Genomic DNA, 57301 nt, shown 5'->3' on the forward strand with positions numbered 1-57301 from the left:
TGCAGGGTGTTGACGGGAAAGTGCGGATTCATCCGGAAGCGCGTGAGCCCATGCCTTTGCACGAAACGCTGCAGTTCCAGCGCCTCATAGGCGCGCTTGTTGGGAATGTCGGCATTCGCCTCGGCCGGTGAGCGGTTGTTGGCCAGCTTGAACAGGCCGCCCAGCAGGACCGGCACATAGTCGAAGCGGATGCCGCTGCGCGCCTCGATTGCGGGGATGACCTGGTGGCAGAGATAGGCGTTGGGGCTGCCGAAGTCGAAGAGGAATTGCACGTTGGGGTTCATGGCACGGCCTGCATCAAATGGGATGGAACATCGAAGCGAAGGGGCTGAGGGGGCTGAAGGGACGCAAATGGCTGAAGGGCCTACCAGGGCTCCATCCAGGGGCGGATTTCGGTTTCATGCGTCCAGGCATCGCGCGGCTGCTGGTGCAGTTGCCAGTAGAGGTCGGCGATGTGGTCAGGATTGAGGATGCCGTCCTGCTGCTTGAGGGCATAGCGCTCGGGAAAGTTGGTCCGGATGAACTCCGTGTCGATGGCGCCGTCGATCACGGGATGGGCCACATGGATGCCCTTGGGCCAGAGCTCGCGCGCCATGCTCTGGGCCAGCGCACGCAGGCCGTGCTTGGCGCCGGCAAACGCCGCAAAGCCCTCGCGCCCGCGCAGGCTGGCGGTGGCGCCCGTGAAGATGATGGTGCCCCGGCCGCGCGGCAGCATCACCCTGGCCGCCTCCCGCCCCATCAGGAAGCCGGCGAAGCAGGCCATCTCCCAGACCTTGAAGTAGACGCGCGCCGTGGTCTCGGTGATGCCGAAGCGCACGTTGGCGCCGATGTTGAAGACGGCGACCTCGATGGGTGCGATCTCGGCCTCGATCTTCTGCACCAGGGCCACCATTTCCTCTTCCTTGCGCGCGTCGCTGCCGAAACCATGGGCCTGGCCACCGGCGGCGCGGATCTGTTCGACCAGGGGCTGGAGCTTGTCCGCGTCGCGGCGCGTGACGCAGGCGATATAGCCTTCGCGCGCAAAACGCCGGGCGATGGCACCGCCCGTGGCGTCGCCAGCGCCGATCACGAGAATGGCTTTCTTGTCGGTCATGGGATCTCCGTGGATGATTGGTCAGTTCATTTTTTGAACCCAATGCACGGTAGGTTTAAAATCAGAACCCGTCAAGCGGGGAACTGCCCAATGAAATGGAACGAACTGGAAGAGGAGCGCTGCTCCATCGCACGCACGGTCTCGGTCATCGGCGACCGCTGGACACTGCTGGTGCTGCGCGACTGCTTTCTGGGAGTGCGCCGTTTTGATGAATTCCTGGGGCGCCTGGGCATTTCACGCCCCATGCTGTCGGACAGGCTGGCCAGGCTGGTCGAGGCAGGCGTGCTCAAGAAGGTGGCCTACCAGGAGGCGCCGGTACGGCACGAGTACCGCCTCACGCCCAAGGGGCTGGACCTGCATCCCGTGGTCATGGCCATCGTGCACTGGGGCGATGTACACATGTCCGGCGAGGAAGGCCGGCCCTTGCTGCACCGGCATACGGTGTGCGGCCACACGTTCGACCCCCTGGTCGTCTGCTCGGAGTGCCACGCCCCCCTGCACGCGCGGGACGTGGCGGTGGAGCCCGGCCCGGGCGCCTAGCCCCGGCACCGGCCTGCCCTCACCGGCTTCGGCTATGCGCCGCCAGCCTCTTCGTCCCACTTGCGCAGCACGGCCAGCTTCTCGCCGATCTTGATCTCCAGGCCCCGCGGCACGGGCTGGTACCAGCCCGGCTCCGCAATGCCTTCGGGCAGATAGGTCTCGCCGGCCGCGTAGGCGTTGGGCTCATCGTGCGCGTAGCGGTATTCATGGCCGTAGCCCAGCTCCTTCATGAGCTTGGTGGGCGCGTTGCGCAGGTGCACGGGCACCTCGCGGCTCCTGTCCTGCTTCACGAAGGCCCGGGCCTTGTTGTAGGCGTTGTAGCCGGCGTTGCTCTTGGCGGCCATGGCCAGGTAGATGACGGCCTGGCCCAGCGCCAGCTCGCCCTCGGGGCTGCCCAGGCGCTCATAGGTCAGGGCTGCGTCGTTGGCGATCTGCATGGCGCGCGGGTCGGCCAGGCCGATATCCTCCCAGGCCATGCGCACGATGCGCCGCGACAGGTAGCGCGCATCGGCGCCGCCATCGAGCATGCGCGTGAGCCAGTACAGCGCCGCATCGGGATGGGAGCCGCGCACGGACTTGTGCAGGGCCGAGATCTGGTCGTAGAAGTTGTCGCCGCCCTTGTCGAAGCGCCTGGCATTCAAGGTCAGCGCGTTCTGCACGAACTCGGCATCGATCCGCGTGACGCCCGCAGCGCCGGCCGCCGTCTGGCATTGCTCCAGCAGGTTCAGGAACCGCCGGGCATCGCCATCGGCATAGCCGACGATGGTGTCCCGCGCCAGGTCGTCGAACTCCAGGCCGCCCAGGGCCTTTTCCTGCGCCCGCAGCAGCAGTTGCCTGAGTTCATCGTCGGTCAGGGACTGCAGCACATAGACCTGCGCGCGTGACAGCAGGGCAGAGTTCACCTCGAAGGAAGGGTTCTCCGTGGTGGCGCCGATGAAGGTGACCAGCCCGCTTTCCGCATAGGGCAGCAGCGCATCCTGCTGGGACTTGTTGAAGCGGTGGATCTCGTCCACGAAGAGGATGGTGTGCCGGCCCATGGCCAGGTTCTGCTGCGCCTGCTCCATGGCCGCGCGGATGTCCTTGACCCCGGAGAACACCGCAGACAGCGCAATGAACTCGCACTTGAAGGCCGTGGCCGTGAGCCGGGCCAGCGTGGTCTTGCCCACGCCGGGCGGCCCCCAGAAGATCATGGAATGCGGCTTGCCTGACTGGAAGGCCAGGCGCAGCGGCTTGCCCTCGCCCAGCAGATGGGACTGGCCCACGACCTCGTCCAGGGTCTTGGGCCGCAGGGCTTCGGCCAGTGGTGCGGAGGGCTCCTGGGTGAACAGATCAGCCATGGGCCAGCTCCGTCGCAGGCAGCGCCGCGCAGAAGGCGTTCGGCAGCCCATGTGCCGGATTCACTGCCGAGGGGAACAGATGCAGTTGCAAAACCATGACGCCATTGTCCACGCCATGGCGGCAGCGGGTGCGCCAGCCCCTGATGCCTGTACCTGGCTGCGGGGGATGGAGCCATGGATCGCCAGCCGGGAGCCTGGCCATCGCCTGCAGGCATGTCACTCACATGACATGAATGGTTTGCATGCATCTCATCAAGAGCAATCACTGACATTTTTCACCCGCTTCGGGCCACCGCCCTAAAATGCTGCCCTTTGCGGAGCCGGCCGCGCGGCATGCGCGGCCATCGGGCCTGCGCCATTGCTGCCCCATCGCTCCGCGCCTCCCACCGTTTCCGGAACTGCCTGCCATGCGGCAAGGCGGGACCTTTTCATTTCTGCATCCATGCAAACACTCAAGACCCGGGACCTTATCGCCCTAGGCTTCATGACCTTTGCGCTGTTCCTCGGCGCGGGCAACATCATCTTTCCGCCCATGGTCGGCCAGGGCGCCGGCGAGCACGCGGCCGCGGCGGCCACGGGCTTTCTGCTCACGGGCGTGGGCCTGCCGTTGCTCACCGTGGTGGCGCTGGCACGCGTGGGCGGCGGGCTCGATGCACTGACCTCGCCCGTGGGCCGCAAGGCCGGCATGGTGCTGGGCCTGCTGATCTATCTCATCCTCGGCCCGCTGTTTGCCACGCCGCGCACGGCCACCGTGTCGTTCGAGATGGGCTTTGCGCCCTTCGTGGGCCACAGCAGCACTGCGCTGTTCATCTACTCGGCGGTGTACTTTGTGCTGGTCATGGGCCTGTCCCTGTTCCCCGGCAAGCTGATCGACACCATCGGCAAGCTGATCACGCCCGTGCTGATCCTGGCCCTGGTGGTGCTGGGTGCCGCCGCCGTGCTGCTGCCGGCCGGTGCCGCCACCAGCGCCAGCGGCGACTACCTGGTCGCGCCCCTGACCGAAGGGTTTCTGGAGGGTTACCAGACCATGGACGCGCTGGGCGCCCTGGCCTTCGGCATCGTCATCGTCAACGCCATCCGGGACCGGGGCATCTCCCACACCGGGCTGCAGACGCGCTACGCCATCATCGCGGGCGTGATCGCGGCCGTGGGCCTGGGCCTGGTGTACCTGTCGCTGATCCATCTGGGCGCCACCAGCCAGTCCATCGCCCCGCAGGCGCAGACCGGCGTGCTCATCCTCACGCGCTATGTGGATCACACCTTCGGCCCCATCGGCAGCCTGCTGCTGGCCGTGGTGATTTCCCTGGCCTGCCTGACCACGGCCGTGGGCCTGGTCAGCGCCTGTGGCGCCTACTTCAGCGAGATGCTGCGCCTGCCCTACCGCGCGGTGGTGGTGGCCATTGGGCTGGCGTGCATCCTGGTGTCCAACCAGGGCCTGGCCCAGTTGATCGCCCTGTCCGGCCCCGTGCTGGTGGGCATTTATCCGCTGGCCATCGCCCTGGTGGTGTTGAGCCTGCTGTCAGGCCTGTGGCGCAATGCGCAGCGCGTGTTCGCGCCGGTGCTGGCCGTGGCGCTGGTGTTCGGTCTTGTCGATGCCGCCAAGGCGGCCGGCTGGCAGGACTGGCTGCCGGCCTTCCTGAACAGCCTGCCGGGCAACGGCATGGGCTGGGCCCTGCCCGTGGCAGCCACCCTGGTGCTGGCAGCGCTCCACGACCGGCTGCGCCCGGCCCCGGCCACCGCGTTCAGGCCGTCCTGAAACGCGCCATGAGTTCCACCAGCTGATGGGCCTGCTTGCGCAGGCTCTCGGCGGCCGAACTGGTCTGCTCCACCAGCGCGGCGTTCTGCTGGGTCCCCTCCTCGATGCGGACGATGGCGCTGTTGACGTGGCTCACGCCCGCGCTCTGTTCGCCGCTGGAGTGGCTGATGGCGCCGATCATGCGCGAGACCTTGGCAATCACCTCCTGCACCGAGGCCATGGTCGCACCCGCGCTGTCCACCTCCTCGGCCCCCAGGGCCACACGCTGGGCGTTGGCCTGGATCAGGTCACGGATTTCCCGCGCCGCGCCCGAGCTGCGCTGGGCCAGCGTGCGGACCTCGGCGGCGACCACGGCAAAGCCCCGGCCCTGTTCGCCGGCCCGTGCGGCCTCCACGGCCGCATTGAGCGCAAGAATATTGGTCTGGAACGCGATGCCGTCGATCACCTCGATGATGCTGACCACGCGCTCGGACGCATCCTGGATGCTGCGCATGGTGCCCACGACGGCCGAGATGGCATCACCACCGCGCGTGGCGATGTCGCTGGCCGTGGAGGCCAGGACGTTGGCCTTCTCCGCGTGGTCCGCATTGCCGCGCACGGTGGAGTCGAGCTGGTCCATGGACGAAGCCGTCATCTGCAGGGCCGATGCCTGCTGCTCGGTGCGCTGGGCCAGGTCGCTGTTGCCGGCCGCGATCTGCGAGCTGGCGGATGCCACCTGCTCCGCATTGCCGCGCACTTCCACGACGATGCTGCGCAGCTGTTCCTGCATGGCGCCCAGCGCCCGCAGCAGCTGGCCCAGTTCGTCTGGCCCGCCGCTCGCTATGGCATTGGTCAGATGGCCCTGGGCCACCTTCTCGGCCAGCTGGACCGCGCTGCGCAGCGGTGCCACCACGGCACGGGTGATGAGCCAGCCAATGGCCACGCCGGCCACGGCCGCCACCAGCATCAGCACCAGGCTCAGCTCCGTGGCGTGCTTGCCGCTGCTGTAGGCATCGTCGGCCACCGCCTTGCTCTGCGCCGCTATGCCGGCCTTGAGCTGGGAAAGCAGCTCGGCCGGCTCGCGGTCCACGCCGCGCACGGCCATATCGCCCACGGAGGGGTCGAAGCCCGTGGCCTCGAATTTGTCCAGCCCCACGCGGTAGCCCTCGGCCATCTTGCGGTGCTGCGCCACAAAGCCCTGGGCGATCTCGCGCAGGGAGGCATCGTCCACCAGGGCCAGCAAGGCCGCGGTCTTGTCCTGCACGGCGCGCTCATCGGCCAGAAAGCCCTTCCAGTGCTGCTCGCGCAGCGCGTTGTCCGAGCCGCGCAGCAGCACGTTCTTCCATTCCTGGACCTGGGTTTTGAAGTGGCCTTCCACCTCGGCGGCGAGGCGTTCCGCCGCCATGTGGCGCTGGACATCGCCGTGAAAGACGCCTAGGGATCGATGGGCCGACCAGAGTCCGAAGAATCCGGCAGCGAGGGTGAATAGCAGCGCCATGGCAATGGCGAGCGGCAACTTGCGACTGAGGTTCATAAAGGCATGCGAGAGCCGGCCAGCATGTCCTCGGAGGGACGTCGAAACAATCGCTGGCCGCAGGCCGCCATTGTCTCGACGATATTAGGCAAAACCATTACAAAACCTCACAAACTGCGCACCGCAGCCTGTGACCGGCCTGAAAGGTTGCCCCGCGCGGCAGCGCGGCTTACTGCTTGAGCACGTCGGCGCCCGCTGGCACCTTGAACTCGAAAGTCGAGGCTGGCAAGGACGCCTGGGTCTGCAGCTGGCTGAAGCGGATCAGCGAACGCTGGCCAAAGCTGTCGAGGATGTCCAGCGCCGAAAGCTGGCCATCGGCCGCAAAGCCCACGCGCACGCTCTTGAGCTGGCCGTTCTTGTCCTTGGGGCTGGCCTGGACCCATTGCAGGCCATCCTGCTCGGGCGCGGATTGCAGATCGAAGTCGGCGCTCAACGCCTTGAGATCGTTGGCCGACGCCAGGATGGCGGCCGGCGTGCTGCCCAGGGCCTGGGCCTGGGGGCGCTGCGTGACCTGGTTGAGGTCGGCGTCATAGAGCCACAGCGTCTTGCCGTCGGCGACGATGGTCTGCTCGAACGGCTTGGTGTAGACGAACCTGAACTTGCCGGGACGCTGGAATTCGAACTGGCCGCTGGAGTTCTTGGTGCGCGGCGGCTGGCCATCCTTGGACGGGGCCGTGACGGCCTGGGTGAATTCGGCGCGGCCGGCCTGGGAATTCTTCATGAAGGCTTCCAGGCTTTTGAGGCCATCGGCCCACGAGGCCGTCGCGCTTGCCGCGATCACAACTGCAGTCAACAGACGTTTCATTCTTTCTCCATGATTGCGGGGAAGCGGGCTCATTCCCCGGCGCGCGCGGGCACCAGCACTTCGCGCTGCCCGCTGGCCGTGAGACCGCTGACGAGGCCCGCCTTTTCCATATCTTCCAGCAGGCGCGCCGAGCGGTTGTAACCAATCCTGAGCTTGCGCTGCACATACGAGATGCTGGCCTTGCGGTCCTTGAGGACCACTTCCACGGCCTGGTCGTACATGGGGTCCTTCTCGCCATTGCCGCCGTCGCCGGACTCCGAGCCGAACTCGCTGTCGCCCTCGGCCGTGCCGCCTTCGAGCACGCCTTCGATGTAGTCGGCCTCGCCCTGCTCCTTGAGGTAGCCCACCACGCGGTGCACTTCCTCGTCCGACACGAAGGCGCCGTGCACGCGCACGGGCAGGCCCGTGCCGCTGGCCATGTAGAGCATGTCGCCCATGCCCAGCAGGGATTCGGCGCCCATCTGGTCAAGCACGGTGCGGCTGTCGATCTTGCTGCTGACCTGGAAGGCGATGCGTGTGGGGATGTTGGCCTTGATCAGGCCGGTGATCACGTCCACGCTGGGGCGCTGGGTGGCCAGGATCAGGTGGATGCCGGCCGCGCGGGCCTTCTGGGCCAGGCGCGCGATCAGCTCCTCGATCTTCTTGCCGACCACCATCATCAGGTCGGCCAGCTCGTCGATGACGATGACGATGTGCGGCAGGCGCTGCAGCGGCTCGGGCTCCTCGGGCGTGAGGCTGAAGGGGTTGGGAATGGATTCCTCGCGCGCCTTGGCCTCGTCGATCTTGGCGTTGTAGCCCGCCAGATTGCGCACGCCCAGCTTGCTCATGAGCTTGTAGCGGCGCTCCATCTCGGCCACGCACCAGTTCAGGCCATTGGCAGCCTGCTTCATGTCGGTGACCACGGGGCACAGCAGGTGAGGAATGCCTTCGTAGACCGACATTTCCAGCATCTTGGGGTCGATCATCAGCAGGCGCACATCGCGGGCCTCGGCCTTGTACAGCAGCGACAGGATCATGGCGTTGATCCCCACCGACTTGCCTGAACCCGTGGTGCCGGCCACCAGCACGTGCGGCATCTTGGCCAGATCGGCCACGACCGGATTGCCCACGATGTCCTTGCCCAGGCCCATGGTCAGCATGCTCTTGGCGTCGTGGTAGACCTGCGAGCCCAGCACCTCGGACAGGCGGATGGACTGGCGCTTGGCATTGGGCAGCTCCAGCGCCATGAAATTCTTGCCGGGAATCGTCTCGATCACGCGGATGGACACCAGGGACAGCGAGCGCGCCAGATCCTTGGCCAGGTTCACGATCTGCGAGCCCTTGACGCCCGTGGCCGGCTCGATCTCGTAGCGCGTGATCACGGGGCCGGGCATGGCTGCGACCACATGCACATCGACACCAAAGTCCTTGAGGCGCTTTTCGATCAGCCGGCTGGTCATCTCCAGCGTTTCGGGCGACACGCTTTCCTGGCGCTGCTGCGCCGCATCGAGCAGATCCACCTGGGGCAGCTTGCTGTCGGGCAGTTCGGAGAACAGGGGCTTCTGGCGCTCCTTGACCACGCGCACGCTGGGCACCGCAGCCTCCTGGAGCACGGGTTCGATGATCTGCACGGGCTGCGGGTGCTGCACGGCGCTTTCCGTGCGCTCTTCCTGCACCACTTCCTCGCGCTCGCGCGCAGCGCGGCGGCCTGCGGCTTCGTCCCGGGCCTTTTCACGGCGCGCAAAAAGAAAGAGCACCCAGCCGTCCAGGCGTGCGCCCATGGATTCGGCCAGATGACCCCAGGAAAAGCGGAACACCATGGCCAGGCCGATCACGGCCACGCAGATGCCGATCAGGCCCGAGCCCATGAAGCCCAGCCACTGCAGGCTGTGGTACCCCAGCATGTAACCGAAGACGCCGCCGGCCGGGCCGGGCAGCACGCTCTCGAAGCGGTACAGGCGCGTCCACTCCAGTGCGCAGCTCGCACCCAGCAGCAGCAGCAGCCCGCCCCAAAAGCGCAGGCGCCGGCGCCACAGGGGCGGCAGTGGCACACCGTCGCGCGGCACGCCGCCGCGCAGCCAGCGCGCAAAGGAAGACAGCCAGGTCTGCAGCGAGGCCAGCACCAGCCACCAGACCGACATGCCGAAACCGAAATAGCAGGCGTCGGCCAGCCAGGCTCCGACGCGGCCCATCCAGTTGGCGACCAGGCGCGCGTGTCCCGCCCCGGAGGTGGACCACGCTGGATCCTGGGGAGAGTAGCTGAGCATGGAGGCAAGCCAGAACACCAGGGCCAGCAGCCCCGCCAGCAGCAGCATTTCGTGGCCGAAGCGCGCCACCATGCCGGGGCGCGCCGCAGACCTGGATTTGCCCTTGGCGGATGTGGAAGCGTTCAGAGCGTTCAATGAGTAAGTCATACGCAGGCGGGAGCTTACCCCAGCCCCCTCGGACTGGCCGCAAAAACAGCCAGGGCGACCCGCAAGCGTAATGCAAGCACTTGCAACAGAGCATGACACCGCCGCATGACGGCGCCACGTCGATCATTTTTGACAATCCGGGCCATTGATCCATATGGCAACGGGAACCTGACTGCGGAGCGATACTCCACTGCTGTTCCCGATGTATCTTTTTTTCTGCACGCCGACTGCCGGCGTGCGCCTTTTTCAAGAACTGCATCCATGTCTTCTACCCAACACGCCAAAGTCCTGATCCTCGGCTCCGGCCCTGCCGGCTACACGGCCGCCATCTATGCCGCGCGCGCCAACCTCAACCCGCTGCTGGTGACCGGCATGGCCCAGGGCGGCCAGCTGATGACGACGACCGAGGTGGACAACTGGCCTGCAGACGTGAACGGCGTGCAGGGCCCCGAGCTGATGCAGCGTTTTCTGGAGCACGCAGAGCGCTTCAAGACCCAGGTGGTGTTCGACCACATCCACAGCGTCGATTTCTCCAAGCGCCCCTTCACGCTGACCGGCGACTCCGGCACCTATACCTGCGACAGCCTGATCATCGCCACCGGCGCCTCGGCCAAGTACCTGGGCCTGCCCTCCGAAGAGGCCTTCATGGGCCGCGGCGTCTCCGGCTGCGCCACCTGCGACGGTTTCTTCTACCGTGAGCAGCCCGTGTGCGTGGTCGGCGGCGGCAACACGGCCGTCGAGGAAGCCCTGTACCTGTCCAACATCGCCAGCAAGGTCACCCTGGTGCACCGCCGCGACAAGTTCAAGGCCGAGCCCATCCTCGTGGACAAGCTCATGGACAAGGTCCGGGCCGGCAAGATCGAGCTCAAGACCCACTTCGTGCTCGAAGAGGTGCTGGGCGACCAGTCCGGCGTGACCGGCATCCGCATCAAGAGCACCCAGGACGGCCACGCCGAGGACATCCAGCTGCAGGGCTGCTTCATCGCCATCGGCCATGCGCCCAACACCGAGATCTTCAAGGGCCACCTGGAGATGGACGAGACCGGCTACATCATCACCCAGGGCGGCCTCAAGGGCTTTGCCACGCAGACCAGCGTGCCCGGCGTGTTCGCAGCCGGCGACGTGCAGGACCATGTCTACCGCCAGGCCATCACCAGCGCCGGCACGGGCTGCATGGCCGCGCTGGACGCCCAGCGCTTCCTCGAACAGGAATAAGCAGGACGCCACCCCGCCCGCCCTGCTCTCCCGCAGGGCGGAAAAAGCCCCTGGCTGCAGCCGTGTTTGGCTGGCCCAGGGGCTTTTCTCATGGAGACGCTATAATCCGTGGCTTTGCTGAATTTGAAGCGCGCCTTGCTTGCATGGCCAGGACACTTTCAGCATGGGGTTACCGCCACCCTTTATGGCGAGGTGAGGTTGCCGGCAAGCCATGCAGCAAATGCAGGGCATCAGCGTCGGCGGCTGTACAACTATCGGAGTGTCCTGATGGCACGCGTATGTGAAGTAACGGGCAAGAAGCCCATGGTGGGAAACAACGTTTCCCACGCCAACAACAAGACCAAGCGTCGTTTCCTGCCCAACCTGCAATACCGCCGTTTCTGGGTTGAGAGCGAAAACCGTTGGGTGCGCCTGCGCGTTTCCAGCGCTGCTCTGCGCCTGATCGACAAGAACGGTATCGACTCCGTGCTCGCAGACCTGCGTGCCCGTGGCCAAGCCTAAATCCCTCAAGGAGAAACACCATGGCTGCTAAAGGCGGACGCGAAAAGATCAAGCTGGAATCCACTGCAGGAACCGGCCACTTCTACACCACGACCAAGAACAAGAAGACAATGCCCGAGAAGATGGCGATCATGAAGTTTGATCCCAAGGCTCGCAAGCACGTCACGTACAAGGAAATCAAGCTGAAGTAATTCAGCCTGTTCCCGGTACCGACAAAAAACCGCCCGGCGCAAGCCCGGCGGTTTTTTTGCGTCTGCTTTGCGTCTGTTTTTCGCCTGTCACCCACTGCGCGCCGGCTGACCCAGCTGCGCACAGGCCATGGCACCCAGCTCGCGGCAGGCCTGCTCGATCACGGCATCCACCGGCAGGGTGCAGCCCAGGCGCATGCAGTGCTCGTAGCGCCCCGAGTTCGAGAACATGCTGCCCGGCGCCGTGCGGATGCCGCGCGCCAGCGCCTGCGTGAACAGCGCGGACGTGGACACGCCAGCCGGAAACTCCAGCCACAGGCTGAGCCCGCCGGGCGGCAGGCTCAGCCGCGTGCCCAGCGGGAAAAACCGCGCCACCAGCTGCGCCATGCCTTCACGCTGGCGCCGCAACTGCTGCTTGAGGCGCTGCAGATTGCGCAGATGTGCGGGCGAGCCCACGCAGGCGGCCGCCAGCAACTGGGCCAGGGTCTGGGTGCCGCGGCTGCGCGCGAACTTGAGCATCTGCACCCGCCCATGCCACTGGCCAGCGTTCATCCAGCCCTGGCGCAGGCCCGGCGCCATGCTCTTGTTGAAGGCCTCGCAATAGATAACATGGCCCGGCAGGCGATCCCAGGCCTTGATGGGGCGCACGGGCTGGCTGCTTTCCACGAACAGTCCATAGGAGTCGTCCTCGATCAATGCCACGCCGTGGGCGCTGCACAGATCGACCAGCCTGGCCTTGTGCTCATCGGGAATGCGCGTACCCAGCGGCATCTGCAGCTCGGGCACGACCACCACGGCCTTCAGGCGCGGCTGGGTCTGCAGGGCCAGCTCCAGCGCCTCGATGGATAGGCCGGTGCGCGGGCTGCAGGGAATCTCCAGCGCCTGCATCTGCAAGGACTCCACCACCTGCAGCAGGCCGTAGTAGGTCGGCGACTCCACGGCCACCACGTCGCCGGGCGAGGCCACGGCGGCCAGCGCCAGGCTCACGGCCTCGGAATTGCCCGTGGTCGCCAGCACATCGGCCGGTGCGACATGGATGCCCGCCGCCAGCGCGCGCCGCGCCATGGCGCGCTGGAAATCAGGGTGGCTGCCCATCATGGAGCGCCCCAGCACCAACAGGTCAGGCTGCTCGCGCAGCAGCCGGGCGGCGGTCTGGTTCAGGTAGCCGCGATCGAACAGTTCGGGCGGCGGCGTGGCACCGCCCAGGTCCACGCGCACGTCGGCCTGGCGGCCGCGCTCCAGCATCAGGGAAATGTGTTCATTGATACCTGCGAAGTGTGGCTGCGGCAGCGGTTGCACCGGCTGGCTCAGGTCGGGCTCGCTGGCCGGGGCCAGGCCTGCAGGCCGGGCATCGCGCACGAAGTAGCCCACGCGCGGGCGGGCTTCGAGCTGGCCCAGGTCCTCCAGATGCCGCAGCGTCTGCAGCGCCGTGGACAGGCTGACCTCATGGCGGCGCATCAGCTCGCGCACGGAAGGCATGCGCTCGCCCGCCTTGAGCGTGCCCAGTTCCATGGCCAGGCTGTAGTCGGCCGCCAGGCGGCGGTACAGGGTCGGAGAGGCGCTCGCAAGGGTCATGGAACAGATGGAGAACGAATCAGGGACGAGAGGACTTGCCCGCGATCTTGCCGCAAGGCGCTGTTACGCAACAGATACAGATCCATCGACCACAAAGCAGAACAGATCCACCGACATCTGCACTGCTGCGATGCAACAAGCCGCGGGCTGTGCCTGTGCCGATGAAGGCCGCCTGCCTACGCTTGAGGGCCTGGAATCACAGGACACAGACCATGCACAACGCCGACACCCGCTCCTTCGAACTGCGCCATCTTGCCCCCGGCAACGATCTTCACCTGCATGTGCAGGAGGGCAGTGAACTGTTCTGCCGCCACGGCCCGCTGGAAATCACCGCCCCGCAACAGGCCTGGGCGGATGGGGCGCCCGCGCCGGCCCTCAGGCTGCAGCCGGGCCAGGGCTGGCGTGCGGGCGCCGATCTGCAGATACGGGTCCGCTCCTTGTCCCAGGCCATGGCAAGCCTGGAACTGCGGCAGAGCCCCACAGCAAAAAGCCGCATCGCCTCCGAAGAGGGGATGCGGCCCCGGGCGTGGTCGGTTGCCGGCTGGCTTCGCGGCTTCAGGCGTGGGCAGCGCGCAGCTTGACCGAGAACTCCTTGAGCGCGGCAATGCCGCTGGCCTCGGCGCGATGGCACCAGGCCTGCAGATGGGCCGTCAGTTGCTCGCGCGACAGCGAGGTGTTCAGCCACAGCTGGCGCAGCTCCTCGCGCATGACCAGCATCTGGTCGAGCACGGGGTGGGCTGCGCGCGCCTGGGCCAGCTGCCCTTGCGCCTGGGCGGGCACCTTGTCGGCATCGCGGTGCAGCCAGCGGCGCGCCGTCTTGAGCAGGGACAGGTCGGCCTGCCGGGCCTTGCGCTGCTTGAGCGCATCGAGCTCGATCTGCACGGCGGCGCGCACGCCGCGCGCATAGCGGGCCATGACCTCGTAGCGGTTGGCGATCACGGCCTCCAGCGTCTTTTCGTCGGCCACGGGCTTGACGGCGCCCATGACCAGCCGCGGCGCCGTCTTCTTGACCTTGGCCCAGCCCAGCTTCTGCATGGCGCTGATGTAGACCCAGCCCACATCGAACTCATAGCGCTTGACCGAGAACTTGGCCGAGGTCGGGTAGGTATGGTGGTTGTTGTGCAGTTCCTCGCCGCCAATGATCAGGCCCCAGGGCACGAGGTTGGTGCTGGCATCCTGGGCCTCGAAGTTGCGGTAGCCCCAGAAATGGCCCAGGCCGTTGACCACGCCGGCAGCCCAGAACGGAATCCAGGCCATCTGCACGGCCCAGATCGTCAGCCCGATGGCACCGAACAGCAGCACATTGATGATCAGCATCAGCGAAGGGCCCCAGATCGAATGCCGGCTGTAGAGATGGCGCTCGATCCAGTCGTCGGGCGTGCCATGGCCGAACTTCCTGAGTGTCTCGGCGTTCGCCGCCTCTTCGCGGTACAGCTCCGCACCCTGGCGCATCACGGTGTCCAGGCCACGTGTCTGCGGGCTGTGGGGGTCGTCCTCGGTTTCGCACTTGGCATGGTGCTTGCGGTGGATGGCCACCCACTCCCTGGTGACCATGCCCGTACCCAGCCACAGCCAGAAACGGAAGAAGTGAGAAGGAACCGGCCCCAGGTCCAGCGAGCGGTGGGCCTGGCAGCGGTGCAGGAAGATGGTGACGCCCGCAATGGTGATGTGGGTGGTGACCAGGGCGTACAGCAGCAGCTGCCACCACGACAGCTGCCACAGGCCATGGGCCATCCAATCCACGGCGAGGTTCCAAACCGATCCGAAATCCAGCGACATAACCGAAGCCTTTGGCAAGGCGGCGCCCAGTGGCACCGATGCCTCAATTTTAGGCGATGCGCCTACAAAGGCATTCGGCAATCTCCTGCGATTTACAGCTTATTGCGTCTGCAAGTTACGGCTTCCGGGTCCAAACGGCGGCGAAAAATCCGTCCGTCTCATGGCGCTGCGGCCACAGGCGCAGGTACTGCGTGCCGGTCTCGCCGCCGCTGCACAGCGCGTCACCCTGCTCCACCTTGAGCTGGGCCAGCAGTTCGCCGGCATCCATGGCCACGAAGTCAGAGTGCTCCGCTGCGAAGGCCTCGGCGATGGCTTCGTTTTCCTGCGGCAGGACCGAACAGGTAGCATAGACCAGGCGCCCACCCGGCTTGACCAGACGCGCTGCACTGGCCAGGATGGCCGCCTGCTTTTGCGTGAGCTCCTCGATGGCCTTGGCCGACTGGCGCCACTTGAGGTCGGGATTGCGGCGCAGCGTGCCCAGGCCCGAGCAGGGCGCATCGACCAGCACGCGGTCGATCTTTCCGGCCAGGCGCTTGACGCGGTCGTCGCGCTCATGGGCGATGGCCGCGGGGTGCACATTCGACAGGCCCGAGCGCGCCAGGCGCGGCTTCAGGGCTTCGAGCCGGTGGCCGGACACATCGAAGGCGTACAGGCGCCCCGTGCTGCGCATGGACGCGCCAATGGCCAGGGTCTTGCCGCCTGCGCCGGCGCAGAAATCGACCACCATTTCGCCGCGCTTGGCGTCCAGCATCAGCGCCAGCAGCTGGGAGCCTTCATCCTGCACCTCGATGGCGCCGCGCGTGAAGGCGTCCAGCCGGGCCAGCGCGGGCTTGCCCTGCACGCGCAGGCCCCAGGGCGAGTACGGCGTGGCTTCGGCGGCGATGCCGGCATCGGCCAGTTCCTTTTGCACATCGGCACGCTTGGCGTTCAGCGCATTGACGCGCAGATCCAGCGGTGCGGCCTGCTCCATGCTCTGGGCAAAGGCCCAGAAATCTTCGCCCAGTTGCTGCTTGAGCGGCGCGACCAGCCACTCGGGCAGGTTGTGGCGGTGCGGCTCCATCAGCTCATCGGGGCGCACGGCATCGCAGGCGTCCAGCCATTGCAGTTCCTGGGGGGACAGCGCTGCGCGCGCAAAGCCGAGCGCCTCCTTGACGCCCTGCTCGGACTTGCCGGCCACGCGGGCCAGGGCTTCCTGGCTATGGGCAAAGCCCAGGATGGCCAGCCTGCGCTCGCGCGAGCCGCTGCCAGAACGTGCCAGGCTCTCAAAAAGCAGCTTCTTGCGCAGCACGGTGTAGGCGGTTTCGGCCAGCGCGGCACGCTCGCGCGGGCCCAGGTTGCGGTTTTCACGGAAAAAGCGTGACACCACGGCGTCGGCCGGGTGTTCGAAAGTCAGGGTGCGCTTGACCAGTTCGGCGCAGGCGTCGAGAAGCTGTTTGGGATGCATGGGCGCAATTGTCCCACTGCCTTGCAAATCCGAGAGGGCCACAGGTCGGAACCCGAAGCAACGCCGGGCTGGCGCAGCTACCATGGCGCCCCATGACCGACGACGACCTGCCACCTCTGATCTCCACGCCCCCGGGCCTGTACCGCCACTACAAAGGCGCCCCCTACGAAGTGCTTGCCACCGTGCGCCACAGTGAGACGCGCGAGTCCATGACGCTGTATCGCGCGCTCTACGGCGAGCGAGGCCTGTGGGTGCGGCCTGCCGCCATGTTCAATGAAACCGTGGTCATCGACGGCGTGGAGCAGCCCCGCTTTGCACGCTGCCCCGAAGTGGAGCAGCAGGCCTTTCAGAGCGAAGGCCTGTGAGCAGACCCTAGCCCCGCATCAACTGCGCCACGGCGCGCGGGTAGATGAGGTGCTCCTGCACCAGCACGCGCGCGGCCAGCGCCTGGGCCGTGTCGCCGGGCAGCACGGGCACCACGGCCTGCTCCAGGATGGGGCCCACATCCAGCTCGGCCGTAACGCGGTGCACGGTGCAGCCTGCAAAGCGGCAGCCTGCATCGATCGCCCGCTGGTGCGTGTGCAGACCCGTGAAGGCGGGCAGCAGCGAGGGGTGGATGTTGATCATGCGTCCCTCGTAATGCGCCACGAAGCCCGGCGTGAGGATGCGCATGAAGCCGGCCAGCACGATCAGCGAAGGCGCGTGGCGGTCGATCACCTGGGCCAGCTCGGCATCAAACGCCTCGCGGCTGGGAAACGGGCGGTGGTCCAGCACCTCGGTGGCAATGCCTTGCTCGCGCGCGAAAACAAGGCCCGAAGCCTCGGCCTTGTTGCTGACCACGGCGGCCACGCGGGCGCCGTAACGCCGCGCCCAGTCCTGTTGCTGCGAAGCACGCACAATGGCAGCCATGTTCGAGCCGCCGCCCGAGATCAGGATCACGATATTTTTCATGGGCGGCGATTGTCGCACCGCAGGCCGCGCGGCCTGCGCCAGCCCCGGCAAGGCCCATGGCCCTGCCGGGCCTTGTCACCTCTTCCGTCCAGACACCCATGCCATTCGTTCCCCGCTCCACCCCCCTGACCGCTGTCGAAGCCCGCGTGCTGGCCACCCTGATGGAGAAGGCGCGCACCGTGCCCGACAGCTACCCGCTCACGCTCAACGCGCTGGTCACGGGCTGCAACCAGAAGAGCAGCCGTGATCCGGTGATGGAAGTCAGCGAAGGCGAGGCCCAGGAAGCGCTGGACAGCCTGCGCCTGCGCACCATGTCCGTACAGATCAGCAGCGCGCGCGCCACGCGCTGGGAGCACAACTTCCCGCGCGGCGTGGGGGTGCCCGACCAGAGTGCCGTGCTGCTGTCCCTGCTGATGCTGCGCGGCCCGCAGACGGCGGGCGAGCTGCGCATCAACTCCGAGCGCTGGCACCGCTTCGCCGACATCTCATCCGTCGAAGCCTTCCTGGAAGAGCTGCGCGAACGCAGCGAGGAAAAAGGCGGCCCGCTGGTCGTGCTGCTGCCACGCGCGCCTGGCGCACGCGAGCAGCGCTGGGCCCATCTGCTGTGCGGCCCCGTGGACGTGAACGCCATGGCCCAGCCCCTCGCTGCAGCAGGCGCACGCGGCGATGCCCTGGCCCAGCGCGTGGTCGATCTCGAAGCCCAGGTACAGCAATTGCAGGCACGTCTTGCGCATGTCTATGCACAGCTGGGGCTGGAGGAGCCCGGCCAATCCAGCTGATCGCCTGCGCTCAGGCAGCCCCAGCAGCAAGCCCCGGACGGCCCCGCCGCCCGGGGCTTGCTGCATCAGGGATTGCCATAGGTTGTCACGCCCTGGACAGTCCAAAAAAGAACGTGCGTGCTACAAAAGCCGGGATTGAAGGAGACACAGTCCATGGACCTGGCATTTACCCCTGAAGAACAGTCCTTTCGCGAGGAAGTCCGCGCCTGGGTGCGGGCCAACCTGCCCCAGGACATCGCGCACAAGGTGCGCCATTCGCTGCGCCTGACGCGCGACGACCTGCAGAATTGGGCCAAGATTCTTGGCAAGAAAGGCTGGCTGGGCTACGGCTGGCCCAAGCAGTTCGGCGGCCCCGGCTGGACGGCCGTGCAAAAGCATCTGTTCGAGGAGGAATGCGCCCTGGCCTGCGCCCCGCGCATCATTCCCTTCGGCCCCGTGATGGTGGCGCCCGTGATCATGGCCTACGGCTCGCCCGAGCAGCAGCAGCGCTTTCTGCCCGGCATTGCCAGCGGCGAGGTCTGGTGGAGCCAGGGCTACTCGGAGCCGGGCTCGGGATCGGACCTGGCCAGCCTCAAGACCCGTGCCGAGCGCGTGGGCGACAAGTACATCGTCAACGGCCAGAAGACCTGGACCACGCTGGGCCAGTACGGCGAGTGGATCTTCTGCCTGGTGCGCACCAGCAACGAGGGCAAGCCCCAGACCGGCATCAGCTTCCTGCTGGTGGACATGAAGAGCCCCGGCGTGACCGTGCGCCCGATCAAGCTGCTGGACGGCGAGTGCGAGGTCAACGAGGTCTTCTTCGACAACGTCGAGGTGCCGGCCGAGAACCTGATCGGCGAGGAAAACAAGGGCTGGACCTACGCCAAGCACCTGTTGAGCCACGAGCGCACCAACATCGCCGACGTGAACCGCGCCAAGCGCGAGCTGGAGCGCCTCAAGCGCATCGCCAAGGCCGAAGGCGTCTACGAGGACCAGCGTTTCCGCGACGAGATCGCCAAGCTCGAAGTCGACGTGGTCGCGCTGGAAATGCTGGTGCTGCGCGTGCTGTCGGCCGAGAAATCGGGCAAGAACCCGCTGGACATCGCCGGCCTGCTCAAGATCAAGGGCAGCGAGATCCAGCAGCGCTACTCCGAGTTGATGATGCAGGCCGCCGGCCCCTTCAGCCTGCCCTTCATCGAAGAGGCCATGGAAGCCGGCTGGCAGGGCGACTTCCCCGGCGGCGTGGTGGACAACGCGCCGCTGGCATCGACGTACTTCAACATGCGCAAGACGACGATCTACGGCGGCTCCAACGAGGTGCAAAGAAACATCGTCGCTCAGACGGTGCTGGGCTGATTTTGGCTGGAGTTTCGCTGAACCCGGAAGTGCGCCGGACGCGCTTCGATCAGCTTCGGGAGACAGAAAATGGACTTTGATTTTTCGGATGACCAGCAGCAACTGCGCGACGCCGTGCGCCGCTGGGTGGACAAGGGCTATACCTTCGAGCGCCGCCGCTCCATCGTCGAGGCGGGTGGTTTTTCGCGCGAGGTCTGGGGCGAGCTCGCCGAACTGGGCCTGACGGCCTTGACCGTGCCCGAGGAGCACGGCGGCCTGGGCCTGGGGGCCACCGACGTGATGGTGGTGATGGAGGAGTTGGGCCGCGGCCTGGTGATGGAGCCGCTGGCGCAGGCCTTTGTGGCCGCCGGCGTGCTCGGCAAGCACGCCGACGCCTCCGTGGCCGGCCAGTGGCTGCCGCGCGTGGCCAGCGGCGAGGCCTTGGTCGTGCTGGCACACCAGGAGCGCCAGGCCCGCTACCGCCTCGATGTCTGTGCCGCCAAGGCCAGCAAGAGCGGCAGCGGCTACACCGTGGACGCCACCAAGAGCGTGGTGCCTGCAGGCGACGCGGCCGACGCCTTTCTGGTGCCGGCCCAGTTGGACGGCAAGATCGCCCTCTTCCTGGTGGAACGCAGCGCCAGCGGCGTCAGCACCCACGGCTACCGCACCCAGGACGGCAGCCGCGCGGCCGAACTGCGCTGCCAGGCGGCCCCCGCCACGCTGGTGACGGCCGATGGCCTGGCCGCCCTCACGCTGGCCCAGGACGCCGCCAACGCCGCGCTGTGCGCCGAAGGCGTGGGCGCCATGGAGCAGACGCTGAAGCTCACCACCGAGTACATGAACCAGCGCAAGCAGTTCAACACGGTGATCGCCAGCTTCCAGGCCCTGCGCCACCGCGTGGCCGACATGAAGATGCAGCTGGAGCTGGCCCGCTCCATGAGCTATTACGCCAGCCTCAAGATGAGCGCGGCCGATGCCGAGCGCCACGTGGCCATCGCGCGCGCCAAGGTCCAGCTGGGCCAGTCGCTGCGTTTTGTCGGCCAGCAGTCGGTCCAGCTGCACGGCGGCATCGGTGTGACCGACGAGTACGCGGGCAGCCACTACTTCAAGCGCCTGACGCAGATGGAGATGACGGGCGGTGACACCTTGCATCACCTGGGCATCGTCTCCGCGAAGATGCAGGACACGGCCGGCGTGTTTGCCTGAGGTCTGACCTCACCGCGCCGCACCACACCAGGCCCCGCAGAAAACTGCGGGGCTTTTTTTATGGGCCTTTGCCCATGTCTGCCCGCCGCCTCAGGTCAGCCGGTAGCCCTCCGGCCTGAGCGGTGCCGGCAGATCCGTCTCGCCCAGCGTGCAGCCCAGGCTGATCTCGATGGAGCGGCAGATGGTGTCCAGCGGCAGGTCGTTGCTCTCCAGGCCAAAGGGCTCTTCGAGTTCATCGCCCAGGGCGTCGAGCCCATAGAAGGTGTAGGCCACGATGGCCACGACAAAGGGCGTCATGAACCCGGTCGTGTCCACCAGGCCGAACGGCAGCAGAAAGCAGTACATATAGGCCGTGCGGTGCAGCAGCAGCGCATAGGAGAACGGCATGGGCGTGTTGCGAATGCGCTCGCACGAGGCGGCTGCCGCCGTCATGCGCGTGAAGGTCTTGTCCATGGACGCGGCCAGGCAGGGGTCCATCTCGCCACGGCGCACGCACTGCGCCAGATCGCGGCCCATGGACATCATCAGTGCGTCGCAGCGCTGCTCCAGCGGCAGGCCCTGGAGCTGGCGCCATTCCTTGTCCACCAGCCAGCGGCCTGCGGCCACATCCTCGTGCAGCCCGCGCAACTGCGTCCGCAGCAGATGGGCAAAGGCGATCGCCCGGTGCACCATGCGCACGCGCACATCGCTGCTGCGCCGGGCCGGGTCCGGATCGCCGTCGATGACGATCAGGCTCTGGCACTGGCGCGCCAGCGTGCGCGCGCAGATCACCATCTCGCCCCAGAGCTTGCGCCCTTCCCAGTAGCGGTCATAGGCGGTGTTGTTGCGAAAGCCCAGGAAGATGGCCAGCGGCAGGCCGATCAGCGTGAAAGGGATGGGCGTCACCGTGATCTTCACGTCGAACAGGTTGCCATGCACCAGAGTGATGATGGCGGCGAACACGATGTTCACGAGCAGCGTGACCTGGATACGCTGGAGCACCGAGCCCCGCAAAATCAGAAACAGCCTGAGGCCGGCGGGGCGATCACGGACGATCATGGGGATATCGCTAGGTACAAACCCTTATTCGATCACACATTGAGCAAGTCAATTGGCTGCGGCCGCGCCCAGATGAAAAAAAAGGCGCCCCGAAGGGCGCCCTGTGTCACGACCGACTGCCGGTCACAGCGGGTTGGCGCGGCGGCGGCGCGCCATGCCCCAGCCCATGATGCCCATCAGGCCGGACATCAGGATCAGGCCCCATTCGGAGAGGGTGGGAATGGAGGCCGGCGACACGGCCCCTGCCACTGCGCGGGAAGCCGTGTTGTTGGCCGGGTTGGCATCTCCGGTCGCACCGGTGCTGCCCGTCAGTGTCACGGCTCCCACGGAGCTGGGCGTTCCGCTGACCGTGCAGGTCACGCTGGCGCCCGCAGGTACGGCATCACCTGCCGACCAGGCTGCATTGGCAGGGCTGATGCGGCACGCTCCCTGGCTCACACCGGCGGGCAGTCCCGTGACTGCGCACGAGGTGCCTGCCGATGCATCGACCGAACCCAGGTTCTTGCAGACAAAACTGCCGCTGTAGGGCGTGCCGGCCGTGAACGCGGTCGGCAGGCCGCTCAGATCGACGCCCATGTCGGGCACTGCAACGGTGGACACATTCATGGTCGCGGTGTTGTTCGCCGCATTCGAATCATCCGTTGCGCCCGTGGTGCCCGTGACCGTGGACGAACCTGCGGCCGTGGGCGTACCGCTCACCTGACAGGTGACCGTGGCTCCCACCGGCACCGCATTGCCCGCCACCCACGCGGCATTGCCGGGGCTGATGGAGCATGCGCCTTGCGTCACGCCAGCCGGCAGGCCGGTGACGGCGCAGGAGGTGCCGCTCACGGCGTTGGCCAGGCCCTGGTTGCTGCAGGTGAAGCTGCCGCTATAGGGAATGTTCAGCGGCGAGGTGGGGGGCAGTCCGCTCAGATTGATCTGCATGTCCGGCGTTGTGGTGACCGCGATGTTCGACGTGGTCGTGTTGTTGCCCGGGGTCAGGTCATTGTCGCCGCCCGTGGTCACCGTGACCGTCGAGCTGCCGCCTGGACCCGTCGGTGTGCCAGAGACCTGGCAGACCACCGTCTTGCCCGCAGGCACCGCGCCGGGCTGCATCCAGGCCGCGCCGTCTATCGTGCATTGGCCTGCCGTCACGCCAGGGGGCAGACCGGAGGCATCGCAGATGGCCTGGCCTGCGCTGGCTGCACCATCGTTCTTGCAGGAGAAGCTGCCGGTGTAGGGCACGCCGACCACGGCGGTGGGCGGGAGTCCGGAGACATCAGGCACCATGTCGCTGCTCGCCGCGGGAGCCAGCAATTGGGTCTGCACCATGGCACCGAGCAGGGTCGAGGTCAGGTCGCCTCCGATGGTGTAGTTGCCGTTGTTGATCTGGTCTGACGGCGTGCCCAAAGGAACCTTCACGGTCATCGTGAACGTGCCCGACTGCCCGGGTGCCAGGGTCCCAAAGTCGCACTGGGCAGGGTCTGAACTGCCCACGGCCGGGGCCGTGCAAGCGCCGCCATCGCCGGCCAGTGACACGAACGTGGTCGGACTGATGCCCGCATCCGTGCCCACGGGCATCGCGGGCGTGACCTTCACGTTGTTCACCGGGGTGCTGCCGTTGTTCGTATAGGTATAGGTGTAGGTGATCTCCGTGCCGTCCGCCTTGGGCGCGCTGACAGGCCCGGACGCGCTGATCCACAGTGTCTTGGGCAGGGTCGTGCCGAAGTTGTCAACGTACAGATGGCCTGCGTGGCCACCGGCACTGCAGGCCGAGGCCACGGCCTGCAGCCTGACCTTGTCGCCTACCCGCAGGTAGGCATTGCCGGGTGCGACATCGTAGGCCTGAGGGTCGGTGTAGTTCTGGATGGCACCGCCCTTGTCGGTAAAGGTCTTCCAGGGTGCTCCCGGCTCGCCGCCGTAGTGGTACTTGAAGAACAACTCCTGGGGCGAGCCCGTCAGATCCGTGGAGGTCTGGGCGTCATAGGTCTTGACCAGCGAGATGGCAAAGTAGGGGCGATCCTCGCCTCCGTGATTGCTGGCGTACTCAAGCACGGGCGCCGCGACAAATCGGATGTGGATCTTGCCGTCCTGGTCGATGTCATCTGCAGTCAGCGTCACTTCCTGGGTGATGGAACTTGCCGTATTGACCTGCTGGGTCCAGCCGGCGAGTCCCCCCGTGACCTTGCTGGACCGCGGTATCACGTTGCTGGCTGGGGTGGCGCTGTTCGCCTTGAGGTTGATACGGGCAGAGTGGGAGCCTGCCAAAGTCAGTTTGAGGGCGGACTGGCCAGCGTCACCCCGGAACAGGACTTCGTCTGCGGCGCTTTCCGAGCCGCTGGCGATTTCGACCAGATGGGACTTGGTGCCAGGTGGCTGCAGGCGCAACTCGCTCAAGCGTTTCGGATTGGCCTGGGTGCCATTGTTGGTCCAGGCCTGAGGGGTCCAGCCAGTCAGGTCCCCTGCCTCGAAGTCCCCATTCAGAAATGCCGCCTGCGCAACTGCACCCACCATTGCCAGGGTGCCTGCTGCAACCAGACTTCTGGCCTGCCTCCAGGCCTTCATGCGCGGCCCTGCGGGCCGGATATGCAAACTCTGTCTCGCCATACCATTCCTCTCTTCATGTGTGTTTGATCACGGTTGAAAACTCCGACGGCCCACGCCGTCCGCCTGCGCACGCAGCCAGCACCAAGCCGCCCAAGCGCGCGCACGCGCTTCTGCAGCAAAAAAATGGGCGAACGAATCCCTTCCGCATGCCCGGACGGCTGCGGTTCAAAAAACTGAAATGGAGAAGAAAAAGGCGCCTAAGGCACGAACACCAGCCCTCGGCCGAACACGGCCCTCACCGGCAGGGCCAGCCCGGAGATATCCAGGGTCTTGCGGCGCAGCCGCGTCAGCTGCGACTCGATGCGGTGGAAGCCGTCATCCACATCGGCGTATCCCATGGTCTCGATCAAGGTCTGCTTGGCCACCATGGTTCCGGGGGTTGTCATCAGGCAGCCGAGCAATTCCAGCTCGCGACTGGTCAGGGCGATGATCTGGTGGTTGGGCGCGACCATGCAGGCCGACAGGGGGTCAAGGCGCCAAGTCAGGAAAGGTGCCGCCGCCCGGGCCGGCTGGCCCGTGTTGCGGCGCAGCTGGGAGCGGATGCCGGCCACCAGCTCGTTCATGTCGGTGGGCTTGACGAAGTACTGCAGGGCGCCGGCATTGAGGCCGGCAATGCGGCTGTCCAGATCGCCGCGCGCCGTGAGCACCACGACGGGAATCTCCTGCTCGGCCAGGCGCTTGACCAGGCTCAGGCCGTCCTCGCCGGGCAGGCCCAGGTCGACGACGACCAGATCTGCCTTCTCACGCAGTAGCTTTATGTAGAAGTCTTCTGCAGAATCCGTGCCCCAGGCATGCAAGCCAGACTTTGTTAAAAATCGACACACATTGATACGAATATCCTCGTCGTCCTCTACGACGGCGACGGTGAACTCGATCGATGGCTCTAGTGTCTGCTGCATGATGTTTGCCTATTGGTGCGCGGATTTTCATTGGGGCGAACGTCCGCCGCCATGCACGAACACTCTCGAATGCTCACAGTTCAGAGAAACACACAAAAATTTACATTTATTGCATGGATCATGGTCTCGCTCGGGTTGCTTGCATTTTTCGTGCTGAGCCCGGCGTCCATGTCTCCCCCTGACAAGGGACTGCGTCTTGGCAAGGACCTGCCCATGCAGGTGCTTGCCGATGCGGGCCGCAGCATGACCATTGAACAGGTCGCGACCCTGCCCGATGATGCCTTCGAAACCCGGCGCACGCCTCTGAACGAGGGCTATACCCGCCATGCTTACTGGGTGAGGGTTGCAACGCCTGCCCTTGCGCCCACAAGCGGGCTGGCCGACAACGATGCGCTGTGGCTGGAGATCACGCCCACCTATCTGGACAGGGTCACGCTCTACCAGCAGGCGCACGGCCTGTGGCAGGCGAGGGAAAGCGGTGACACCGTGCCCATGGCTCAGCGCATCCATGTGCGCCAGCTGGTGTTTCCACTGCGCGCTGGCCAGCCCTTTGTACTGCGCATCGAGACCAGCAGCGCCATGCAGCTGTACGCCACGGTCTGGCGCAGCACGGGGCTGATGGCCTGGTTGTCCAGCGTCGAGTGGGCATCGGGCGTGCACCAGGGTGTGAATCTGGTGCTGACCCTGCTGATCGCGGGCGCGGCCCTGGCCCTGCGCATGCGCAGCCTGATGGCCATGACCTTGCTGGCCTTCGTGGTGCTGACCCACAACGCCAATGTGCGCGGCTATGCCCAGCTGTGGCTGCCCGAGCCCTGGGCGCCGCATGCGGATGTCTGGGTGAGCGTGGGCGTCTTCCTGCTGCCTGCCGCCTTTGCCTGGCAGGCACGCGAGACCTTGACGCGCGGCACGGCCTGGCGCCGCATCGATCGCATGCTGGTGCTGCTGACCGTGGCACCGCTGCTGGCCGTACTCAGCATACCGACGGGGCACTACACGCAATGGGCCTGGCTGGGGGTCAGCGTGCCCTGGATGGCCAGTCTGCTGAGTGCGCTGGTGGCCTGGCAGAACCTGTTCCGCCAGGGCCCCAGCATCGTCAACCTGCTGGTGCTGATTCCCTACACGCTGCACACGGTCATGGGCATCCACGTGGCTGCGGCCTATACGGGACTGGTGTCTTCCGACATTGAGGCAGGCATGTACTGGCAGCTGGAATCGCTGCTGCTGTACATCCTCATCATCATTGCCGTGGGTGCCAGCCTGGTCGAGAAATTCCAGAACTCCATGGGCAGGCAGGCCCATCTGGTGGAGTCGCTGGCCCGGTCGGAACATGCGCTGGAAGGACGGGTGCGCATGCGCACGGCGGAGCTGCTGCATGCGCAAAATGCGCTGCAGGCCGCCTTGCATGGCGAGCGCACCCTGCGGCTGGAGCAGCGCCAGTTCTTCAACATGGTCAACCATGAATTCCGCACGCCGCTGGCCGTGGTGGACAGCGCGGCCACCGAGCAACTGACTTTTCCGTCCACCGATATCGATTCCCAGCTGGAACGCGCAGCCCAGATCCGCCGCGCCTGCAGGCGCCTCACGGCCCTGGTGGACAACTGCCTGGTCAGCGACCGACTGGACGCGCCTGCATTCCGGCTGCAGCTCGACCGGGTGCCCGTGATGGACCTGATCGACGATGCCGTGCAGCTCGTGCACTGGTCGCGCCGCCACCATCTGAAGCTGGAGACTGCGGGCGTCCCCGCCTCCTGGGAATGCGATCCCACCCTGGTACGGATCGCCCTGTCCAACCTCGTGGACAACGCCGTGAAATACGCGCAGGCCGGAGAAATCGCCGTATGCGCCCGCCTGGACGCACAGGGCAGGCTGGAACTCACCGTCAGCGACGAGGGCCCTGGCCTGGCGCCCGAGTTGGCGCAGCGCATCTTCGAGTTGCACGAGCGCGGAGAGCGTTCGGACCAGACCCGAGGCTTCGGCCTGGGGCTGTGGGTGGCCCGGCGCGTGGCCCAGATGCATGGCGGCGATGTGCAGGTCACGCCAGCTGCGGGCGGCGGCACCTGCTTCACGCTGACGCTGCCCAGCAGCATTCCCGAAGAGAGCGGCCTTGCCACAGCTGCAACACAGCCCGCCTCGCCATGCGTATCCTGAACCTGCTGCGTATCCTGAACCGGCTGGCGCTGCCGGGCTGGCTGGTGTTTTCGCTGGTGCTGGTGGTCTGCTTCATTCTCAGCCCGGCCTGGCAGTCCCTGCCGGCAAAGCGCCTGCAGCTGGGCACGGACCTGCCCATGCTGGCGCTCGTCGATGCCCAGGGCAACTTCACCATCGATCAGGTGGCAGCCCTGCCCGATACGGCCTTCACCCTGCTCGATACACCGCTGAACAAGGGCTATACGCGCGATGTGTATTGGCTCAAGGTGCAGGCGCCTCACATCGCCGCCGGCAAGGCAGACCCCGAGCACGATCCGCTGTGGCTGGAAATCCTGCCCAGTTATCTCGACCGCGTTGCGCTCTACCAGCACGTGGACGGCGCATGGCGCATGCGCAGCAGCGGTGATACGGCCACCGACGAACCGCGCGTGCACGTTCGGCAGCTGGTGTTTCCGCTGTACTCGGGCCAGCCCTTCATCCTGCGCGTGCAGACCTCCAGCCCCATGCAGCTGGACGCCACGCTCTGGCGCAGCAGCGGCCTGATGACGCAGTTCTCGGCCGTGGAATGGGCATCGGGCATCCACCAGGGCATCAACCTCATGCTGGCCCTGCTGATCATCGGCGCTGCCCTGGCCCTGCGCCTGCGCAATCTGGCCGCCATGGCCGTGGCCGCCATGGCCGTGCTGATCCACGGCGCCAGCGACCGGGGGTACCTGCAGATCTGGCTGCCCGACCATCTCGCGCACTGGGGTCATCTGTGCGTCAGCCTGGGTACCTTGATGCTGCCCGCCGCCCTGGCCTGGCAGATGCGCGAGCTGCTGACACGCGACACACGCTGGCGGCGCATGGATCGGGCCTTGCTCGCCCTGGGAATCATCCCGCTGCTGTGCCTGCCCAGCATACCGCTGGGCCGCTACCAGGACTGGGCCTGGATAGGGGTTGGCGCGCCCTGGGCCATCAGCGCACTGTTCGCCGTGGTGGCATGGAGCAATCTGCTGCGCGAGCGTGCCAATCTGGTCCATGTGCTGATGGTGGTTCCCAGCACCATGTATGGGCTGATGGGCCTGTATGTGACGGCGGCCTATGTCGGCCTGACCAGCCTGCCGACCATAGAAACCAGCGTGTTCTGGCAGCTCAACACCTTGCTGGTCAACATCGTGATCACCGTGGCCGTGGGCGCCGGTCTGATCCAGAAATTCCGGGAATCCATGGCACGCCAGGCACAGCTGCTCGAATCCCTTGCCAAGTCCGAGCATGCGCTGGAAGAGCGTGTACGCCTGCGCACGGCCGAGCTGCTGCGCGCCCAGAACGCACTGCAAGCGGCACTGCACAGCGAACGCACGCTGCGGCTGGAGCAGCGCCAGTTCTTCAACATGGTCAACCATGAATTCCGCACGCCGCTGGCCGTGGTGGACAGCGCGGCCACCGAGCAGCTGTCCTTTCCCTCGCCCGACATCGACTCCCAGCTGGAACGCGCCGCACAGATCCGCCGCGCTTGCAGGCGCCTGACGGCCCTGGTGGACAACTGCCTGATCAGCGACCGCCTGGATGCTCCCGCCTTCCGGCTGCAATTGCACCGCGCTCCCGTCATGGAGCTGGTCGATGATGCCGCGCAGCTTGTGCACTGGTCACGCCGCCACCACCTGAATCTGGACAGCGCCAATGCGCCCGCCACATGGGAGTGCGACTCCACGCTCACCCGCATCGCCCTGTCCAACCTCGTGGACAACGCGGTGAAATACGCCAAGGCCGGAGAAATCGCCGTGCGCGCGCGCACCGACGAACACGGCCGGCTGGAACTCACTGTCAGCGACCAGGGCCCGGGTCTTGCACCCGAGCTGGCGCAACGCATCTTCGAGCGCTTCGAGCGCGGTCACCGCGCGGACCAGGCCCGCGGCTTCGGCCTGGGCTTGTGGGTAGCACGGCGCATTGCGCGCCTGCACGGCGGCGACATACAGGCAGCGCCATCAATCCAGGGCGGCACCAGCTTCACGCTCACGCTGCCACCGCGCCCCTTGCCCGCACCGCAGGCCAAGACCTTGCAGGCATCGGCTTGAAACATGGCCGGGCGAAGAATCCACGATAATGAAAAGTTCGCCACTGGCGTGGCCTGCCGGCACATGCCGTAATCAACGCCCGCCTCTCCTTGGCCATAAACACACACCTGTCCATGAGCGCTACTTCCATCCCCGCCGACATCAACCGCAAGCACCTGGAAATGGCTCGCCAGCAGATTTCCAACGGCGATCTGCGGAAGGCCGCACTGACTCTGAACAAGGCCCATCGCAAGATGCCAGGCGATGCCCGTGTCTTCATGCTGGCCGGGCTGATGGCAGAAAAGGCCGGTAACCCGGCCAAAGCCGAAGAGGCTTTCGATCGCTGCGTTGAACTCGCCCCGATGTGGGGCCCGGGCCTCCTGGAAGCGGCCCTTTATCGCGCACGTCGCGATCAGTTCGATCTCGCCATTGAAATGGCGGAAAAGGTGGCGCGCATCGAGCCCCGCAATCCGCAGGTGCTTGCGGGCGTCGTGGACATCGCGCACCGTGCCGGAAATCATGAAATGGCTGTCCTGCACCTGCGCCGGGGACTGGAGCTTTTTCCAAACGATGCCATGCTGCGGCAGCATCTGGCCGCTGACCTGGGCGAATTGGGAGAACACACCGAGGCACTCCAGATTTGGAACGCTCTGGTGGATGAATTCCCGGAACAGCCTGTCTACAAAATGGGGCGCATCAAGGTTCAAATCGCACGCGGCGAACCCGCAGCGGCCCTGGACGATATCCGCACCCTTGAGGAAAAATTCCCACAGGACGCCACACTGGCTTACTACGCGGCACTGGCACGGGCCGAAACTCCCCAGCATATTCCGGTGGGAATGCACCAAGCCATGTTCGACGAGATGGCCGAGCGCTTTGACAGGCATCTGGTTCTCGGCCTGAACTACCAACTGCCGAAAATCGTTGCAGGGCAATTGATCGCTCGCCACCCGGAGAAGGACTTCAACCTGCTGGATCTGGGCTGCGGTACCGGCCTGCTGGGGCTGTTCCTGGGTCCGATGCAAGGCTATCTGATCGGTGTGGACAGCTCGCTCAAGATGATTGAGGAAGCCGCCAAACACGGCGTCTATGACCGTTTCCACAATGTGGACCTGTTGGGTGCGCTTCAGAACACGCCGGCCAATGAATACGATGTACTGACCCTGCTCGATGTGCTGATCTACATTGGCGACCCCCAATTGGTCATCCCCAATGCCGCACGCATTCTAAAGACGGGTGGCGAACTTATCTTCTCCTGCGAAACCGCCCCAGAAGACGGTCCCGACCTGGTCCTCCAATCCAGCCAGCGCTACGCCCACAAGCGCAGCCATATCGAAGCGATGTGCAAGCAAGCCGGTTTCAGTGTGGCGACGGAAGAACTGGTGCTGCGCCAGGAAGGTGGCGAGCCGGTTCAGGGCTTTGTCGTGACGGCCACCAAGACCGCTGCCTGACGGGCCTTCATCAAGCCCACGCCACCTCGTGCGTGGGCGCACCGCCGCCCTCGGCGAATCCGTCCCGTGCCCAGCGCGAACTCCGGGGCACGTGCAGCAGCAGGAACTCCATCTGATCGGCCAGGATCCGCCGGTTGCGCAGGATGAAGTCTTCCCAGAGGCTGGGTATATAGGGCGTGTAGAGTAGCGGCATGCGCGCCTGCTCGGGCGTGCGGGCACCCTTGCGGTGATTGCAGGAGCGGCAGGCCGTCACCAGGTTCATCCACTGGTGGCCTCCCCCTGCGGAGATGGGCACGATATGCTCGCGCGTGAGGTCGTTTTCATGGAACACGCGGCCGCAATAGGCGCAGATGCAGCGGTCGCGTGCGAACAGCTTGCCATTGGTCAGGCCGGGCTGCAGGCTGTGCGGATTGATGGCAGGCGCACCGCGCGTACCGATGATGCTGTTGATGTGGATGACCGACTGGCAGCCCGTGACGGCATTGTGACCACCGCGGAAACAGGCGACCTCTCCGCCGGACTCCCAGCGCACATCGTCCGCCGCGTAATGCAGCGCCGCCTGCTCCAGCGTGATCCAGGATTGGGGCAGCCCTTGGGCCGACAGCTTCAAGACCTTCACGACACGCCTCCTCTGACACCAAAGTGAACGGGAATGCAGCCAGTGCACAGGGCCTGCAAGGCAGGCCTTATCGAGGCAATATACTCTGTTTCCATGTCGGATTGACAGCCTGCGCTGGCTGCGCGCGTGCCAGCCGCTATTGAAAACAAAGCGTCCCATGAAGATTTTTCGAGGCTTCAACCATCCAGGGCGGGAATCGGCCTGCGCCGTGACCATCGGCAATTTCGATGGTGTCCATCGAGGTCATCAAGCCATGCTGGCCCTGCTGTCAGCCGAGGCTGCCCAGCGCGGCGTGCCCACCTGCGTGCTGACCTTCGAGCCCCATCCGCGCGACTATTTCGCCCAGACCCTTGGACGGCCTGAAATCGCTCCGGCGCGCATAGGCACGCTGCGCGACAAGCTGTCGGAGCTGGAGCGCTGCGGCGTGGACCAGACCGTGGTGCTGCCCTTCAACCAGACGCTGGCCAGCCAGTCGCCGCAGGCCTTCATCGACGAAGTGCTGGTGGCGGGCCTAGGCGCGAAATACGTGCTGGTTGGCGACGACTTCCGCTTCGGCACCCAGCGTGCGGGCGACTACGCCATGCTGGATGCGGCAGGCCAGCGCCAGGGCTTTGACGTGGCCCGCATGAACAGCTACGAGGTGCACGGCCTGCGGGTGTCCAGCACCCATGTGCGCGCAGCCCTGGCCGAGGGGCGCATGCAGGACGCCGCGCGGCTGCTGGGCCATCCCTACACCATCTCCGGCCATGTGGTGCACGGCCGCAAGCTGGGCCGCAGCCTGGCCGAGAGCCGCCAAGGCGCGGGCGACGGCTTTCGCACGCTGAACCTGCGCTTCAACCATTGGAAGCCCGCGGCCAGCGGCATCTTCGCCGTGCTGGTCCATGGCCTGAATGAACGACCGCTGCGCGGCGTGGCCAACCTCGGCGTGCGCCCTTCCCTGGACCCGACGGATGTCAACGGCGGGCGCGTCCTGCTGGAGACGCATTGCCTCGATTGGCCCGGCGCGCCGGGAGGCGAAGAGGCCTACGGTAAAATCATCCGCGTGGAACTTCTGCACAAACTGCACGACGAGCTGAAGTACGACAGTCTCGACGCCCTCACCGCCGGCATCGCCAAGGACTGCGATGACGCGCGCGCGTTCTTCGCCACCATCCACACACCCATCTACACCGAGACTCGTCGCCAGACCACGCGCGACCGAATTTGACGCTCTCCGTCACCTGCCCGGGCGCGGGTGCGCACCAGGCTTTCCTCCCCTTTTTCCGTGCCTGGACCAGACGGTCCGGGCTCTGGCCTGCTTTCAAGGTTCTCCATGTCTGATTCGAAAGTCTCTCCCAACGCCAATGCGGGCTATCGCGCCACGCTGAACATGCCCGACACGCCCTTCCCCATGCGCGGCGACCTGCCCAAGCGCGAGCCGGGCTGGGTCCAGGAATGGGAGGACAAGGGGCTCTACAAGAAGCTGCGCGACGCGCGCCACGGCGCGCCCAAGTTCATCCTGCATGACGGCCCGCCCTACGCCAACGGCAAGATCCACATCGGCCACGCGGTGAACAAGGCGCTCAAGGACATGATCGTCAAGAGCCGCCAGCTCGAAGGCTTCGACGCGCTGTACGTGCCGGGCTGGGACTGCCACGGCCTGCCCATCGAGAACGCCATCGAAAAGCTGCATGGCCGCAACCTGCCGCGCGACGAGATGCAGGCCAAGAGCCGCGCCTTCGCCACCGAGCAGATCGCCCAGCAGATGGTGGACTTCAAGCGCCTGGGCGTGCTCGGCGACTGGGACCATCCCTACAAGACCATGAACTACGCCAACGAGGCCGCCGAGCTGCGCGCCCTCAAGCGCGTCATGGAGCGCGGCTTCGTCTACCGCGGCCTCAAGCCCGTGTACTGGTGCTTTGACTGCGGCTCCTCGCTGGCCGAGTTCGAGATCGAATACGCCGACAAGCAAAGCCAGACGCTGGACGTGATGTTCCCCACGGCCGAGCCCGACAGGCTGGCGGCCGCCTTCGGCCTGCCCTCGCTGGCCAAGCCAGCCTTCATCGTCATCTGGACGACGACGGCCTGGACCATCCCCGCCAACCAGGCGCTCAACGTCAACCCCGAGCTGGAATACAGCCTGGTGGACACCGAGCGCGGCCTGCTGATCGTGGCCTCGGCCCTGGTCGAGAAGTGCCTGGCACGCTGGAAGCTCGAAGGCCAGGTCGTCGCCACCGCCGTGGGCAGGAAGCTGGACCACCTGCAGTTCAAGCACCCGCTGGCCGATATGGACAAGGGCTTCGACCGCGTCTCGCCCGTGTTCCTGGCCGACTACGCCACGGCCGATGACGGCACCGGCATCGTGCACTCGGCCCCCGCCTATGGCGTGGACGACTTCAACAGCTGCATGAACAACGGCATGACGCGCGAAGACATCCTAAGCCCCGTACAGGGCAACGGCGTCTACGCACCCGAGCTGCCGCTGTTCGGTGGCCAGCACATCTGGAAGGCCACGCCCGCCATCATCGACGCGCTCAAGCTGGCCGGCCGCCTGATGGACACCAAGACCATCACCCACAGCTACCCGCACTGCTGGCGCCACAAGACGCCCGTGATCTACCGCGCCGCAGCCCAGTGGTTCATCCGCATGGACGAGGGCGAGGGCGTGTTCACCAAGCCCGGCGACAAGCCCGCGCAGACGCTGCGCCAGATCGCGCTGGAAGCCATCGAGCACACCCAGTTCTACCCGGAGAACGGCAAGACCCGCCTGCGCGACATGATCGCCGGCCGCCCCGACTGGTGCATCTCGCGCCAGCGCAGCTGGGGCGTGCCCCTGCCCTTCTTCCTGCACAAGGACAGCGGCGAGCTGCACCCGCGCACCATGGAGATCATCGACCAGGCGGCCGCCATGGTCGAGCAGGGTGGCATCGAGGCCTGGAGCCGCGTGACGGCCGAGGACATCCTGGGCGCCGAGGAGGCCGTGCACTACACCAAGAGCACCGACATCCTCGAAGTCTGGTTCGACTCCGGCTCCACCTTCTGGCACGTGATGCGCGGCACGCACGCCGACATGCACCACGACCAGGGCCCCGAGGCCGACCTCTACCTGGAAGGCCATGACCAGCACCGCGGCTGGTTCCATTCGTCGCTGCTGCTGGCCTCGGCCATCTTCGGGCGCGCGCCCTACCGCGGCCTGCTGACCCACGGCTTCACCGTGGACGGCCAGGGCAAGAAGATGTCCAAGTCGCTGGGCAACACCGTCGCCCCGCAGGACGTGAGCAACAAGATGGGCGCCGAGATCATCCGCCTGTGGGTGGCCTCGACCGACTATTCGGGCGACCTGGGCATCGACGACAAGATCCTGGCCCGCGTGGTGGACGCCTACCGCCGCATCCGCAACACGCTGCGCTTCCTGCTGGCCAACGTCAGCGACTTCGATGCTGCGCAGGACTCGGTTCCCACCGAAGAGCTGCTGGAAATCGACCGCTGGGCCCTGGCCCGCGCGGCCCAGTTCCAGGCCGAGCTGCTGGCCCACTACAAGGTCTATGAATTCCACCCCGTGGTGGCCAAGCTGCAGCTGTTTTGCTCGGAAGACCTGGGCGGCTTCTACCTGGACGTGCTCAAGGACCGCCTGTACACCAGCGCGCCCAAGAGCCTGGCCCGCCGCAGCGCCCAGACCGCCCTGCACCAGATCACGCATGCCATGCTGCGCTGGATGGCGCCCTTCCTGTCCTTCACGGCCGAAGAGGCCTGGAAGGTCTTCGGCGACAGCGAGTCCATCTTCCTGGAGACCTACACCGACCTGCCGGCCGGTGACGAGGCCCTGCTGGCCAAGTGGGCGCGCCTGCGCGAGATCCGCGACGTGGTGAACAAGGACATCGAAGCCGTGCGCACCGAAGGCCGGGTCGGCTCCTCGCTGCAGGCCGAAGTCAGTGTCTCGGCCCAGCCCGAAGACCTGGCCCTGCTGCAAAGCCTGGGCGACGACCTGAAGTTCGTCTTCATCACCTCGGCAGCCGAGGCCCTGGCGGGCGAGGCCCTGCAGGCCGCCGTCACACCCAGCAGCCATGCCAAGTGCGACCGCTGCTGGCACTACCGTGCCGACGTGGGCATCAACCCCGAGCACCCCAGCCTGTGCGGCCGTTGCGACAGCAACCTGCACGGTGCTGGCGAAGAGCGCCACAAGGCGTAATCAACCCCTGAGGCGCTGCCATGACCCCTACCTTTGCTGCGGTCCCCGAATCCCGCAACAGCCGCATCTGGCCCTGGCTGGCCTGGTCGCTGGCGATCATCGCCATCGACCAGCTCACCAAGCAGTGGATCCTTGGTGCCTACCAGCTGGGCGACTGGACACCGATCACGGGCTTCTTCAACATCGTGCGGGCCCACAACACGGGCGCGGCCTTCTCGTTCCTGGCCGGAGCGGGCGGCTGGCAGCGCTGGCTGTTCGTGGGCATCGGCGTGGCGGCCACGCTGCTCATCGTCTGGCAGTTGCGCAAGCATCCGGGGCAGAAGCTGTTTTGCTTCTCGCTGGCCAGCATCCTGGGCGGCGCCATCGGCAACGTGGTGGACCGCCTGCAGCACGGCTACGTGGTGGACTTCCTGGACTTCTACTGGGGCCGTTCGCACTTTCCGGCCTTCAATGCCGCCGACATCGCCATCAGCGTGGGCGCGGGCCTGCTGATCCTGGACGAGGTACTGCGCGCACGGCGGGCCAAAAGAACCTGATCCGCGGCGCACGCCACGACAGCCAGCCCAGCCCCTCCTGCGAGGGGCTTTTTCATGGAGGCTGCCGCCAACTGCGTGCCGACGGGCTTTCTCCTCGGGTTTTCCTGAGTGCGTTTTTGGTCAACCGAAATTCTTTTTGATTCGTTTTATTTCTACAATTTTCTTTATTTCGCACCAAACTGTGCGCTCATGCGGCCGACTCTCCTGCGCGCAAGCCGGGACCGGGGTTATATTGGTCCGCTTCTCCGCTCACAGCACATGAAGCACTTACTCAATCTACTGGCCGCCATCGCCCTGCTGGTCTGGGGCACGCACATGGTCCGCACCGGCGTGTTGCGAGTGTTCGGCGCCAACCTGCGCGACCTGCTCGCCCACAGCATGAGCAACCGTTTCTCGGCTGCGCTGTCGGGCTTGGGTGTGACTGCGCTGGTGCAGTCGAGCACGGCCACCTCGCTGATGACCTCGGCCTTCGTGGGCCAGGGCCTGATCTCGCTGCCGGCCGCGCTGGCCGTGATGCGTGGCGCCGACGTGGGCACGGCGCTGATGGCCGTGCTGTTCTCCACCGACCTGTCCTGGCTGTCGCCGCTGTTCATCTTCGTGGGCGTGGTGCTGTTCATCACACGCCAGGACACCACGGCCGGGCGCATAGGCCGCGTGCTGATCGGGCTGGGCGTGATGCTGCTGGCCCTGCGCCTGGTGGTCGAGGCCACCGAGCCGCTGCTGGAAGCCCCCGCCGTGCGCACCCTGCTGGGCTCGGTCACCAGCGATATCTTCATGGAGTTGCTGCTGGGTGCGCTGCTGGCCGTGATGGCCTATTCCAGCCTGGCCATCGTGCTGCTGATCGCGGCCATGGCCAGCTCGGGCGCGATTCCCATGGAAGTGGCGCTGGGCCTGACGCTGGGCGCCAATATCGGCAGCGGCCTGGTGGCCGTGCTGACCACGGCCAAGTCCAGCACCGAAGTGCGCCAGGTCACCATCGGCAACATGCTGTTCAAGATCATGGGGGTGGCCATCGTCGCGCCCTTCCTGGGGCTGTGGGCCACCTACGTGATGCCGATGATCGACGGCAAGGGCCAGAACATCGTGCTGTTCCACCTGGCCTTCAATATCTTCAACAGCCTGTGCTTCATCGGCCTGACGCAGACCGTGGCGCGCTGGGTGACGGCCCTGCTGCCCAAGCCCGAGGCCAGCTCCACCAGCCTGCTGCGGCCGCGCCACCTGGACCCCTCGGCGCTGAGCACGCCGTCGCTGGCCATTTCCTGCGCCGCACGCGAGGCCCTGCACCAGGCCGACATGGTCGAGTCCATGCTGATCGGCATGCAGCGGGTGCTGGAGACCGACGACCTCAAGCTGTCCCAGGAGCTGCGCGAGCTTGAAGGCACGGTGGACGATCTGTACTCGGCCATCAAGTACTACATGACCAAGATCTCGCGCGCCGAACTGGATGAGCGCGAGGGCCAGCGCTGGACGGAAATCATCAGCTTCACCATCAACATGGAGCAGATCGGCGACATCATCGAGCGCGTGCTGCTGGACATCGAGGACAAGAAGATCAAGAAGGGCCGCCAGTTCTCCGAGGCCGGCACGCAGGAGATCCGCGAGCTGCTGCACCACCTGCTGGACAACCTGCGCCTGGCGATGAGCGTGTTCCTCAACGGCAATGTGCGCGAGGCGCAGAAGCTGCTGGAGGAAAAGGCGCGTTTCCGCGACCTGGAGCTGGCCTACTCGGCCACCCACCTGGCGCGCCTGTCCGACAACACCGTCTCCAGCATAGAGACCAGCTCGCTGCACATCGACCTAATCAGCGACCTCAAGCGCATCAACTCGCTGCTGTGCTCGGTGGCCTACCCCATCCTCGAATCGGCCGGCGCCCTGGCGCCCAGCCGGCTCAAGGAATCGGCACTGAACAAGACGGCGCGCTGAAGCGTTTCACCAGCCCAGCCAGGCCGCCAGCACCTGGGCAGCCTCGGGCGTGAAGCGGCCCTGCAGCAGCCATTCGACGAGCTGGTCGCGCTCGATCAGCGCAAAGGCCTGGACCTCGCCATCCTGGTTGCCGGGCTCCAGCGCCAGCGGCACGGTGGCGCTGAACCAGTCGATGCGCTCGCGCATGAAGCCCCGGCCCTCGGCCTCGTCACTGGGGCGCTCGAACAGCACATGGCCGCCATGGCGCAGGCCCAGCAGCTCGGCCACGCGCAGGCCGGCCTCTTCCCAGGTTTCACGCTCCACGGCCTCGGCCACGGTATCGCACGCGGCCACCATGCCGCCCATCAGCGTGTCCCACATGCCGGGGTTGGTGGGCTTGTTGTCGGCGCGCTGCTGCACCCAGATGCGGCCATCGGCTGTCTCGCCCACCAGGTGCACGGCCTGGGTGGCAATACCCAGCGGGCGCACGGCGCCGCGCTCCACGGTGGCAATGCGCTGGCCCTGGACGTTGCACACGGCCAGTTGCTCATCGCGCCAGGGGCCGCTGTGGCCCGTGGCACGCAGCACCCGGGCCAGGGCGTTGAGCAGGACCGTGGCATCGCCCTGGCCTTGCAGATGCCATTGGCCGGCCTGCAGGCTCAGTGCCACGCCTTGGGCATGCATCACATCGTCCGGCAGCAGCGCGGCCAGGCCGTCTTCCAGCGAACCAGTTTCCTGCCCCGCCACCAGCAACGGCCGGCGCGGCTGCAGCGCGGGCTGGCGCGTGTCGGCGCGCAGGTGGTCCAGCCAGGCCTTCACGGCCGGGTCGGCAAGGTGCTTTGACACACTCATGGCAGCAGGATGGTCGAGCCCGTGGTCTTGCGCGCCTCCAGGTCCAGGTGCGCCTGGCGCACCTCGGCCAGCGGATAGCGCTGGTCGATATGGATCTTCACGGCACCGCTTTCCACCACGGCGAACAGATCGTCGGCCATCGCCTGGGTGGCCTCGCGGCTGGTGATGTGGGAAAACAGGGTCTGGCGCGTCACATACAGCGACTTGGCCGCCAGCACGGCAGGAGCGAAAGGCGCCACGGGGCCTGAGGCGTTGCCGAAGCTCACCAACAGGCCGAAGCGCCGAAGGCAGGCCAGCGAGCCTTCCCAGGTGTCCTTGCCCACGCTGTCGTAGACCACCTTCACACCCTGGCGGCCCGTGATCTCCTGCACGCGCTCGGCGAAGTTCTCGCTGCGGTAGTTGATGGCATGGGCTGCACCGTTGGCCAGGGCCAGCGCGCACTTCTCGTCCGAGCCCGCGGTGGCGATGAGCTGCAGGCCCAGGGCCCTGGCCCATTGGCAGGCAATCAGGCCCACGCCACCGGCCGCCGCATGGAACAGCACGGCATCACCCGGTTCCAGGCCCTCGACCGGAATGCATTTCTTGAGCAGGTACTGGGCGGTCAGGCCCTTGAGCATCATGGCGGCAGCCGTCTCGAACGCAATGGCATCGGGCAGGCGGCACACGCACATGGCGGGCATGACGCGCACTTCGCTGTAGCTGCCCGGAGGATTGCTGGCATAGGCCACGCGATCGCCCACGCCCAGGTGCTCCACGCCGGCCCCCACGGCCTCGACCACGCCTGCGCCTTCCATGCCCAGGCTCAAGGGCATGGGCAGCGAGTACAGGCCGGAGCGCTGGTACACATCGATGAAGTTCAGGCCCACCGCATGGTGGCGTATGCGTACCTCGCCTGGCCCGGGCTCGCCCACGGCGACCTGCACCAGCTCCAGGACTTCGGGGCCGCCGTTGTGGCGGATCTGCACTGCAATACCCATGGGAGCACTCCTGCAAAAAGCGACAAGAGCGGCATCGTGCCATGTTTCGGCCCGCCTCGCGGAAGACGGCAGCGCATGGTCGGCGCAAAGAGCGCGCAACGCCTATAGTGGCGAGCCCGAAAGCCGGATGATCCCGATGAGCCAGCCGCTGAAGCCTTCCACCGCCGCCATCCTGACGCTGCCGCCGCTGCTGTGGGCCGGCAATGCCATCGTGGGCCGCATGGTCCATGACCTGATCTCGCCCTTCGCGCTGAATTTCCTGCGCTGGGCCATTGCCTTCATGCTGCTGCTGCCGCTGGCGGGATGGGTGCTGCGCCGGGACAGCGCCGTCTGGCCGCAGTGGCGCCAGTTCGCGCTGCTGGGATTACTGGGCATCGGCTGCTACAACGCCCTGCTGTACCTGGCGCTGAAAACATCGACGCCGCTGAATGCCACCCTGGTCGGCTCCAGCATGCCGGTGTGGATGCTGGCCGTGGGCCGCATCTGCTGGGGCATTGCCGTGAGCCGCCGCCAGTTGCTGGGGGCCGGGCTGTCGGTGCTGGGCGTGGCCGTGGTGCTGTCGCGCGGCGATCCGCAGGTGCTGCGCCAGCTGCAGCTGGTGCCGGGCGACCTGTTCATGGTGCTGGCCACGATCCTGTGGGCCTTCTATACGTGGCTGCTGTCCAGGACCAGCGTGTCAGGACAGCTGCGCGCGGACTGGTCGGGCTTTCTGCTGGCACAGATGGTCTTCGGCCTGATGTGGTCCGGCCTGTTCACGGGACTGGAGGCTGCATCGGGGCGGTTTCACCTTCAGGCAGGGTGGCCGCTGCTGGGCGCCCTGCTGTTCATCGCCATCGGGCCGGCCATCCTGGCCTATCGCTTCTGGGGCCTGGGCGTGCAGCGCAGCAGCCCTGCGGTGGCGGGCTTCTTCGGCAATCTGATGCCCCTGTTCACCGCCCTGCTGTCCATTCCGCTGCTGGGCCAGACGCCGCAGCTGTACCACGGGCTGGCCTTCGCGCTCATCGTGGGCGGCATCATGGTGTCTTCGCGCCGGGCATAGCCTTGGGCAGGCCATGCGCCACGGTGCGCACGGGCACCTTGGCCAGCAGCTGCTCGAACGCGCGTATGGGCACGGGCGGGCTGAACAGGTAGCCCTGGAAATACTCGCAGCCGTAATGCGCGAGCAGGGCGCGCTGCTCCAGGGTCTCCACGCCTTCGGCGATCACATCCAGGTTCAGGTTGCGCGCCATGCCGATGATGGTCTGCACGATCACGTCATCGGTATGGCGCAAGCCCAGGTGGCGCACGAAGGACTGGTCGATCTTGAGCTGGTTCAGCGGCAGCTGGGTGAGATAGGTCAGCGAGGAGTGACCGGTGCCGAAGTCGTCCATGGAAAAGCACACGCCATGGCTGCGCAGCTGCTTCATCTTGTCGATGGACTCCTGCACGTTCTCGATCACCAGCGACTCGGTCAGCTCCAGCTTGAGCAGATGGGGCGCAATGCCGGCATTGCGCACCTGCTCGATGACCTGGGAGGCGAAGTCCTGGTGCCGGAACTGGCGGGCGCTGACATTCACGGCCACCTGCAGATGGCGCAGCCGCGCATCCTTTTGCCAGATCGCCAGTTGCTCGCAGGCCGTGCGGATCACCCACATGCCCAGCGGCACGATGATCTCGCTTTCCTCGGCCACGGCAATGAACATGCCGGGAGGCACCAGGCCGCGTTCGGGGTGGCGCCAGCGCAGCAGGGCTTCGGCGCCTATGACCTCGCCGGCCAGCGTGAACTGGGGCTGGTAGTGCAGCTCGAACTGGGACTGCGCCAGGGCCTGGCGCAGGTCGCCTTCCATGCGCACGCGCTGGTGGATTTCCACCTGCATCTGCGGATCGAAGAAGCACAGGCCGCTGCCGTTGCGCGCCTTGATCTGGTACATGGCGATGTCGGCCTGCTTGAGCAGCTCGGCTGCCGACTGCGGCTGGCGGCCGAACAGCGTGGCGCCAATGCTGCAGGCGCTGCGGTGCAGATGGGCGCCCAGCACATAGGACTGGTTGAGCCGCGCCAGGATCTTCTCGCCGATGCGCTGGGCCAGCGTGGCCGCCTCGGCAGGCTCGTGCGACAGCTCGCAGAGCATGACCACGAACTCATCCCCCCCAAGGCGCGCCACCGTGTCCGAAGATCGCACGGCGCTGCGCAGGCGGTGCGCCACCTGCTGCAGCAGCTGGTCGCCCACTTCGTGGCCCAGCGTGTCGTTGAGCATCTTGAACTGGTCCAGGTCCAGGAACAGCAGCGCCCCGGTCCAGCCTTCGCGTGCGGCCAGCACCGTGGCCTGAGCCAGGCGGTCCAGCAGCAGGCGGCGATTGGGCAGGCTGGTCAGCGGATCGTAGAAGGCCAGGCTCTCGATCTCGGCCGTGGCCAGCCGGATATCGGTGACATCGTTGTAGGTGATGACCACGCCGTCCTCGGCGGCCAGCCGTGCCGTCATCTGGACAAAGCGGCCGCTGGGCAGTTGCTGCTCAAAGGGCACGCCAGGCCGCAGCACCAGTTGGCGGTGCAGGTCCTTGGCCTCGTCGGCCTGCGCCGGCGCCGCCGCCAGACCCACGGCGCTGGGGCAGGAATCGAGCAGCGATTGCAGGGGCCGCCCAGGCTCCAGCTGGTCCGCGTGCCAGGGGAACATTTCCTCATAGCAGCGGTTCCAGCGCAGCACGCGCTGCTGCGAATCCAGCAGCAGAAAGCCGCTGACCATGCTGTCCAGCGCCTGGTCCAGCCACTGCTCGGACCGCTGGGCCTGGCGCCGCGCGGCATGCAGGCGGTCCATGTAGCGGTGCACGGTCCAGCCCAGCACGGCCAGCAGCACGCCGAAGATCATCACGGCCAGCACCATCAGCCAGGCAGCCACGCGCCAGCCGGCCAGCACGGAGGACATGGGCAGGCTGGCCGTGACCCACAGATGTCCCTTGGGCAGCGGATGCGCAGCTACCAGGGCAGGCACGCGGCTCAGGCGTGCGGCCATGTGCATGACGCCGCTGGACGGCAGCTGCGACGTCGTCGGCAGCAGCCGCACAGCGGCGACATCGCCATACTGGGGCATGGACAGCAGCAGCTCGCCGCTGCCCTGCTCCAGCGTGACCTCCAGGCCGTCCAGCACACCGCCCTGGGCCAGCACGGCGCCCAGCGCCGCAGCCGGCACCTGCATCAGCACATAGCCGCCCTGCTCTGCCCGGCTCAGGGGCCGCACAAGGTACAGCATGCGCTCGCCACCTGGCACCAGCGGCGCGACGGAGGGTGGACTTGCCAGCAATTCGGAGCGGCTTTGGCCCGCCAGGCGCTCCCAGACCTGCGCAGGCAGGTCGATGACCGGGCCATCGCCCGAAGCGGCCAGTTCCCGGCCCTGGATATCGTGCACCGAGGCGCGCTGCGCCAGCGTGTTCTGCCGCACCATGGTGTGCAGCATTTCCTGCAGTTGCGGCTGCGATGCCGATGCGGGGTTGCGCGAACCCAGCAGTTCGTCCACGCCCAGCGCCAGGGCATCCAGGGATTCCAGGCTGCGGCTGATGGCCGCCTCGGTGCCCAGCACAAAGCGCACCAGGCGCAGCGAAGCCTCTTCCTGCGCCGTGGTCCGCATGCCGCTGAGCAGCCAGACCATGGCAGCCGCCAGGGCCACCGTCAGCAGCACCAGCATCAGCGCCAGGGTATGGCGCATGCGCGCAGGGCTTGCGGCCGCTGCCGGTCCGGGCGTGCGGACGGGGTCGGCCGCCGCCCAGTCCGTCTGATGGGGCTGGCCCGTCATCTCCGGGCTCCCTGCATGGCGTTTGAAATGGGCAGGCTGCGGCAAGGCCGCTGGCCACGATGCAGGAACGGGACTGTCAAGGCTGCACCTGCCCATGGACCGCTCGGCACTGCGCAGCCATGCAAGGGACCATTTCCCGGGCCTTGCCGGCCCTGGACCCGTTCATGGAGGCAGTGCACCGGCGCATCAGAAGGTTCCTGCGTACAGGCCGCCGTCAGGCAGGATGTTCTGACCCGTCATGTAGCCTGCGTGCGCGCTGCACAGGAAGGCGCAGATGGCGCCGAATTCATCGGGCGTGCCGAAGCGGCGGGCCGGCACCTGGGATTGCTGCACCAGGCGCACGTCGTCCAGGCTCTTGCCGCTCTTGTTGGCGGCGGCCGTGAAGGTGGTGCGCAGGCGATCGGTGTCGAACTTGCCGGGCAGCAGGTTGTTGATGGTCACGCCCTTGGCCGCGATGCCGCTGCGCGCCAGGCCCGCCACAAAGCCCGTGAGGCCGCTGCGCGCGCCATTGGACAGGCCCAGGATGTCGATGGGCGCCTTCACGGCGCTGGAGGTGATGTTGACGATGCGGCCGAATCCGCGCGCCGCCATGCCGTCCACCGTGGCCTTGATCAGCTCGATGGGCGTGAGCATGTTGGCGTCCACGGCCTTGAGCCAGGCCGCGCGGTCCCAGTCGCGGAAATCACCGGGCGGCGGGCCGCCGGCATTGGTGACGACGATGTCGAAATCCACGCCCGGGCCACCGGCTGCCGACAGCACGGCGGCACGGCCTTCCTCGGTGGTGATGTCGGCCGCCACGGCCAGCACCTTCACCTGCGGCGCCAGGGCGGCGAGGCTGGCCGCAGCCTCCTGCAGGGCCTCGGGATTGCGCGCATTGATCACCAGGTTCACGCCCTCTTGCGCCAGCGCCTTGGCACAGCCAAAGCCCAGGCCCTTGCTGGCGCCACATACCAGGGCCCACTTGCCCGCGATTCCCAGATCCATGTCTCACTCCTGAACAAAAAAAGCCTTGCTCGATCCTTGCAGAACGGCAGCGCACATTGTGCGCGAGGCTTCGATGCTTTCACGCCAAACGTGTGAAAACGCGAAAACGCCGGTGCAGGGGAACACAGGCGCAGGGGCGGGGCTGCAGGAGCTCCCTTCAGTGCGTGCCGGACCCGTGCTGGCCACGGAACAATCTGTGGTGCAGCCTGCGCAGCGACCACCATACGCCCAGTGCCACCACGGGAATGGCGACGGCAGCCGTGCTCTCCGGCGACCAGGGCCAGCCCAGCGTCTTGGCGCCCTTGGCCAGATAGCTGATCAGGCCCGTGAAGTAGTAGGTGATGGCGGCCACGGACAGGCCTTCCACCGTGGACTGCAACTTCAACTGCATGTCCTGGCGCTGGTTCATGGCGCCCAGCAACTGCTGGCTGCTTTGCTGCTGCTCGATCTCCACCCGCGTGCGCAGCAGGCTGCTGACGCGCGAGACGCGCTCGGACAGCGCGTTCTGCCGCCGCGCCGCCCATTCGCAGGTGCTGCGCGCCGGCGTCAGGCGCCGGTCCATGAACTCGCGGATGGTCTGTATGCCGTCGATGCGCGATTCCTGGATGTCCTGAATGCGCTTGTCCACCAGTTCGAAATAGGCCGCGCTGGCGGAAAAGCGCGAATGCGTGGTGGCGTATTCGCTCTCCACCTGCCCGGCCAGGCGTGTCAGCCGATCCAGCAGTGCCGGCTCGGCATCGCGGTCGGCAAGACGGATGGAATGGGCCAGGGCCGCAAGATCCCGCTCGGCCGTGGCCAGTACGGCAGCGGCCTGGCGGGCCGCCGGCAGGCCCAGCAGGGCCGCCATGCGGTAGGTCTCGATCTCCAGCAGCCGCTGCACCAGCCGCCCCAGGCGGCGTGGCGACAATGACTCGCCGGCCAGCAGCAGCATGCGCGAGAAGCCATCGGCATGGATGGCGAAGTCGGTGTAGACCTTGCCCGCATCGCCGGCCACGCGCGCACCCACCAGCGTGTCTTCCTGCAGCAGGTGGCGCACCAGATGCGGCTCATTGACCGCCTGCTCCTGCAAGGCCCACAGGTGCAGGCCGCTCAGGCACTGGCCGGGCAAGGCAGCCAGCCAGTCGCGCGGCACGTAGTCGATGGCGGCTTCGGGCTCGCGCACATCGTCCATGCCGGCCTGCGACATGGGCTTGCTGAAGGTCCAGCAGACGAACTCCGTGTGCAGTTCCCAGCGCAGGTGAAAGGCGCCCAGGTCGATCAGCACATGGGTGGTCGCCGCATCGGGCGGCGGCAGGTGGTGGTTGCGCAGCAGGGTGGCCACATGGGCGCGGCTGGCCTCGCGCTGGGCCGCATCGGTGAGCATCACCACATGGGTGATGGCCAGCGGCGCCTGCATCTCCTCGGCGGGGCGGGCGTGGATCTCGTTGTGCAGCAGCACGCGCTGCGGGTGCTGGGATGACAGTAGTGGGGACATCGTGACCTCGAAAGACTGCGCGCTATTGTGCAGTCACGGGCGCGTCGGCTCCCAGGCATCCGGGATCAACAGCTTTCCACCGGCATCGCTTGTTGAGCAAAAAAAAACGGCCCCGAAGGGCCGTCAAGCAACATGGTTGCAACGCTGAGGCGATCAATCCTCTACGAATGCTTCTTCGCGCTTGTTCTTCACTGCAGGCATCAGCACCACCACCAGCAGCACCACGGCGGCGAGCAGCAGGCCGGCCGAGATCGGACGGGTCACGAACACGCTCCAGTCGCCACGCGACAGCAGCAGCGCCCGGCGCAGGTTCTCTTCCATCATCGGGCCCAGGATGAAGCCCAGCAGCAAGGGAGCCGGTTCGGTGCCCAGCTTGTGGAACACATAGCCCACGAAGCCGAAGATACCCACCATCCACACGTCCCAGGTGTTGTTGTTGGTACCGTACACGCCGATCGCGCAGAACAGCACGATGGACGGGAACAGCCAGCGGTAAGGCACGGTCAGCAGCTTGATCCAGATGCCGATCAGCGGCAGGTTCAGCACGATCAGCATCAGGTTGCCGATCCACATCGAGGCGATCAGGCCCCAGAACAGCTCGGGGTTGCTGGTCATCACCTGCGGGCCCGGCTGGATGTTGTGGATGGTCATCGCGCCCACCATCAGCGCCATCACGGCGTTGGGCGGAATGCCCAGCGTCAGCAGCGGGATGAAGGAGGTCTGCGAACCGGCGTTGTTGGCCGACTCGGGGGCGCACACGCCGCGGATGTTGCCTTGGCCGAAGGGGACTTCGCCCGGCTTGAGCTTGGTCTTCTTCTCGATCGTGTAGGCAGCAAAGGCCGACAGCATGGCACCGCCACCGGGCAGGATACCCAGGGCAGAACCCAGGGCCGTGCCGCGCAGCATGGCCGGAATCATGTGCTTGAAGTCTTCCTTCGTGGGCATCAGGCCCGTCACCTTGGCGGCGAACACTTCGCGCTCGTCTTCAGGCTTGGACAGGTTGGCAATGATTTCGCCGTAGCCGAACACACCCATGGCGATCACGACGAAGTCGATACCGTCGGTCAGCTCGGGAATGTCGAAGCTGTAGCGGGCAACACCGGAGTTCACGTCGGTGCCGACCATGCCCAGCAGCAGGCCCAGCACGATCATGGCAATGGCCTTGAGCAGCGAGCCCGAAGCCAGCACCACGGCGCCGATCAGGCCCAGGGTCATCAGCGAGAAGTACTCGGCAGGGCCGAACTTGAAGGCGACTTCCGTCAGCGGAGGCGCGAAGGCGGCCAGGATCACGGTGCCCACGCAACCTGCGAAGAACGAGCCTATGCCTGCGGCAGCGAGAGCGGGTCCCGCTCGCCCCTTTCTTGCCATCTGGTAGCCGTCGATCACGGTCACCACGGACGAGGATTCACCAGGCAGGTTCACCAAAATGGCGGTGGTCGAGCCACCGTACTGCGCACCGTAGTAGATACCGGCCAGCATGATCAGCGCCGCCACCGGAGGCAGGGCGTAGGTTGCTGGCAGCAGCATGGCGATCGTTGCCACGGGGCCGATGCCTGGAAGCACGCCGATGAGCGTACCGAGCAGACAGCCGACGAAGCAGTAGATCAGGTTCTGGAAAGTGAAGGCGACGCCGAAGCCGGTCGCCAGGTTCTGAAAAAGTTCCACGGACGATGCTCCTGCTTAACCGGTGATGAAGCTGGGCCAGACGGGGAACTGAAGATTCAGTGCCCACACGAAGGCCACATAGCTGCCCACAGCAAGGACGGTGGACAGAATTGCCACTTCCTTGAACTTGAAGCTATGACCGCCCAGGCTGGCGATGAACACCAGCGCGTAGATGGCGACGATCAGACCGAACTGGGGAATGCCCAGATTGGGAACGCCGACCAGCAGTACGCCGAACGCGAAGTTCGCAGCCAGAACGAAGAACACTTGCTTCCACGCCCACTTGCCGATCTTGTCACCGCCCGAAGGACCCTTGGTCAGGCCGGTGAAGCAGATGGCCGTGCCCAGAATGGACATCAGCACACCCAGGATCAGCGGGAAATAGCCCGGGCCCATGCGGGCACCGGTGCCGACGGTGTAGTTGGTAGCGCCGATCGCAAAAGCGAGGCCGATAACCAAAAACATCACGCCCGAAAAAAAGTCTTTCTGACTCTTGATTTTCACGAGAATGTCTCCTTACGGAATCACGACCCGGCGATTTTGCGTTCAGAAAAACTGTGTCTGGATGTGGATTCCACCTACAAAGGGCATACCCTCATGTCCTACCCGCATGAATGAAAAAAGGTGCCAGCAGGGGGCACCCGATCCATCCATGGCAAAGGCCTGCGCCAGAGCAGGCACTCACGCTCCAACCCACCAATCGCCTGCCCATCATCCCAGCAAGGGCGTGCTGGCCATGACCTCGTCCAGCGTGGTCACGCCTTCGGCCACGCGCAGGGCACCTGCCAGGCGCAGCGGGCGCATGCCGTCCTGCACGGCCTGGCGGCGCAGCGCATCCATGGAAGGCGAGGTGTGGACCTGCTGCTTGAGCGCCTCGCTCACGGTCAGCAGCTCGTACAGCCCCATGCGCCCGCGAAAGCCCGTCATGCGGCACTCCACGCAGCCCACGGGCTTGTAGGGCTGGTAGCTGCCTGACAGTTTCCAGGGCCGCACGGCCTCGGCCAGCGTGGCGGCCGAGGTCTCCTCGTCGCGCTGCTTGCACTGCGGGCACAACGTGCGCACCAGGCGCTGGGCCAGCACACCGAGCAGCGTGGCATTGATCAGGTAGGGCGGCACGCCCAGCTCCATCAGCCGGCTCACGGCGCTGGGCGCATCGTTGGTGTGCAGCGTGGAGAACACCAGGTGGCCGGTCAGCGCGGCCTGCACGGCCATTTCGGCGGTGGCCAGGTCGCGGATTTCGCCCACCATGATGATGTCCGGGTCCTGGCGCATCAGCGAGCGCAGTCCCTCGGTGAAGCCGAAGTCCAGCTGAGGCTGCACCTGGGTCTGGTTGAAGCTGGGCTCGATCATTTCGATCGGGTCTTCCACGGTGCTGACATTGACCGCCTCCGTGGCCACCCGCTTGAGCGTGGAGTACAGCGTGGTGGTCTTGCCCGAGCCCGTGGGCCCGGTCACGAGGATGATGCCGTGCGGGCGGCGCACCAGTTCGTTCCAGCGCTGGGCGTCATGGCTGGTGAAGCCCAGTGCATCCAGGTCCTTGACCGTGTTGTCGGGATCGAAGATCCGCATCACCAGCTTCTCGCCAAAGGCCGTGGGCAGCGTGGACAGGCGCATTTCCACCTCGTCACCGCGCGGGTTGCGGGTCTTGATGCGGCCATCCTGCGGGCGGCGCTTTTCCACCACGTCCATGCGCCCCAGCAGCTTCACGCGCGAGACCATGGCATTGAGCACGCCCATGGGCACCTGGTAGACCGGGTGGAGCACGCCGTCGATGCGAAAACGGATCACGCCCTGCTCGCGCCGGGGCTCCATGTGGATGTCGCTGGCGCGCTGGTCGAAGGCGTATTGCCACAGCCAGTCCACCACGCGCACCACGCCCTGGTCGTTGGCGTCGAGCTGCTTGCTGCTGTTGCCCAGCTCCACCAGCTGCTCGAAGCTGGCCGCGCTGGCGGCGCCGCCCGCCTTCTCGGCTGCGCGCACCGATTTGGCCAGCGCAAAGAATTCGCCCGTGTAGCGCTTGAGGTCCAGCGGACTGGCCAGCACGCGGCGCACCTTGCGGCGCGCCTGGCGCTCGACCTCGGCCACCCAGTCGTCGATGAAGGGCTCGGCCGTGGCCACCACCACTTCCTGCGGCGATACCTGCACGGGCAGCACCTTGTGGCGCTCGGCATAGCTGGCGCTCATGATTTCGCCGACGCGGCCCGCATCCACGCGCAGCGGATCAATGCGCAGGTAGGCCAGGCCGCTGCGGGTTGCCAGGTACTGGGTCAGCTCCTCGATGTCCAGCGCGCGCCCGTCGCCGGCGCGGGCCATGCCCACGTTGGCCAGCCGGACCAGCGGATGCTGGGTGCTCTCGGCCTGCGAGCAGCGCGCCACGGTGCGCTGGGCCTCTTCGGCCGTGATCACGCCATCGGCCAGCAGCCACTGCACCAGCCTGCGCCAGTCCAGGGGCCCCGAAGGATTGCTTGGAACAACGGCGGGTTTGGGCTGCGTGGTGGAGGTCGGATCGGACATGGCGTTGGGCCGGAAGCTGAACTGCGCCCTATGGTAAGCCTGCCGGCAGCCCTGCCCCGCCAGCCCCGCTCTACCAGGGCGGCTCTATCAGGGCCGTTCTACCAGGGCCGCACGAAGATCTTGGGCCAGCGCGTCGTAGGCAGGTCCCAGCGGGCCTGCACCTGGGCGCTGGCAGCCTGCAGCGCGGCGGGGTCGAGCGCGCGCGGCGTGCGCTGGGCCAGCACCACGGTGTTGCCCTCGCGCGTGGGGCGGAAGGCCCACATGGCCTCTTCGCCAAAGGCTTCGGCCATGCGCGCCAGGCTGCGCTCGTAGCTGGAGGTGCGGCCGAACAGGTTGACGGTCATGATGCCGTCCTCGGTCAGCAGATTGCGGCAGTCGGCATAGAACTCGGCGCTGTCCAGCACGGGCGCGGCCGCATCGTGGTCATAGAGATCAACGGCCAGCGCATCGACCGTGCCCAGCCACTGGCTCTTGCGGATTTCCTGGGCCGCATCGGCCAGCACCACGCGCAGCGTGTCGCTGTCGGGCGGCAGCTTGAACCAGCTGCGGCACACGGCCAGCACCTGCGGGTTCAGCTCGATGGCCGTGGTGCGCATGCGCAGCTTCTTGTGGCAGAACTTGGTGATGGCCGCGGCGCCCAGGCCCAGCTGCATGGCATGGCGGCCGGCCACGCTGGCGGGCTCCATGAACAGCAGCCAGCCCATCATGCGCTGCACGTATTCGAGCTCGATCTCGAACGGCTCGCGTATGCGCATGGAGCCCTGGATCCAGGGCGTGCCCAGGTGCAGGTGGCGCACATCGCCATCGTCGGAGACGCTGACTTCGGGCAGCTCGATGTCTGCGGCGTTGGTGGCGCTGGAGGAAGAGGATGGGGCTGCCTTGGCGGCGCCGCGGGTCTTGCGTATCACGTCGGGAACAGTCAAAAAATCAGAGCAATTGATGGGCAGCCAGCGCCTCGCGCCAGGCCTGGACCTTGCGCGCGAAACTCCAGCTCGCGTTGGCCGGGCTGGTCGATGGCAGCTTCACGGTGGCCAGGCCCAGGGCCTGCGTGCGGCCGGCGTGCTTGTAGCTCTCGCCACCGTTGTGCAGGGCCAGCGCCAGTTGGGGGCAATGCGTGCGCAGCGCCACGAAATCATTCACCTCGGCCGCGCGGATGGCGCTGTCCAGGCTGCCTTCGCGCTCGCAGCTGGCATACACGTCCCACAGGCCCAGGCCGCGGGCCAGCAGCCATTCGCAGCGGCCCGCATAGTCGTCGCGGCCGGGCTGCGGATGCCCGGGCCACAGGGCCTGGAGCAAGGGCCAGAACTGGTTTTGCGGATGGGCATAGTACTGCTGCAATTGCAGCGATCGCAGGCCCGGAAAGCTGCCCAGCACCAGGGCCCGGGTCCGCGCATCGGCCACCGGCGCCAGGCCCTGCCAGCGCGGGGCTCCGGGGGGCGGCAGGTCGGGAACGGTCAAGGACATGGCCGGCATTGTCGCCCAGCGGTCGCCGGGCTGCTGGCAGCGGGCGGCAAGACCGCTCAGGTTCAGGTTCCGCTCAAGCCTGGTTCAGGCCATGGCGGGCAGGCCTCGCAGCGCGGCACGCGCGTTGCGGCCCGTGGCCTCGGCCAGGGCCTGGGGCGTGATGCCGCGCAACTGCGCAATCACGTCCGCAATGCGTGCCAGCTCGGCCGGCGTATTGCGGCCCTGGGCCTGACCCTGGGCACGCTGCCCGGCCGTGGTGTAGAGCCAGTGCGGCGGAATGTCGGGGGCATCGGTTTCCAGCACCAGCGCATCCAGCGGCAGGGCGGCTGCCAGCTCGCGCAGCTTGAGCGCCCGGTCATAGGTCACGGCCCCGCCAAAGCCCAGCTTGAAGCCCAGGTTGATGAAGGCCTGGGCCTGCTGCACGCTGCCGTTGAAGGCATGGGCAATGCCGCCCGCCACAGGCCGCGCGCGCAGGGTCTTGAGCAGCCGGTCGCTGGATTTGCGCACATGCAGGATGACGGGCAGGTCGAACTCGCGCGCCAGCGCGATCTGCTGCTCGTAGAACCAGATCTGCCGGTCCGCATCCAGCCCGGGCACGAAGAAGTCCAGGCCGATCTCGCCCACGGCCACCAGTTGCGCATCGCCGCGCAACCGCGCCAGCGTCTCGCGCAATGCGGCAATGTCCTGCTCGCGGGCATTGGGCGTGTACAGCGGATGGATGCCCAGCGCATAGCTGTCGCCATGGCGCCGCGCCAGCGCCACCACCGTGTCCCAGTGCTCGCGCGCCACGGCCGGAATCACCAGATGCGCAACGCCTGTCTCGGCCGCCTGCGCGCGCACGGCGTCGCGGTCGGCGTCGAATTCGGGAGCATCGAGGTGGCAGTGGGTGTCTATCCAGGCGGGCATGGCCGCATCATGCCACCGGCCCGGGCGGCGCCCGTCCAAGGGGCAGACGAGGCCCGGAGCAAGGGCAAACCCTTGGCTTATTGCGAGTCGGCTCCGTTTGACAAAATCAATACACGAATGGCTTGCGCCTCCATAAAAATACATAAAGTAACACTTACACCCCGCATCGGGCTCCCGCATCACCGGCCGGCATGCTTTGGAGAGAGGAATTCCCATGAAGCGCTCAGCATGGAGTCGAATCCTGGACCTCGGTGGCGCACGCCGCAAGGCGGAGCTTGACGGGCAATTGGCCGCCATACACAAGTCCCAGGCGGTGATCGAGTTCGACCTGCAAGGCCATGTGCTGGCCGCCAACCAGAACTTCCTGGACACCATGGGCTATGAGGAGGACGAGGTCATCGGCCAGCACCACCGCATGTTCGTGGACCACCAGATGAGCGAGTCGCCTGAATACACCGCGTTCTGGCAGCGCCTGGGCAGCGGCATCCACGACGCGGGGCGCTACCGCCGCATTGCCAAGGACGGGCGCGATGTCTGGCTGCAGGCAAGCTACAACCCCATCTTCGATCGCCATGGCAGGCCCTTCAAGGTGGTGAAGTACGCCACCGACATCACCGAGCAGCAGCGCCGCAACGCCGACGCCGAAGGCCAGTTGGCCGCCATCTCCAAGGTGCAGGCCATCATCGAGTTCGACCTGCAGGGCAACATCCTGCATGCCAACCGCCTGTTCCTGCAGGCCATGGGCTACACGCTGGACGAGGTCGTCGGGCGGCACCACAGCATGTTCGTCCAGCCCCATGAACGCCACAGCCCAGAATATGCGCAGTTCTGGCGCAAGCTGGCCAGCGGCCAGCACGATGCGGGCCAGTACCTGCGCATCGGCAAGCACGGCCGCCAGGTCTGGATCGAGGCCAGCTACAACCCCATCCTCGACGCCGACGGCCGGCCCTTCAAGGTGGTCAAGTACGCCCGCGATATCACGCGCCGCTTCACGGCCGCGCAGACCCTGGGCGAGGCCATGCAGGGCCTGAGCGAAAGCGCCGAGCACGCAGGCCAGGCCAACGAACTGGCCCGCCAGGCCTGCCTGGTGGCCGAGCAGGGCGGACGCACGGTGCACGAGGTGATGGGCACCATGGAGTCCATCAGCGCCAGCTCGCGCAAGATCAGCGACATCATCGGCGTGATGGACGGCATCGCCTTCCAGACCAATATCCTCGCGCTCAACGCTGCCGTGGAGGCGGCCCGCGCAGGCGAGCAGGGCCGGGGCTTTGCCGTGGTGGCGGGCGAGGTACGGGCACTGGCACAGAACAGCGCCGCCGCCGCCAAGGAAATCAAGCAGCTCATCCACACCTCGGTGGAGCAGGTGGCACTGGGCGCCAATCAGGTGCGCCAGGCCGGCGGCACCATGCAGGAGATCGTGGACTCCTCCCACCAGGTCACGGCCATCATGGGCGATGTGGTGCAGGCATCCATGGCCCAGTCGGCACGCCTGCGCGAGGTGACGGCAGACCTGACGGCACAGAGCGCGGCCGTCGCGGATGCATCCAGGGAACAGGTGCAGCGCAAGCCGCTGCCGGCATCCATCGTTCCCGCTGCGCCGCAGATCAAGTCGGCCCCGGCAGCGGCCGTGCTTCCCGCAGGCGCTCAGCGCCTGCCGGGCACCTTGCTGCGCATGGCCTGAGGCCAGGCTCAGGCCTGCCGGTCAGGCCAGTTGGCCCTGCACCAGGCGCACCATGCGGTCGCAGCGCGCCGCCAGCTGCTCATCGTGGGTGACCATGACGAAGGCCGTGCCATGGCTGCGCGCCAGCTCCAGCATCAGGCGGAACACGGTGTCGGCCGTGCTGCGGTCCAGGTTGCCGGTGGGCTCGTCGGCCAGCACGCAGGCCGGCTGGGTGACCAGGGCACGGGCAATGGCCACGCGCTGGCGCTCGCCCCCCGACAGTTCGGCCGGACGGTGCAGCATGCGTTCGCCCAGGCCCACGGCCGCCAGCATGCGTGCGGCGCGCTCCATGCACTCGGCCCTGTCGTCGCGGCGTATGCGCAGCGGCATGGCCACGTTGTCCTGGGCGCTGAATTCGGGCAGCAGATGGTGGAACTGGTAGATGAAGCCCAGGTGCCGGTTGCGCAGCGCGCCCTGCTTCTGGGCGCTGAGTTCATGCAGGGGCTCGCCCTTGAGGGTGACGCTGCCGCTGGTGGGGGCGTCCAGCCCGCCCAGCAGGTGCAGCAGCGTGCTCTTGCCCGAGCCCGAGGCGCCGACAATGGCCAGCGTCTCGCCCGCACGCACCTGCAGATCGACACCTGCCAGCACCTGCACGTTGAGCCGTCCTTCGGCAAAGCGCTTGGTCAGGCCGCGCGCATCCAGGACCACGGCGCCCTGTTGGGACACTTCGAAACCGGGCATCACATTCACTTCATTCATAGCGCAGCGCCTCGGCGGGGTTCACGCGGCTAGCGCGCCAGCTGGGATAGATGGTGGCGACAAAGGCCAGGACCAGGGAGATCACGGCGATGGGCATGATGTCGCTGTACTGCGGATCGCTGGGCATCTTGCTGATCAGGTAGATGTCCTTGGGCAGGAAGTTGGCGTGCAGCAGGCGCTCGATGGCCGGCACGATGACATCGATGTTGAAGGCGATGCCCAGGCCCAGCAGCAGGCCCGCAAAGGTGCCGATGACGCCCACCATGGCGCCCTGCACCATGAAGATGCCCATGATGCTGGACGGCGAGGCGCCCAGCGTGCGCAGGATGGCGATGTCGGCGCGCTTGTCGGTCACCGTCATCACCAGCGTGGACACCAGGTTGAACGCAGCCACGGCCACGATGAGCGTGAGGATGATGAACATCATGCGTTTTTCCAGCTGCACGGCCGCGAACCAGGTGCGGTTCTGCTGGGTCCAGTCGCGGATCAGCAGGCGGTCGGTGATGGTGTGGGCCAGCTCCATGGCCACGCGCGGCGCCTCGTGCAGGTCCTTGAGCTTCAGGCGGATGCCAGTCGGCCCTTCCAGGCGGAACAGGCGCTGCGCGTCCTCGTAATGCATCATCACCAGGGCCGAGTCGTATTCGTAGTGACCGGAGTCGAAGGTGCCGACCACATGCATCTGCTTGAGGCGCGGCACCACGCCGGCCGGCGTGACCTGGCCGCCCGGGGCGATCAGCGTGACCATGTCGCCCTGGCGCACGCCCAGCGAGCGCGCCAGCTCCACCCCCAGCACCACATTGAATTCACCAGGCACCAGGCGCTTGAGCACCTCGGCATTGGTGGCGGCCACGTCGGTGACCTCGCCCTCGCGCGCCGGATCGATGCCGCGCACCAGGGTGCCCTTCATGTCCTCGCCACGCGCCAGCAGCGCCTGGGCCGCGACGAACGGGGCGGCGCCCAGCACGTCGGGGTTGGCGCGCGCCTCGCGCATGGTGCGCTCCAGATCGGGCAGCGCCGCGCCCTGGGGCGCGAAGATCTCGATGTGCGAGACCACGCTGAGCATGCGGTCGCGCACTTCCTTCTGGAAGCCGTTCATCACGCTGAGCACGATGATCAGCGCCGCCACACCGAGGGCGATGCCCAGCATGGAGACGCCGGAGATGAACGAGATGAAGCCGTTGCGGCGCGTGGCACGCCCCGCCCGGGTGTAGCGCCAGCCGACGGCCAGTTCGTAGGGAAATTGCATGGGCATGCATTGTGTCATCGCCCACAGGCCCTGCATGGCGGCAGGCTTTGCCGTCGGCGTGTCAGCGCCGGTGCCGTCCGCGGTCCACACGCGGCAGGGCGTCGTAGCGGCCCTCCGCTTCCAGCGTCAGCGCATGGCGCTGCAGCCTGGCCAGCAAGGTATCGAATTGTGCGAGTTCCTCGTCGCTGAGCACGGACACCAGGTCCAGGTGGATCTGGGCCATGCGCGGCAGGATCAGGCCATACATGCGCCGCCCCTCGGCCGTCAGCGACACGGCCACGCGGCGGCGGTCGCCGGGCATGGGGCTGCGCTGCACCCAGCCCTTTTCCTCCAGCCCGCTGAGGGCGCGCGAGGTGCGTGCGCGGTCCAACTGCGCGCGTTCGGCCAGCTCCGACGACAGCAGGCCCTCGTTGGCAGCCACCGTGGCCATCACGCCCCACTCGCGGCGCGTGATGCCGAAATGCGCCTCGCACATGCGCATGGCCACGCCGCCCGCTGCACCGAAGTAGCGGTTGATGCGAAACAGCAGCATCTGCTGGATGGAGGTGGGAGCGGGACGGGTATTCACGGGGAACAGTTGATTAGATCAATTGCTGCGGGGACTTCTACAGTGGCCCCGTCCGGAAAGGAGACAACGGGAGCCACCGTCCGGAGCCGGCCTGGGGATTCTCGCAAAGCCCGGCGCCCCCGCAGCGCAGAAAGTTCGCCACCATGTTTTCCCTGTTCCAAGCCACCCATGCCACCCATGCCTTGCGCAGCCCGCTGCTGCGGGCCGGCCTGGCCCTTCTGCTGGGCCTGGGCTCCGGCGCTGGCGCCCGGGCTGATGCGGCCGCCCATGCCGCGGCCTGGCCCGCCAAACCCGTGCGCATCGTCGTCGCCTTCGCGCCCGCCGGCGCCGCCGACATCCTGGCGCGCAGCCTGGGCGAGGTACTGCAGCGTGAACTCAAACAGCCCTTCGTCGTGGACAACCGGCCCGGCGCGGGCGGCAACATCGGCACCGACAACGCGGCCAAGGCGCCCGGCGACGGCTATACGCTGCTGGTCGGCATCGACACGACCTTCACCGTCAATCCCTTCATCTACAAGAGCATGCCCTTCAAGGGCACGGACCTGCGTCCCGTGATGATGATCGCCTCGCAGGGAATGATGGTGGCCGTCAACCCGCGCACCGGCCTCAGGACCCTGGACCAGTTCATCGCCCAGGGCAAGAGAAGCGGCCTGACGCTGGGCTCGGCCGGCTACGGCACGCCGGGCCACCTGG

The 57301-nt window shown here is 66.5% G+C and carries 48 protein-coding genes (2 of these 48 only partly in view); 20 read left to right on the forward strand and 28 right to left on the reverse strand.

Annotation, left to right across the window (positions count from 1 at the left end; all coding sequences use genetic code 11):
* Both A4F85_RS25275 and A4F85_RS25280 read right to left on the reverse strand, forming a co-directional pair.
* Positions 1-284 carry the 5' end (the start) of a 2-hydroxychromene-2-carboxylate isomerase gene (locus tag A4F85_RS25275; protein ID WP_063328175.1) on the reverse strand. It extends 352 nt beyond the left edge of the window, so 284 of the gene's 636 nt are visible here — the first part of the coding sequence; the start codon lies at positions 282-284; its stop codon lies beyond the left edge, outside the window.
* 80 nt (positions 285-364) lie between these two features.
* Positions 365-1093, reverse strand: coding sequence for an SDR family oxidoreductase (locus A4F85_RS25280; RefSeq protein WP_063328176.1), 729 nt, complete (start codon positions 1091-1093; stop codon positions 365-367).
* Between the two features lie 90 nt (positions 1094-1183).
* Between A4F85_RS25280 and A4F85_RS25285 the strand changes: the two genes are divergently transcribed.
* Positions 1184-1633, forward strand: a complete 450-nt coding sequence (locus A4F85_RS25285; protein WP_043825062.1) for a winged helix-turn-helix transcriptional regulator — start codon at positions 1184-1186, stop codon at positions 1631-1633.
* Between the two features lie 32 nt (positions 1634-1665).
* On the opposite strand, the gene A4F85_RS25290 is transcribed toward A4F85_RS25285, so the two are convergent.
* Positions 1666-2970 (reverse strand): replication-associated recombination protein A, encoded by a 1305-nt coding sequence (locus tag A4F85_RS25290; RefSeq protein ID WP_012207157.1) that lies wholly within the window; start codon positions 2968-2970, stop codon positions 1666-1668.
* 442 nt (positions 2971-3412) lie between these two features.
* On the opposite strand from A4F85_RS25290, the gene brnQ reads away from it, so the two are divergent.
* Positions 3413-4726: a branched-chain amino acid transport system II carrier protein gene (gene brnQ, locus A4F85_RS25300; RefSeq protein ID WP_013800919.1), complete on the forward strand. Its 1314-nt coding sequence runs from the start codon at positions 3413-3415 to the stop codon at positions 4724-4726.
* Here the strand turns inward: brnQ and A4F85_RS25305 are convergent.
* The 3 genes from A4F85_RS25305 to A4F85_RS25315 all read right to left on the reverse strand — a co-directional run bounded on the left by A4F85_RS25305 (position 4713) and on the right by A4F85_RS25315 (position 9437).
* The gene (locus A4F85_RS25305; RefSeq protein ID WP_063328178.1) at positions 4713-6239 is read right to left on the reverse strand and encodes a methyl-accepting chemotaxis protein; all 1527 of its coding nucleotides are present in this window, start codon (positions 6237-6239) and stop codon (positions 4713-4715) included. The genes brnQ and A4F85_RS25305 overlap by 14 nt on opposite strands.
* A gap of 169 nt (positions 6240-6408) precedes the next feature.
* Positions 6409-7044, reverse strand: coding sequence for an outer membrane lipoprotein chaperone LolA (lolA, locus tag A4F85_RS25310; protein WP_013800917.1), 636 nt, complete (start codon positions 7042-7044; stop codon positions 6409-6411).
* Between the two features lie 29 nt (positions 7045-7073).
* Entirely contained in the window at positions 7074-9437 is a 2364-nt protein-coding gene (locus A4F85_RS25315) for a DNA translocase FtsK (RefSeq protein WP_063328179.1), read from the reverse strand.
* Between the two features lie 261 nt (positions 9438-9698).
* On the opposite strand from A4F85_RS25315, the gene trxB reads away from it, so the two are divergent.
* The 3 genes from trxB to rpmG all read left to right on the forward strand — a co-directional run bounded on the left by trxB (position 9699) and on the right by rpmG (position 11344).
* Positions 9699-10652, forward strand: coding sequence for a thioredoxin-disulfide reductase (gene trxB / locus A4F85_RS25320; protein WP_034396780.1), 954 nt, complete (start codon positions 9699-9701; stop codon positions 10650-10652).
* 267 nt (positions 10653-10919) lie between these two features.
* Entirely contained in the window at positions 10920-11153 is a 234-nt protein-coding gene (gene rpmB, locus A4F85_RS25325; protein ID WP_012207163.1) for a 50S ribosomal protein L28, read from the forward strand.
* 20 nt (positions 11154-11173) lie between these two features.
* A complete protein-coding gene (rpmG, locus tag A4F85_RS25330) occupies positions 11174-11344 on the forward strand; it encodes a 50S ribosomal protein L33 (RefSeq protein WP_012207164.1) in 171 nt (56 codons plus the stop codon).
* Between the two features lie 87 nt (positions 11345-11431).
* Here rpmG and A4F85_RS25335 read toward each other — a convergent pair whose 3' ends face one another.
* Positions 11432-12916, reverse strand: coding sequence for an aminotransferase-like domain-containing protein (locus A4F85_RS25335; protein ID WP_063328180.1), 1485 nt, complete (start codon positions 12914-12916; stop codon positions 11432-11434).
* A gap of 212 nt (positions 12917-13128) precedes the next feature.
* On the opposite strand from A4F85_RS25335, the gene A4F85_RS25340 reads away from it, so the two are divergent.
* Complete coding sequence (locus tag A4F85_RS25340) at positions 13129-13497, forward strand: hypothetical protein (protein ID WP_063328181.1); 369 nt, start codon at positions 13129-13131, stop codon at positions 13495-13497.
* Here A4F85_RS25340 and A4F85_RS25345 read toward each other — a convergent pair.
* Together A4F85_RS25345 and A4F85_RS25350 are read right to left on the reverse strand one after the other, a co-directional pair.
* Positions 13472-14695, reverse strand: a complete 1224-nt coding sequence (locus tag A4F85_RS25345) for a DesA family fatty acid desaturase (RefSeq protein ID WP_043825050.1) — start codon at positions 14693-14695, stop codon at positions 13472-13474. The two genes, A4F85_RS25340 and A4F85_RS25345, sit on opposite strands and share 26 nt — an antisense overlap.
* A gap of 115 nt (positions 14696-14810) precedes the next feature.
* The gene (locus tag A4F85_RS25350) at positions 14811-16139 is read right to left on the reverse strand and encodes an RsmB/NOP family class I SAM-dependent RNA methyltransferase (RefSeq protein ID WP_043825048.1); all 1329 of its coding nucleotides are present in this window, start codon (positions 16137-16139) and stop codon (positions 14811-14813) included.
* 92 nt (positions 16140-16231) lie between these two features.
* Here A4F85_RS25350 and A4F85_RS25355 point away from each other — a divergent pair, with 92 nt between their 5' ends.
* Entirely contained in the window at positions 16232-16504 is a 273-nt protein-coding gene (locus A4F85_RS25355; RefSeq protein WP_063328182.1) for a DUF1653 domain-containing protein, read from the forward strand.
* 7 nt (positions 16505-16511) lie between these two features.
* Here A4F85_RS25355 and purN read toward each other — a convergent pair whose 3' ends face one another.
* Complete coding sequence (gene purN / locus A4F85_RS25360) at positions 16512-17090, reverse strand: phosphoribosylglycinamide formyltransferase (RefSeq protein WP_012207170.1); 579 nt, start codon at positions 17088-17090, stop codon at positions 16512-16514.
* A gap of 98 nt (positions 17091-17188) precedes the next feature.
* On the opposite strand from purN, the gene A4F85_RS25365 reads away from it, so the two are divergent.
* The 3 genes from A4F85_RS25365 to A4F85_RS25375 all read left to right on the forward strand — a co-directional run bounded on the left by A4F85_RS25365 (position 17189) and on the right by A4F85_RS25375 (position 20389).
* Positions 17189-17869 carry a YceH family protein gene (locus A4F85_RS25365; RefSeq protein WP_063328594.1) on the forward strand — a complete coding sequence of 227 codons (681 nt, stop codon included), beginning with the start codon at positions 17189-17191 and terminating at the stop codon, positions 17867-17869.
* A 153-nt stretch (positions 17870-18022) separates the two neighbouring features.
* Entirely contained in the window at positions 18023-19204 is a 1182-nt protein-coding gene (locus tag A4F85_RS25370; protein ID WP_012207172.1) for an acyl-CoA dehydrogenase family protein, read from the forward strand.
* A 69-nt stretch (positions 19205-19273) separates the two neighbouring features.
* The gene (locus tag A4F85_RS25375; RefSeq protein ID WP_063328183.1) at positions 19274-20389 is read left to right on the forward strand and encodes an acyl-CoA dehydrogenase family protein; all 1116 of its coding nucleotides are present in this window, start codon (positions 19274-19276) and stop codon (positions 20387-20389) included.
* 90 nt (positions 20390-20479) lie between these two features.
* On the opposite strand, the gene A4F85_RS25380 is transcribed toward A4F85_RS25375, so the two are convergent.
* From A4F85_RS25380 to A4F85_RS25390, 3 genes are all read right to left on the reverse strand, one after another.
* Positions 20480-21427, reverse strand: a complete 948-nt coding sequence (locus A4F85_RS25380) for a bestrophin family protein (protein ID WP_012207174.1) — start codon at positions 21425-21427, stop codon at positions 20480-20482.
* 123 nt (positions 21428-21550) lie between these two features.
* Positions 21551-23806 carry an IPTL-CTERM sorting domain-containing protein gene (locus tag A4F85_RS25385; RefSeq protein WP_231890627.1) on the reverse strand — a complete coding sequence of 752 codons (2256 nt, stop codon included), beginning with the start codon at positions 23804-23806 and terminating at the stop codon, positions 21551-21553.
* Positions 23807-24213: 407 nt separating this feature from the next.
* The gene (locus tag A4F85_RS25390) at positions 24214-24915 is read right to left on the reverse strand and encodes a response regulator transcription factor (RefSeq protein WP_063328185.1); all 702 of its coding nucleotides are present in this window, start codon (positions 24913-24915) and stop codon (positions 24214-24216) included.
* A 168-nt stretch (positions 24916-25083) separates the two neighbouring features.
* Between A4F85_RS25390 and A4F85_RS25395 the strand changes: the two genes are divergently transcribed.
* From A4F85_RS25395 to A4F85_RS25405, 3 genes are all read left to right on the forward strand, one after another.
* Positions 25084-27063, forward strand: a complete 1980-nt coding sequence (locus A4F85_RS25395) for a sensor histidine kinase (protein ID WP_063328186.1) — start codon at positions 25084-25086, stop codon at positions 27061-27063.
* Positions 27051-29120, forward strand: coding sequence for a sensor histidine kinase (locus tag A4F85_RS25400; protein WP_063328187.1), 2070 nt, complete (start codon positions 27051-27053; stop codon positions 29118-29120). Before A4F85_RS25395 ends, A4F85_RS25400 begins: the two co-directional genes overlap by 13 nt.
* Before the next feature lie 113 nt (positions 29121-29233).
* Positions 29234-30550, forward strand: a complete 1317-nt coding sequence (locus tag A4F85_RS25405; protein WP_063328188.1) for a tetratricopeptide repeat protein — start codon at positions 29234-29236, stop codon at positions 30548-30550.
* Between the two features lie 10 nt (positions 30551-30560).
* On the opposite strand, the gene A4F85_RS25410 is transcribed toward A4F85_RS25405, so the two are convergent.
* Positions 30561-31169 (reverse strand): HNH endonuclease, encoded by a 609-nt coding sequence (locus A4F85_RS25410; RefSeq protein ID WP_012207180.1) that lies wholly within the window; start codon positions 31167-31169, stop codon positions 30561-30563.
* Between the two features lie 157 nt (positions 31170-31326).
* On the opposite strand from A4F85_RS25410, the gene A4F85_RS25415 reads away from it, so the two are divergent.
* From A4F85_RS25415 to A4F85_RS25430, 4 genes are all read left to right on the forward strand, one after another.
* On the forward strand, positions 31327-32376 hold the full coding sequence (locus tag A4F85_RS25415; RefSeq protein WP_012207181.1) for a bifunctional riboflavin kinase/FAD synthetase: 1050 nt from the start codon (positions 31327-31329) through the stop codon (positions 32374-32376).
* A gap of 105 nt (positions 32377-32481) precedes the next feature.
* Entirely contained in the window at positions 32482-35337 is a 2856-nt protein-coding gene (ileS, locus tag A4F85_RS25420; protein ID WP_063328189.1) for an isoleucine--tRNA ligase, read from the forward strand.
* 20 nt (positions 35338-35357) lie between these two features.
* Entirely contained in the window at positions 35358-35873 is a 516-nt protein-coding gene (lspA, locus tag A4F85_RS25425; protein ID WP_013800899.1) for a signal peptidase II, read from the forward strand.
* Between the two features lie 258 nt (positions 35874-36131).
* The gene (locus A4F85_RS25430; protein ID WP_013800898.1) at positions 36132-37796 is read left to right on the forward strand and encodes a Na/Pi cotransporter family protein; all 1665 of its coding nucleotides are present in this window, start codon (positions 36132-36134) and stop codon (positions 37794-37796) included.
* A gap of 6 nt (positions 37797-37802) precedes the next feature.
* Here the strand turns inward: A4F85_RS25430 and A4F85_RS25435 are convergent, their stop codons facing one another.
* On the reverse strand, positions 37803-38627 hold the full coding sequence (locus tag A4F85_RS25435; RefSeq protein WP_063328190.1) for an NUDIX hydrolase: 825 nt from the start codon (positions 38625-38627) through the stop codon (positions 37803-37805).
* Positions 38624-39604 (reverse strand): quinone oxidoreductase family protein, encoded by a 981-nt coding sequence (locus tag A4F85_RS25440; protein ID WP_063328191.1) that lies wholly within the window; start codon positions 39602-39604, stop codon positions 38624-38626. Before A4F85_RS25440 ends, A4F85_RS25435 begins: the two co-directional genes overlap by 4 nt.
* 136 nt (positions 39605-39740) lie before the next feature.
* On the opposite strand from A4F85_RS25440, the gene A4F85_RS25445 reads away from it, so the two are divergent.
* A complete protein-coding gene (locus A4F85_RS25445; protein ID WP_063328192.1) occupies positions 39741-40643 on the forward strand; it encodes a DMT family transporter in 903 nt (300 codons plus the stop codon).
* Here A4F85_RS25445 and A4F85_RS25450 read toward each other — a convergent pair.
* The 9 genes from A4F85_RS25450 to A4F85_RS25490 form a co-directional block, all read right to left on the reverse strand.
* The gene (locus A4F85_RS25450; protein ID WP_063328193.1) at positions 40618-43368 is read right to left on the reverse strand and encodes a bifunctional diguanylate cyclase/phosphodiesterase; all 2751 of its coding nucleotides are present in this window, start codon (positions 43366-43368) and stop codon (positions 40618-40620) included. The genes A4F85_RS25445 and A4F85_RS25450 overlap by 26 nt on opposite strands.
* Before the next feature lie 186 nt (positions 43369-43554).
* Positions 43555-44352, reverse strand: coding sequence for an SDR family oxidoreductase (locus A4F85_RS25455; RefSeq protein WP_013800893.1), 798 nt, complete (start codon positions 44350-44352; stop codon positions 43555-43557).
* 157 nt (positions 44353-44509) lie between these two features.
* Positions 44510-45826 (reverse strand): DUF3422 family protein, encoded by a 1317-nt coding sequence (locus A4F85_RS25460; RefSeq protein WP_013800892.1) that lies wholly within the window; start codon positions 45824-45826, stop codon positions 44510-44512.
* 153 nt (positions 45827-45979) lie between these two features.
* Positions 45980-47491: a tripartite tricarboxylate transporter permease gene (locus tag A4F85_RS25465; RefSeq protein ID WP_012207191.1), complete on the reverse strand. Its 1512-nt coding sequence runs from the start codon at positions 47489-47491 to the stop codon at positions 45980-45982.
* A 15-nt stretch (positions 47492-47506) separates the two neighbouring features.
* Complete coding sequence (locus A4F85_RS25470) at positions 47507-47995, reverse strand: tripartite tricarboxylate transporter TctB family protein (RefSeq protein WP_013800891.1); 489 nt, start codon at positions 47993-47995, stop codon at positions 47507-47509.
* A gap of 207 nt (positions 47996-48202) precedes the next feature.
* Positions 48203-50005, reverse strand: a complete 1803-nt coding sequence (locus A4F85_RS25475) for a GspE/PulE family protein (RefSeq protein WP_063328194.1) — start codon at positions 50003-50005, stop codon at positions 48203-48205.
* 98 nt (positions 50006-50103) lie between these two features.
* Entirely contained in the window at positions 50104-50913 is an 810-nt protein-coding gene (locus tag A4F85_RS25480; protein ID WP_063328195.1) for a hypothetical protein, read from the reverse strand.
* 19 nt (positions 50914-50932) lie between these two features.
* Positions 50933-51478: a DNA-deoxyinosine glycosylase gene (locus A4F85_RS25485; RefSeq protein WP_043825020.1), complete on the reverse strand. Its 546-nt coding sequence runs from the start codon at positions 51476-51478 to the stop codon at positions 50933-50935.
* Between the two features lie 75 nt (positions 51479-51553).
* Positions 51554-52375: a TatD family hydrolase gene (locus tag A4F85_RS25490; protein WP_063328595.1), complete on the reverse strand. Its 822-nt coding sequence runs from the start codon at positions 52373-52375 to the stop codon at positions 51554-51556.
* A 214-nt stretch (positions 52376-52589) separates the two neighbouring features.
* Here A4F85_RS25490 and A4F85_RS25495 point away from each other — a divergent pair, with 214 nt between their 5' ends.
* A complete protein-coding gene (locus A4F85_RS25495) occupies positions 52590-54056 on the forward strand; it encodes a methyl-accepting chemotaxis protein (RefSeq protein WP_063328196.1) in 1467 nt (488 codons plus the stop codon).
* Between the two features lie 21 nt (positions 54057-54077).
* On the opposite strand, the gene lolD is transcribed toward A4F85_RS25495, so the two are convergent.
* From lolD to A4F85_RS25510, 3 genes are all read right to left on the reverse strand, one after another.
* Positions 54078-54794, reverse strand: a complete 717-nt coding sequence (gene lolD / locus A4F85_RS25500; RefSeq protein WP_013800885.1) for a lipoprotein-releasing ABC transporter ATP-binding protein LolD — start codon at positions 54792-54794, stop codon at positions 54078-54080.
* Positions 54787-56040, reverse strand: coding sequence for a lipoprotein-releasing ABC transporter permease subunit (locus tag A4F85_RS25505; RefSeq protein ID WP_063328596.1), 1254 nt, complete (start codon positions 56038-56040; stop codon positions 54787-54789). The genes lolD and A4F85_RS25505 overlap by 8 nt, the downstream gene beginning before the upstream one ends.
* 61 nt (positions 56041-56101) lie before the next feature.
* Positions 56102-56572, reverse strand: a complete 471-nt coding sequence (locus tag A4F85_RS25510) for a MarR family winged helix-turn-helix transcriptional regulator (RefSeq protein ID WP_034396824.1) — start codon at positions 56570-56572, stop codon at positions 56102-56104.
* Positions 56573-56751: 179 nt separating this feature from the next.
* Between A4F85_RS25510 and A4F85_RS25515 the strand changes: the two genes are divergently transcribed.
* Positions 56752-57301, forward strand: partial view of a tripartite tricarboxylate transporter substrate binding protein gene (locus A4F85_RS25515; protein ID WP_063328197.1) — the 5' portion only. It continues 473 nt past the right edge of the window; the window shows 550 of its 1023 coding nt (coding positions 1-550); it begins with the start codon at positions 56752-56754; its stop codon lies beyond the right edge, outside the window.

It is taken from the genome of Delftia sp. GW456-R20 (assembly GCF_001622915.1).
GTDB lineage: Bacteria > Pseudomonadota > Gammaproteobacteria > Burkholderiales > Burkholderiaceae_C > Comamonas > Comamonas acidovorans.

Excerpts from the sequence above, each read along its gene's own strand:
- A4F85_RS25280 (WP_063328176.1), bottom strand. The coding sequence starts at position 1,093 with ATGACCGACAAGAAAGCCATTCTCGTGATCGGCGCTGGCGACGCCACG.
- A4F85_RS25285 (WP_043825062.1), top strand. The coding sequence starts at position 1,184 with ATGAAATGGAACGAACTGGAAGAGGAGCGCTGCTCCATCGCACGCACG.
- A4F85_RS25290 (WP_012207157.1), bottom strand. The coding sequence starts at position 2,970 with ATGGCTGATCTGTTCACCCAGGAGCCCTCCGCACCACTGGCCGAAGCC.
- brnQ (WP_013800919.1), top strand. The coding sequence starts at position 3,413 with ATGCAAACACTCAAGACCCGGGACCTTATCGCCCTAGGCTTCATGACC.
- A4F85_RS25305 (WP_063328178.1), bottom strand. The coding sequence starts at position 6,239 with ATGAACCTCAGTCGCAAGTTGCCGCTCGCCATTGCCATGGCGCTGCTA.
- lolA (WP_013800917.1), bottom strand. The coding sequence starts at position 7,044 with ATGAAACGTCTGTTGACTGCAGTTGTGATCGCGGCAAGCGCGACGGCC.
- A4F85_RS25315 (WP_063328179.1), bottom strand. The coding sequence starts at position 9,437 with ATGACTTACTCATTGAACGCTCTGAACGCTTCCACATCCGCCAAGGGC.
- trxB (WP_034396780.1), top strand. The coding sequence starts at position 9,699 with ATGTCTTCTACCCAACACGCCAAAGTCCTGATCCTCGGCTCCGGCCCT.
- rpmB (WP_012207163.1), top strand. The coding sequence starts at position 10,920 with ATGGCACGCGTATGTGAAGTAACGGGCAAGAAGCCCATGGTGGGAAAC.
- rpmG (WP_012207164.1), top strand. The coding sequence starts at position 11,174 with ATGGCTGCTAAAGGCGGACGCGAAAAGATCAAGCTGGAATCCACTGCA.
- A4F85_RS25335 (WP_063328180.1), bottom strand. The coding sequence starts at position 12,916 with ATGACCCTTGCGAGCGCCTCTCCGACCCTGTACCGCCGCCTGGCGGCC.
- A4F85_RS25340 (WP_063328181.1), top strand. The coding sequence starts at position 13,129 with ATGCACAACGCCGACACCCGCTCCTTCGAACTGCGCCATCTTGCCCCC.
- A4F85_RS25345 (WP_043825050.1), bottom strand. The coding sequence starts at position 14,695 with ATGTCGCTGGATTTCGGATCGGTTTGGAACCTCGCCGTGGATTGGATG.
- A4F85_RS25350 (WP_043825048.1), bottom strand. The coding sequence starts at position 16,139 with ATGCATCCCAAACAGCTTCTCGACGCCTGCGCCGAACTGGTCAAGCGC.
- A4F85_RS25355 (WP_063328182.1), top strand. The coding sequence starts at position 16,232 with ATGACCGACGACGACCTGCCACCTCTGATCTCCACGCCCCCGGGCCTG.
- purN (WP_012207170.1), bottom strand. The coding sequence starts at position 17,090 with ATGAAAAATATCGTGATCCTGATCTCGGGCGGCGGCTCGAACATGGCT.
- A4F85_RS25365 (WP_063328594.1), top strand. The coding sequence starts at position 17,189 with ATGCCATTCGTTCCCCGCTCCACCCCCCTGACCGCTGTCGAAGCCCGC.
- A4F85_RS25370 (WP_012207172.1), top strand. The coding sequence starts at position 18,023 with ATGGACCTGGCATTTACCCCTGAAGAACAGTCCTTTCGCGAGGAAGTC.
- A4F85_RS25375 (WP_063328183.1), top strand. The coding sequence starts at position 19,274 with ATGGACTTTGATTTTTCGGATGACCAGCAGCAACTGCGCGACGCCGTG.
- A4F85_RS25380 (WP_012207174.1), bottom strand. The coding sequence starts at position 21,427 with ATGATCGTCCGTGATCGCCCCGCCGGCCTCAGGCTGTTTCTGATTTTG.
- A4F85_RS25390 (WP_063328185.1), bottom strand. The coding sequence starts at position 24,915 with ATGCAGCAGACACTAGAGCCATCGATCGAGTTCACCGTCGCCGTCGTA.
- A4F85_RS25395 (WP_063328186.1), top strand. The coding sequence starts at position 25,084 with ATGTCTCCCCCTGACAAGGGACTGCGTCTTGGCAAGGACCTGCCCATG.
- A4F85_RS25400 (WP_063328187.1), top strand. The coding sequence starts at position 27,051 with ATGCGTATCCTGAACCTGCTGCGTATCCTGAACCGGCTGGCGCTGCCG.
- A4F85_RS25405 (WP_063328188.1), top strand. The coding sequence starts at position 29,234 with ATGAGCGCTACTTCCATCCCCGCCGACATCAACCGCAAGCACCTGGAA.
- A4F85_RS25415 (WP_012207181.1), top strand. The coding sequence starts at position 31,327 with ATGAAGATTTTTCGAGGCTTCAACCATCCAGGGCGGGAATCGGCCTGC.
- ileS (WP_063328189.1), top strand. The coding sequence starts at position 32,482 with ATGTCTGATTCGAAAGTCTCTCCCAACGCCAATGCGGGCTATCGCGCC.
- lspA (WP_013800899.1), top strand. The coding sequence starts at position 35,358 with ATGACCCCTACCTTTGCTGCGGTCCCCGAATCCCGCAACAGCCGCATC.
- A4F85_RS25430 (WP_013800898.1), top strand. The coding sequence starts at position 36,132 with ATGAAGCACTTACTCAATCTACTGGCCGCCATCGCCCTGCTGGTCTGG.
- A4F85_RS25435 (WP_063328190.1), bottom strand. The coding sequence starts at position 38,627 with ATGAGTGTGTCAAAGCACCTTGCCGACCCGGCCGTGAAGGCCTGGCTG.
- A4F85_RS25440 (WP_063328191.1), bottom strand. The coding sequence starts at position 39,604 with ATGGGTATTGCAGTGCAGATCCGCCACAACGGCGGCCCCGAAGTCCTG.
- A4F85_RS25445 (WP_063328192.1), top strand. The coding sequence starts at position 39,741 with ATGAGCCAGCCGCTGAAGCCTTCCACCGCCGCCATCCTGACGCTGCCG.
- A4F85_RS25450 (WP_063328193.1), bottom strand. The coding sequence starts at position 43,368 with ATGACGGGCCAGCCCCATCAGACGGACTGGGCGGCGGCCGACCCCGTC.
- A4F85_RS25455 (WP_013800893.1), bottom strand. The coding sequence starts at position 44,352 with ATGGATCTGGGAATCGCGGGCAAGTGGGCCCTGGTATGTGGCGCCAGC.
- A4F85_RS25460 (WP_013800892.1), bottom strand. The coding sequence starts at position 45,826 with ATGTCCCCACTACTGTCATCCCAGCACCCGCAGCGCGTGCTGCTGCAC.
- A4F85_RS25475 (WP_063328194.1), bottom strand. The coding sequence starts at position 50,005 with ATGTCCGATCCGACCTCCACCACGCAGCCCAAACCCGCCGTTGTTCCA.
- A4F85_RS25485 (WP_043825020.1), bottom strand. The coding sequence starts at position 51,478 with ATGCCGGCCATGTCCTTGACCGTTCCCGACCTGCCGCCCCCCGGAGCC.
- A4F85_RS25490 (WP_063328595.1), bottom strand. The coding sequence starts at position 52,375 with ATGCCCGCCTGGATAGACACCCACTGCCACCTCGATGCTCCCGAATTC.
- A4F85_RS25495 (WP_063328196.1), top strand. The coding sequence starts at position 52,590 with ATGAAGCGCTCAGCATGGAGTCGAATCCTGGACCTCGGTGGCGCACGC.
- lolD (WP_013800885.1), bottom strand. The coding sequence starts at position 54,794 with ATGAATGAAGTGAATGTGATGCCCGGTTTCGAAGTGTCCCAACAGGGC.
- A4F85_RS25505 (WP_063328596.1), bottom strand. The coding sequence starts at position 56,040 with ATGCAATTTCCCTACGAACTGGCCGTCGGCTGGCGCTACACCCGGGCG.
- A4F85_RS25510 (WP_034396824.1), bottom strand. The coding sequence starts at position 56,572 with ATGCTGCTGTTTCGCATCAACCGCTACTTCGGTGCAGCGGGCGGCGTG.